Consider the following 57,671-nt stretch of genomic DNA (forward strand, 5'->3'; position numbering starts at 1 on the left):
GTGCGCGTCGGCGGCGGGGTGCTTCCCGCGTCGGCGTGCAGGAGAACATTACCTCACTCCACGGGTGGCGATCACACTCCGGGGCGCCGGGGCGGAGAATGGCCGGGTGAGCGAGGAAACCGGAGGGCCGGCGTACGGCCGGGACCGTGACGCGGAGGGGCGGGCGCGCAGTGCCCGGCCCCGGGACGCGCTGGGGCGGCCGTTGCCGTACGGGGCGGCGGGGGTGGCGCGGCAGCCCGAGGGGGTGGTTCGGGCGCCCGGGGAGTCCCTGCGGGAGGCGCAGCGGCTGCTGGACGCCGGGATGCCGTTCCACGCGCACGAGGTGTTCGAGGACGCCTGGAAGTCGGGGCCCGGCGGCGAGCGGGAGCTGTGGCAGGGGCTCGCGCAGCTGGCCGTGGGGCTGACGCACGCCGCCCGGGGGAACGCGACGGGCGGGGCGCGGCTGCTGCGGCGGGGCGCCGGGCGGGTCGAGGGGTACGCGGACGGGGGCGGCGACACGTACGGGGTGGACGTCGCCGGGCTGCTGCGCTGGGCCGACGGGCTGGCCGCCCGGGTGGAGCGGGGCGCGCCGGTGGACGCCGGCGCGGAGGCGCCCCGGCTGAGGGGCGGCCGGGACGGCCGTTAGGCGGGCCCGGTGGCTTTCGCTACCCGGTCAGTCTCTCCTTCAGGACCGTGGTGTGGCTGGTCTCGGGGTCCCGGGTGGCGGTGAGGAGGGTGATCGTGCCGGTCGCGGCGAGGGTGCGGAGGCGGTCGAGGGAGGCGGCTGCCTCGGGGGCGGCGAGTTCGGCCTCGTAGCGGCGGCGGAACTCCTCGTGGTCGCCCTGGCCGGGGCCGTGGTACCAGTGGCGGAGTTCCGTGGACGGGGTGAGGGCTTTGGGCCATGCGTCGATGTGGGCGTCGGCCTTGGCGAGGCCGCGCGGCCAGAGGCGGTCGACGAGGACGCGGGTCCCGTCGTCGGGGGACGGCGGGTCGTAGACGCGGCGGACGCGGACGTCGGGGGTGGCGGCGGGCATGGTTCCAGGGTGCGTGCCCCCGGGGCGCGTCACCCGTCGGCGCGCAGGACGGGCAGCAGGACGGCGTCGACGAACGCGCGGGCGGCGGAGGCGTCGGGGAAGCGGTCCTCCAGGAGTCGTTCGATGCGGAGCAGGCCCATGAGGCTGGGGGCGACGAAGGCGATGGCCGGGTTGTCGGGGGCGACCTCGCCCCGGTCGACGGCGCGCTGGACGACGGCGTCGATGGCCGCGACCTCGGGGGCGATGACGGTCTCGCGGATGCAGCCGCGCAGGTCGGGGTGGTGGAGGTAGGCCTGGGCGACGGCCTCCATGAGTTCGGTGTCGTGCTCGTGGCGGGCCGAGGCGATGCGGGCGGCCTCGTGGAGGTCGCCGGCGAGGCTGCCGGTGTCGATGCCGGTGAAGACCCCGCAGCGGCGGGCGGCGAGGGCGGCGGTGACGAGCCGCGGCTTGGTGCCCCACTGCCGGTAGAGCGTGGCCTTGCCGCACTTGGTGCGGGCCGCGACGCCCTCCATGGTCACCGCGTCGTAGCCGCCTTCGCGCAGGAGGCGGAGCACGGCCTCGTACAGCTCCGCCTCGCGCTCCGGCGTGATCTTGCTGCGGCGGGCGGCGGCGGTGGCGGCCTGCGTCGACATCGGTTCCTCCCGGGCACCTCCGGGGCTCGGCGCGCGGGGCGCGAGCTCCCTTTCCCTGCACATACGAGGGTAGGGGGTGCACAATCGAGACGCAAACGTATCGAGACGCTTGCGTCTCGATGAAATCGGATCTAGAGTTCCTCCGTTTGTTGCACATTTGACCGATTGACGGATGGGAAGTGCCGCGCCATGGCCACCCGGATACGCGGGGCGCTCGGGCTCCGCCCCGCTTCCCCGGCGGAGGGCGGGCGGCCCCCGCTCCTGCGCGAGCTGCTGCTCGTCACCGGGCTCTTCCTCGTCTACAAGTTCGGCCGGCTGCTCGCCAACGGCCACGAGTCCCGCGCCTTCCGCAACGCCGACCTCGTGTGGGACGCCGAGCGCGCCCTCCACCTCCCCGGCGAGGGCGCGGTCCAGCAGCTCCTGCTGCACGGCGAGCCGCTGATCCGGACCGCGAACACCTATTACGCGGTCGTGCACTTCCCGGCCACGATCGCCTTCCTCGCCTGGCTGTACTGGCGCCACCCCGCCCCCTACGTGTGGTCCCGGCGCGTCCTGACGCTGGTCACCGGCGCGGCGCTCGCGCTCCACATCCTGATCCCGCTCGCGCCGCCCCGGCTGCTCGCCGCGAGCGGCCTGGTGGACACCGCGCGGGTCTACGGTCCGTCCGTCTACGGAGCGGTCCCCGAGACGGACTCGATGGCGAACCAGTTCGCCGCGATGCCGTCGCTCCACTTCGGCTGGGCGCTGATGGTCGCGATCGGCCTGATCGCCGCGACCCGCTCGCCGCTGCGCCGGTGGTGGCTGCTGCACCCCGCGATCACTCTCCTCGTGATCGTCGGCACGGCCAACCACTACTGGCTGGACGCGGTCGCCGCGGCCGTCCTGCTCGGCTTCGCCCTGCTCGTCGTGCCCTCGCCCGGACGGCCCGCCGCGACACCCGGCGCGCCCGCCGGCACACCGCCGCCCCTCCCCCGGCGGGAGCCCGCCGCCGGGGGAGGGACCGGGACCGGGGCCGGAACCGCCGCCGGGACCGGGGCCGTACCGACCGGAGCGCGGCGATGAACGGCGCCGCGGGCACCGCCCTCGCGGTGCTCCTCTCCCTCGTCTCCGCCGCCGGGTACGCGCTCGCCGCCGTCGCCCAGGCCCGGCTCGCCGCCGCCCCCTCCACCCCGTCGGGGCGCGGGGCGCTGCGGGCGCTGCTGGCGCGCGGCCAGTGGTGGGGGGCCGTCGGACTCAACGCGGCGGGCGCCCTCGCCCACGTCGCCGCCCTCCACTACGGACCCCTGACGCTGGTGCAGCCGCTCGGCGCGCTGACGCTCGTGGCGGCGCTGCCGCTGGGCGCCCGCACCGCCCGGCGGCGGGTGACCCGCACCGAGTGGCGGGGCGCGCTGTGGACCCTGGCCGGTCTCGTCGGCCTGGTCGCGGTGACCGGTCCGGCCGCGCCCGGCGAGGCGCTGAGCCTGCGCGAGTCCCTGGTGGTGGCCGCGGCGACGGCCCTGCTGATCGCGGTGCTCGCGGGCGGCCGACGGACGGCGGACGGCGCGGGGCGGGGCGGGGTGCGGGCCGGCGGGCTCGGCCACGCCACGGCCTCCGGCGTCGCCTCGGGCGTGGCGTCGGCCCTCACCCAGACCCTCACGGCCGCGCTGACCCTCGGCCTCCCCGGCGGCAGCCCGGCCTGGTGGCAGACCGCCACGCTCGCCCTGCTGATCTCCGCCTTCGCCATGGGCGGCCTGCTTCTCTCCCAGACCGCCTACCGGGGCGGCCTGGCCGCGCCGCTCGCGGTCGTGAACCTCTCCAACCCGGCCGCGGCGGCCGTCCTGGGCGTGGCGCTGCTCGGCGAGACCTTCCGCGCGGGCGCCTGGGGCTGGGCGGCCGCCGCGGCGGCCGCCCTGGTCGCGGCCCGGGGCGTGGTCCTGCTCACGACGGGCGCGCCGGCGCCGTCGGAGGCGGCGTCCGCACCCGTACCGGCGCGGGCGCGGGCGGGGGCGGGGCAGGCGCCGGGGGCGGCGGTCGGTCCGGCCGCGCCCGTCGTGGCGCCGGGCCCCGGCGAGCCGCCGGCCGGGACGGCGGGCCTCGCCGGGGCGCTGGGCGCTGCGCTCGCCCCCGTACCGGAGGCGGAGCCCGTCCGCTGATCCCACCTGCCCGCACCCCCTTAACGTCATCTTGACGACAAGCCGTCGAGCGGCCTATCGTCATAGCGACGACAAGGGGGTTCTCTCATGGCCGACATCACCCGGCGGGCCGGCTGGCGCCACCTCCGCTCCGCGCCCACCGCGCACATCCGGCACCAGCGGGGCGGCAGGCTCGCGCACGACGGGGCCGGGCTCAGCTTCTGGTTCCGGCCGCTGAGCGCGGCGCTCTCCGAGGTGCCGGTGGACGACCGGGAGCTCGCGATGGCGTTCCACGCCAGGACCGCGGACTTCCAGGACGTGAGCGTGCAGTCCACCGTCACGTACCGGATCGGGGACCCGGCGACCGCCGCGGCCCGGCTCGACTTCTCCATCGACCCCGACACCGGCGTCTGGCGGGGCACCCCGCTGGAGCAGATCGCGACCCTGCTGACCGAGACCGCCCAGCAGCACGCCCTCGACGTGCTCGCGCGCACCTCGCTCGCCGAGGCGCTCGTGGACGGCGTGGCGGCGGTGCGCGAGCGGATCACGGACGGGCTCGCCGCCGAGCCCCGGCTGCCCGCCACCGGCATCGAGGTGGTCGCCGTCCGCGTCGTCGCGCTCCGGCCGGAACCCGAGGTCGAACGCGCCCTGCGGACCCCCGCGCGCGAGCAGATCCAGCAGGAGGCCGACCGGGCCACGTACGAGCGCCGGGCCGTCGCGGTCGAGCGCGAGCGGGCCATCGCCGAGAACGAGCTCGCCAGCAAGATCGAGCTGGCCCGCCAGGAGGAGCGGCTCGTCGAGCAGCGCGGCACCAACGCCCGGCGCGAGGCCGAGGAGTCCGCCGCCGCCGACGCCGTACGGGCCGAGGCCGAGGCCGTGCGGAAGGTGCGGCTGGCCCGGGCCGAGGCGGAGGCGGCGCGCGAGGTCGGCGAGGCGCGGGCCGCCGCGCAGACGGCCTGGCTCCAGGCGCACGCCGCCGCCGACCCGGCCGTCCTGAAGGCCCTGGCGCTCACCCGGGCAGCCGAGCAGCTGCCCCGGATCGAGCACCTCACCCTCTCCCCCGACGTCCTCACCGGCCTCCTCGCGAAGCTCGGCGGCGGCAGCGGCGGGGCGGGCGCGTGAGCCTCGCGCCGCGGGCGGTCCTCGTGCACCGCAGGACGGAGTACGAGGAGCTGCTCGCCCGGCACGGGACGCACGGGCAGGCCGCGTTCTTCCTCGCCGCGCGCGGACGCTCGGCCGACGAGGTCCGCGAACGGCACGAGCGGACGCGGCGGGCCCTCGCGGCCGTCGCCGGCGCCGTCCCGCTGACCTGGCGGCAGACCCGGGTGGAGCGCGCGGATCTGGACAGGTTCCTGTTCGGTCCGGAGGACGTCGTCGTGGTCGTCGGCCAGGACGGGCTCGTCGCCAACACCGCCAAGTACCTCGCCGGGCAGCCCGTCGTCGGCATCGACGCCGACCCGGGGCGCAACGCCGGCGTCCTCGTCCGGCACCGGCCCGGCGACGCCCGCCGGCTGCTGCCGTACGCGGCGGGGCCCGGGGTCGCCGCCGACGAGCTCACCATGGTCGCGGCGGCCACCGACGACGGGCAGCGGCTGCTCGCGCTCAACGAGATCTACGTGGGCCCGCCGGGCCACCAGACCGCCCGCTACACCCTCGACGCCCCCGCGGGCGGCGGGGAGGACGGCGCCCCGGAGGCGCAGGCGTCCTCCGGGGTGCTCGCCGGGACCGGGACCGGCGCCACCGGCTGGCTCCGCTCGCTCTGGGAGCAGCGCTCCAGCGGCCTCGCCCTGCCGGGGCCGGCCGAACCGCGCCTCGCCTGGTTCGTGCGCGAGGCGTGGCCCTCGCCGACGACCGGCACGAGCCGGGTCGAGGGGCTCGTCGGGCCCGGACAGGGGCTGCGGCTCACCGTCGAGTCCGACCGTCTGGTCGCCTTCGGCGACGGCGTGGAGTCCGACGCGCTCGACCTGACCTGGGGCCAGACCGTCCGGCTCGCCGTCGCCGACACCCGTCTGCGCCTGGTGGGCTGACCCCGGCCGGACCGGCCGGAAACGATCGGCGGCACTCCCGGGCGCCCCTCAGGGAACGCTAGGGTGGGGCGCTTTGACCGATTTGGGGTGCGGCCACGTGCCCCGGGCGGGTGCCGGCGGCGGCGCGTACCGGCGTCCGCACGGGCACGCCGTCCCCCTCCCCCTCCCGGAAGGCCGGCCATGACCTCTCCCTCCCCCTCTCCCGGCACCGTCACCGTCGCCCCCGCCACCCGCGCCGAGTGGGAGCTCGTGCGGACCTGGGCCGCGGAGGAGGGCTGGAACCCCGGACGGGCGGACGCGGACGCCTTCTTCGCGCAGGACCCGGCCGGCTTCTTCCTGGGTCGGCTCGACGGGGAGCCGGTCTCCGCCGTCTCCGTCGTCACCTACGGGGAGGCCTACGCCTTCCTCGGCTTCTACCTCGTCCGCCCCGAACTCCGCGGCCAGGGCCTCGGGATCGCCACCTGGCGGGCGGGCCTGACCCACGCGGGCGGACGGGCGGTCGGGCTCGACGGGGTGCCGGCGCAGCAGGACAACTACCGGCGCTCCGGCTTCGTCACCGCCTACCGGACCGCCCGCTATGTCGGAGAAGTCCCGTCTCCGGAGCGCCCGGTGACCGGGGTGGTCCCGGCCGGGCGGGTCGATCCCGCGCTGCTCGCGGCGTACGACTCCGCCTGCCACCACGCCGATCGGCCCCGGTTCCTCTCCGCCTGGCTGACGACCCCGGGGCACCGCGCGCTCGCGCGGGTCGTCGACGGGCGCGTGACCGGCTACGGCGTCGTCCGTCCCTGCCAGGACGAGGCCCGCGTCGGGCCGCTGTTCGCGGACGGCCCCGCGGACGCGGCGGCCCTCCTCGACGCCCTCGCCGAGGCGGCCCGGGACTTCGGGGCGCGGTCCGTCGCCGTCGACATGCCCGACACCAACCCGGCCGCCGCCCGCATCGCCGAAGAACGCGGCCTCACCCCGACCTTCGAGACGGCCCGCATGTACACGGGTCCGGTGCGGCCGGTCGCCCGGGAGCGGGTCTTCGGGGTGACGACGCTCGAACTCGGCTGAGGCCCGCCCCTCTCGACCCTCGCCCCGCCCCCCGCCCGCACGGCCCCGCGCTCCGCGGCGTACGCTCCCCTCGCGCGCCCCTTCACGTGCCCGCGAGCGGGTCGGATCCGGCCGGTCCAGCCGCCCGAGGGGCGCGTCCGGGGCGCTCGGGGCGGGTCGCCCCCGGGACTCCGGGCTTCCCGGGCGGGCCCCTCGGGGGGACCCCTCGCCGGGGGTGAGGGGCGACAAGGGTTTTCCCCGTATCGCGTTCACCTTCCCGTTCCCTACTGTCCTCCGCACCGGCGGATATCATCCCCCGCATCGCATCCGACATGTGTCAGGTGCATGCGGGGAGACCCCGCCGGTGACGGCCTTGACCCGGGCCGTCGGCGCCGGTGGCGGCGCACGGGCACCCCAGCCCAGGGACCACGGCAGCGACCCCACTTCGCACCGTGCCTCCCGCGCCGCCGCCACTGCCCGCAACCACGTCGTACTCGAAAGGGCCAGCACTTTGAACGGTTCCAGGCGGAGAGTCATATCCGTGGTCGCCACCGCCGCGATCATCGGTGCCGCTGTCACCACCACCGGGGCGTTCGCCGCCGCCCCGGCCGCTCCCTCGCCGAAGCCCGCTCCGGCTCCGGCTTCGCAGAGCATGCAGGCGCTTCCCACCGCGCCGGTCGAGAAGGTCATCGTGACCTACAAGAGCCAGGCCGCCGAGGCCGGTTCCAACGCGGCCGCGAAGACCGACACCGCCGAGAAGGCCGCGAAGACGGGCGAGGCGCTCTCCTTCGAGCGCCGTCTCGCCGGCGGCGGCGCCCTGGTCGACCTGGGCGAGACCGCCACTCCGCAGGACGTGAACGAGGTCATGGCCGCCTTCCGGGCCGACCCGTCCGTCGCGACCGTGGAGCCGGACGTCCGCGCCTACGCCATGGCCGTGGCCCCGAACGACACCGACTACGCCAAGCAGTGGGACCTCTTCGAGGCCACCGGCGGCATGAACGTCCCGTCGGCCTGGGACAAGACGACCGGCGCCGGCGTCACCGTCGCCGTCATCGACACCGGCTACGCCGCCCACAGCGACCTCGCCGCCAACACCGTCGCCGGGTACGACTTCATCTCGACCTCCGCCGACGCCCGCGACGGCAACGGCCGCGACGCCGACGCCAAGGACGAGGGCGACTGGAACGCGACCGACGGCGAGTGCGGCACCGGCTCCAGGGCGTCGAACTCCTCCTGGCACGGCACCCACGTGGCCGGCACCATCGGCGCCGTCACGAACAACACCAAGGGCATCGCGGGCATCGCGTACAACGCGAAGGTCCAGCACGTCCGGGTCCTGGGCAAGTGCGGCGGTTCGTCCTCCGACATCGCCGACGCCATCACCTGGGCCTCCGGCGGCACCGTGCCGGGCATCCCGGCCAACGCCACCCCCGCCAAGGTCATCAACCTGAGCCTCGGCGGCGCCAGCTCCTCCTGCCCGAGCGTCTACCAGACCGCGATCAACGGCGCCGTCCAGCGCGGCACCACCGTCGTCGTCGCCGCGGGCAACAGCAACGCCAACACCTCCGGCTTCACGCCCGCGAACTGCTCGAACGTCATCACCGTGGCGTCGACCAGCCGCGAGGGCAACCGCTCGTACTACTCCAACTACGGCACCCTCGTGGACGTGTCCGCCCCGGGCGGCGAGACCCGCCGCGCCACCGACACGCCGGGCACCGTCACCACCCCCGAGAACGGCATCCTCTCCACGCTGAACTCGGGCACGACGACCCAGTCGACCGAGAACTACAAGCCCTACCAGGGCACCTCCATGGCCGCGCCGCACATCGCCGGTCTGGCCGCCCTCCTGAAGTCGGCCAAGAGCACGCTCACCCCGGCCGACATCGAGTCGGCGATCAAGAGCAACGCCCGCCCGCTGCCCGGCACCTGCTCCGGCGGCTGCGGCACCGGCATCGCCGACGCGGCCAAGACCGTGGACGCGGTCACCGGCACCACCACCCAGCCGGGCACCGTCTTCACCAACACGAACAACGTGACGATCGCGGACAAGGCCACCGTGTCGTCCTCGATCGCCGTCAGCGGCCGCACCGGCAACGCCCCCGCCGCCCTCAAGGTCGGCGTGGACATCAAGCACACCTGGCGCGGTGACCTGGTCATCGACCTGGTCGCCCCCGACGGCACGGTCCGCAACCTGAAGGCCTCCTCCGGCTCGGACAGCGCCGACAACGTCCTCACGACGTACACGGTCGACGCCTCCAGCGAGGTCGCCAACGGCACCTGGCAGCTGCGGGTCCGCGATGTGGCCACGGGTGACACCGGCTACATCGACTCCTGGAGTCTCACCTTCTGAGCCTCCGCTCCAGCGTTCTGACACCACCCCCCACACCAGCATCACCGCTGGTCAGCGGCGCCCCCGTGGTCTACACCACGGGGGCGTCGCCGGGTTCCGGAAAGGTATCCGACCGGTGCCGGGTGTCCGTATGCCGGACATGGACCCTGGACGGACGCGGCGGGCTCCGTATTCTCTGCGCAGGGCTCATGGGCGGGGCCCACGGGCGGAGGTGGCGACCAGGTGACGACGGTTCCGAACGGCCCCCTGCCCGCACGCTCTCCCGGCACGGCCGGCCCCCCGGCCCCGGTGGGCCGCGAGGAGCTGCTCGCCCGCCTCGAATCCGTCCTCCACGCGCGCGGCCGCGCCCTGCTCACGGGCCCCGCCGGCGTCGGCAAGACGGAGGTCGCCCTGGCCGCCGCCGCCCGGGCCGAGGCCCGCGGCGAGACCGTGCTGTGGCTCGCGGCGCTCCCCGCCGACCGCGCGATACCGGGCGCCGCCGCGGCCGCCCTGGTGGCCTCCGTCGCCAGCACCGTCGCGTGGCCGGGCCCGCGCGCCGCCGAGACGGTCCCGCGCCCCGGTGAGCGGCTCGCCGCCGAGGACGGGCCGGGACGCACCGCCGCCCCCGGCGGCCTGGCGGCCGCCGTCGACGTGCTCCCCGCCGGGGTGTTCGCCTCCGGCGTCTTCGACGACCTGCCGGGACCGCAGCGCACCGCCGTCGCGATGCTCTGCCGCGAGGCCCCCATCCAGCAGGGCGGCTGGGACCCGATCGCGCTGCGCCTCGGCATCGCCCGCATCCTGCGCGTGCTGACCTCGCGCGGTCCGGTGCTGCTCGTCGTCGACGGCGCCGAGTTCCTCGACCCCGACAGCACCGACCTGCTCCGCTTCGCCCTGCACCTCGCGCCGCCGTCGCTGCGGGTGATCGCGGTCGAGACGCCGGAGCCGTACGGGGACACCCACCGCGCCGACGCGCCGGAGCCCGGCACCGGCGCCGCCGGACACCCGGGCCGGCCGGGCGCGGGGCACTCCGCGCACCTGTGGGTGCCCTCCGAGGCCGACCTGCTGCTCGTGCCGCCGCTCCAGGCCGACGAGATCGCCGAACTCCTCATCCACCACCGGCTGCCGTCCCGGATGGCCGGCCGCATCCACCGCGCCAGCGGCGGCAACCCGCGGCTCGCGCTCGCCGTCGGCCGCTCCCTCGCCGACGCCCGCACGCCCGTCCACCACGCGGAGGCACTGACCCTCTCGGGCCGCGCCCGCGACCTCGCCCGCCAGCTCCTGGGCGCCGCTCCCCCGCCGGTGCGGGCCACGCTGCTGCTCGCGGCCCTGGCCCTGCGTCCCTCGGCGACGCTGGTGCGGCGCGCCGGACGGCCCAACGCGGAGGCGGACCTCGCGGCGGCCGAGCGGGCCGGGCTCGTGTCGCTCGCCGAGGACGGCTCGCTCGTCTTCACCGCCGGGCTGCTGCCCTCCACGCTGGTGCACGACGCCTGCTGGGCGGAGCGCAGCGCGGGCCACGCGGCGCTCGCGGAGGTCGTGGACGACCCGGTGGAGGCGGTGCGCCACCGGGCGCTCGCCTCCGACCGGCCCGACGAGGAGCTGGCCGCCGAGGTGGCGGCCGCCGCGGAGACCGCCCGGCGGCGCGGCAACAACGCGCTCGCCGCCGAACTGGCCCTGCTGGCCGCCGAGTCGACGCCCGGCCGGGACGGGGCGCGGCGGATCGCCCGCCTCGTGGACGCGGCCGAGGAGGCGGCCAGGGCCGCCCGCGCCGACCTGGCCATGCGGGCCACCACGGACCTGCTCGCCCGGGACGCCTCCCCCACCGACCGGGTGCGGGCCCGCCTCGCGGTCCTGGACACCGCCGGGCAGGGCCTCACCGACCTCGACGACATGTACGTGCACGCCATGGAGGACTCGGAGGGCGAGACCGCGCTCCGGGCCGCCGTGCAGCTCCGTCTCGCCGTCAAGTACGTCCTCGCGGACGGCGATCCGGAGCGCTCCCGGACGGCGGCGATGGAGTCCGCGGCGCTCGCCGCCTCGGTCGGCGACCCGCGTACGGCCGCGCAGGCGCTGACGGTGCAGGCCCGCATGGAGCGGGCGCTCGGCTCGCCCGACGCCGAGACCGTCCTCGCCCGCGCCCGTGAACTGGAGCTGGCCGAGCGGCCGTTGGGCATCCGGAACGCCGCCCAGATCCTGACGATCCGCCACGCCCTCTTCGACGACCGGCTGGTCGACGCCCGCGACGAGCTGAACGCGCTGCTGCCGCTGGTGCAGCGCCGCGGCTCGGTCGAGGACGCCATCGAACTCTTCCGCACGCTCGCGGAGGTCGAGTCGCGGATCGGCGCCTGCGGGGCGGCGCTCGCGCACGCGGGCCAGTCCCTCGCACTCACCCTGGAGGCCGGCCTCTCCCCCGGACCCGCCTGGTACGCGCTGGCGCTCGCCGAGACCGCCGGCGGCAGCCTGGGCCGGGCGGCCAGCTACGCGCGCCGGAGCGTGCAGGCCTCGGAGGAGGAGGGCGACCGGGTCTTCCTCTCGCGCAGCCGGTACGCCCTCGGGCGCGTCCAGCTGATCAACGGCGACGTGGCGGCGGCCCTGGAGACCCTGCGGCGGGTGCAGACCGACGAGCGGGCGCAGTCGACCGTCGACCCGTCGATGCTGCGCTGGCACGAGGAGCTGGCGGAGGCGCTGCTCGCCCACGACGCCGTGGAGGAGGCGCTCGCGGTGCTCGCCGAGGTGCGTCCGGTCGCCCGGCGCCTGGGCCGTACCACGGTGTTGCTCGGGTGCGACCGGGCGCAGGCGCTGTGCCTGGCGGCGGAGGGCCGGACGGACGAGGCGGCGGAGCTGCTCACCGGGACGGCGAGCCGGTTCGCGGAGGCGGGGCTGCCGCTGGAGCAGGGGCGGGCGCTGATGGCGCTGGCCCGGGTGGAGCGCAAGCGGCGGCGGCGCTCGGCGGCGCAGACCGCCCTGCACGCGGCGGCCACGGTCTTCGAGCGGGCGGGGGCGGCGCCCTGGCTGGCGCTCGCCACGGAGGCGCCGGCCGGCGAGCTGCCGGGGGCGGCGCCGGGCGGCGACGAGACCGCCACGGCGCTGGCCTCGCTGACCGAGGCGGAGCTGCGACTGGCCCGGCTCGTGGGCCAGGGCGCCTCGAACCAGGAGGCGGCGGCCAAGCTCTTCCTCAGCGTGAAGACGGTGGAGGCCCGCCTGACCCGCATCTACCAGAAGCTGGACGTCCGTTCCCGCGCCCAGCTGGCGACGGCGCTGCGCCCCTGACCCGCGCCTCCCGCGCCTCCGGTCTCAGGGGCGGTGGACGGTCACGTACGCGCCGCGTACGGCGGTGCCTTCGGGGCCGCCCTCCGGGCCGGCGGGGGTCCACTCGGCGGTGACGGTGCCGAGGGCGGCGTCGTCCCCGTCTCCCGCGGCCGGCCGCAGGACGCGCCGGAGGCGCAGGGTGAGGGGCTCGGCCCCGTCGCCCGCGCGGACGCGGATGTCGGTGTGGCCGGCGCCGTCGACGGCCCCGAGCGGCTCGACGTCCCCGGTGGCGACGGCCGCGGCGTCGAGGACGGCGGCGACGGTCGGGTCGACGGCGTCGCTGACGGACTGCTGCTGGGGCACGGCACGGCCGGCGAGGAGGGCGTACAGCTCGCCGACGAGGACCGGGTCGTGGGCGCCGTCGTAGATCCAGCGGGTGCCGAGGACGCCGTGTTCGGAGGTGCCGATGAGGGCGTGCTCGGCGCCGTCGAGGGGCTTGCCCCGGTACGTCATCGGCACGAGGTACGCGACGGCGTCCGGACCTTCCCCGTCGGTGACGACCATGAACTCGACGCCGACCTCGCCCTCGGGGTCGTCGAGGCGGAACCCGCCGGCCTTCACCGGTCGCGGGGCGTGCGGCCCGGCGGCGTACCAGGCGCGGGTCGGCAGCCAGTCGGCGAGGAGTTCCAGCTTGGTCGGCCGCATGGTGGTGCGGTGGATGAGGGCCATGAAGGGTCGCTTCCTCTCCTGGGGACTGCCGGTGGCGCCCGTCAACGTAACAGAGGGGGCGCGGGGGCCGGGCCGGGGCCGCTCGGCCCTCGCCGCGGGACGCCGGGACCCTCGTGTGATGATCTGCGGGACGTGGGTCCGGAGGGGACCCGCGGGGGAGAGAGAACATGGGATTCACGGACGCCAACGGCGTCGACCTGTCGGGCGTCACCGGCAGGCTCATCCAGACGGTGGACCTGGTGCAGGGCCCCGCTCCGCAGGCGATAGCCACCGACACCGTCAACGGGCACGTCTTCGTGCTCCAGCTGGAGTCGTCGGCCACCGCGCCGGGCGACTCCGGCAACATGTACCTGAACCGGATCAACCGCACGACGGGCGCGGTCACCGGGTCCATGCGGCTGAAGGGCTTCGGCCACGGGCTCTCCATGGGCTGCCAGCCGGTGGGCGCGGACAGCCACCTGTGGACCGAGTGCGGTCCGGTGCACGTCACCGGCAGCGGCGTCGCGTTCGGGAAGAGCGTGACCCGGTTCAAGTTCGTGGCGGGCGGGGTGCTGGACGCGGCGGCGATCCCGCAGGCGCAGAAGTTCACCCCGCCGGGCTCCACGGCGGGCACGGGCCCCTCGTTCGACCCGACCACCGGCCTGCTGACCGTCATGTACCACAAGGACGGAAAGCGGCACTTCACCCGGTACGACGCGGACCTCGCCGCCACCGGCGACTGGACGCCCGTCGGCACGACCTTCGTCATGCCGGCCGGCGAGGACGTCACGCCGGCCGTGCCGTCCCCGTACCCGCTGAAGAAGACCCTCACCTCGCAGGGCTTCCAGACGCTGGGGAACGTGCTGTACGCGTACCACTGGGCGCCGTACGACGCGGAGACGTACCCGGACACGGTGCCGAGCGCCTTCCCCGGCATCGCCTTCATGACCTCGTACGACTGGACGACCGGGCAGCGCCTCGACCGGCAGGTCGTCACCGGCGCGGACGGCCTGGAGCGGCGCGAGCCGGAGGGCGTGGCGGTCGAGGTCGATCCGGCGACGCAGGAGACCCGGCTGCTGTTCGGCTTCAGCAACACCGTGCCCGGCACGACGGGTTCGCGGGACGTCACGGTCTGCTGGTACCCGACGAAGCCCGCCGTCGACGGCGTGAAGGTGCTCTCCGCCTGGGAGGACCTGACGCTCGCGACCGGCGTCACCGCGGGGGCCGAGCGCCCGCGCGGCCGGCTCGTCGCCCTCGCCGGCACCACCTACCTCCAGCTGCGCGGCACCCTCACCTGCAACCTGACCGAGGACAGCAGGATCGCGACCCTGCCGCACCGGCTCCGCCCGACCCGGCAGACCCGGCAGAACGTGCCGCGGAACAACAACACCGGGCGCTGCGTGTGCCGCGTCGAGGCGAACGTCCGCGGCGAGCTGTGGGCGTACGGCGCCTACGCCGACAACGCGATCACCTGGATCGACCTGGACGGCGTCTCCGTCGCCTGGCGCTGACGCGCCCGCCCCCTCCCGACCTTCCGACTCCCTTTCCGGAGGACCACTTCATGAACACGTCGGCCTCGGCGTCCACCAGCCGCCGCTCCCTGCTCACCGCCGCCCTCGCCGCGCCCGTCGCGGCCGTCGCCGTCCCGCTCGCCACGGCCGCGCCGGCCGCCGCGGAGGTGGTCGACGGCTGCCAGACCGTCGTCGACTGGACCGCCGTCACCCCCGCGGCCGGGATCACCCCCGACGCCGCCGCCCCGCTCCAGGCCCGGGTCATCCGCCTCGCCGGCACCGAGTTCCTGCAGCTGCGCGGCACCCTCACCTGCAACCTCACCGCCGACGCCACCCTCGGTACGCTGCCGGCCACGATCGTCCCGCCCAAGCTGACCCGCGGCGTCGTGCCGCGCAACAACAGCCAGGGCATCAACGCGATCCGCGTGGAGGCGAACACGGCGCGCGCCCTCAAGGTGTACGGCCCCCAGACGTCCAACCCGGTCACCTGGATCCAGCTGGACTCCTTCTCGTCCGTCCTCCGCTGACCCGCCGTCCCCGCCGGGACGGATCGGTCCGGCGGCCATGCCCCCCGCGCACGGCCGCCGGACCGGGCTCTCAACGGCGCGACCGCCCGCTCATGACGTGCCGTACGTTGCGCAGCCGGGCCTCGACGTCGGCGTGGGCGGACCGGGGAGCCGGCCCGGCGCCGCCCGGCACGGCCGCCGGGTTCGGCGTCGCCGGTGCCAGGGCCGGTGTCGCCAGGGCCGGTGTCACCGGCGGCACCGTCCCGGGCGGCGGCTCCGCCGTCGCCTCGCCCCGCCCCTCCCGTACGAGGACGTCCTCCAGCGCCTCCCCGAAACCGAGGCCCACGGCGTAGGCGTCCGCCGTGAACTCGGCGTGGCGGTGGAGCCACGCCACGAGCAGCGGCGCGACCGTGACCGGCACCACCAGCCACCACATGCCCTGGACGACGGTGAGCTGGAAGAGGAACCAGCCGATCATCAGGGTGAGGCAGCCTCCGCAGGCGAACCCCGCCCTGTTCCTGACCCCGAAGAGGAACACGATCAGCGCGAGGACCAGCCGTCCGGCCACGCGGGCCGGCATCGCGTACCAGTCGGCCAGCATCGCGGCCCAGGCGTGCCCGCCCACGTGGTGCCCCAGCTCGTGCGCGAGCACCGCGGCGAGCCGTGTGTCGGACAGCCGGTCCAGCGCGTGCCGGGTGACGGCGACGATGTGGCCCGCGGCCGCGGTCGCGTTGAGCTCGGCCCGCTCCTGGATCCAGAGTTCGTAGTTCTCCCGGTCGACCCCCGCGCGCCGGGTGACCTGCTCCCACACCACGTCGAGCCGCCGCGCCTCCTCCGGCGACGGCCGCCGCATCCCGAACAGCCGCTGCGCGATGGCCGTCTCGACCCGCCGGTTGAAGACGAGCGGCCCGGAGAGCAGCCAGACGATCGGCACCACGACGCCGAGCGCGACGTGGACCGCCGCCGACGCGAAGGTGACGACCCCGAGGCTGATGAGCCCGATCGGCACGGTCAGCAGCAGATGCGACAACGCGGCCCCGTCGAGGCCCCGCTGACGCGCCTTCACCAGGCGTCGCCCGGTGTCCAGTTCGAGGTCGTCCCGGCCGTCTACGCCGTACCCGCCTCCGTACGGGTCCGGAAGAACGGCCGGGGCGGGGGGAAGGGGTGGAACGGGGGCGGCCGGTACGGGCAGGGGCGGCGGAACGGGCGACGCCCCCGGCACCGCCTCCCGACCGGGTACCGCGGAAGGCGGAGCTCCCCCGACGACCGGCCCGGCCGAACCGGCCTGGCCGACCCCGCCGACCGACGGCCCGGCGGGCCCGGGGGACGGGGGCCCCGGGTACGACGGGGGCGCCACCTCGAGGGGATACGGCGGAGGCGTCTCACCGGGATACGGCGGGGCCGCCCCAGCCGGGTCCGCAGGGGGGACGTCCTCCGGGTATGCCGGGGGCGCCTCACCCGGGTACACAGGGGTCACGTCCTCCGGATACGCCGACGGGCCCGGCTCCGGAGACGCGGGAGGGGCGTCGCCCGGGTATGCGGGCGGGCCCCCCTCAGGGGGCCTCGCAGGCGTCTCGCCCGGATACGGCGGTGGCACTTCCCCCGGGAACGGCGGAAGCACTTCCCCCGGGTACGGCGGAGGTGCTTCCCCCGGGTACGAGGGGGGCGCCTCGCCCCGGCGAGCCGGGGGCACGCTCTCCGGATACGCCGGGGTCGGCTCCCCCGGGTACCGCGGAGGCGCGCCTTCCGGGTGTGCGGGGGCCGTGTCCGCCGGGTGGGACGGCGGGCCCGGGGGTGTGGGGTCGGACATGGTGGGGCTCCTGGGGTGGGTGGGGCGAGGGGTCAGCCGGTCAGGAGGGCGCCCGGGAGGAGGACCAGGGCCACGGTGAAGCCGGCCATTCCGGCGCGCAGCCAGCCGTACTTGATCGAGACGATCCGGCTGTTCTCGATGAGGGAGGTGAGGACGGCGGAGTCCGGTGAACGGTCGGTCTCCCGCAGCGCTTCCTCCAGGGCCGCCCGGCCGTGGCGCGCGGCGCCCCGGATGTCGGCGAAGTGGGTGAGCGGCGCGCCGGGGCTCCAGTCGACGGCGCGGTAGCGCGGGACGACGGCCATGAGCAGGGCGATCAGGGAGACGAGGAAGCAGACGGCGCCCGTCCACCACATGACCTGGCCGAGGGCCGCGAGCTGCGTGGGGTGCCAGCCGCGTACGGCGAGCACGCCCACGAGCGCGGCCGCGGCCATGCCCTGCGCGGCCACGAGCACGGAGCCCTTGGTGTCGGCGCGGGCGGCCTCCAGGCGCAGTTCCGCGAGGAGCCGTTCGGCCGTGCGCCGTCCCGGTACCGGGGCGGGCGTCGTCGGCGGCGGCTGCGGGTCGGCGCTCATCGCGGCGGCCTCGGGGGCGTCGGGTACCCGAAGACCTCGCCGGTCCCGCCGTCCTCGCCGGTCCCGGCCCGCTCCGCGTGCTCCGCGGGCGGCGGCGGGGCCTGGGGCGGGAGCGGCCCCGCCTCCTCGCCCGCCCAGGGGCCCGCCCCGGGGGCCGTCTCCGGGGCCGTCGGCCCGGCCGCGCCGGGTGGCAGCCGCCGGTCTCCGCCCTGGTACAGCTTCGCGCTGAGGACCTCCTTCATGACGTTCGCCGCGAGCCGCCGCGGTTCGTCCATCTGGTGCTCCTCCAGGCCGCCGGGCCCGCCGCCGAGCGCCTGGAGGGCGACGTTGAGCTGGTTGTCCATCAGCCGGAGCTGGTCGGCCCGCAGGTTCTCCATGACGAGGCGGGTGTCCTCGGGGTGCCGGGCGAGCTGGAAGGCCATGGCGGCGGGGCCGCCGCGCTCCAGGTAGTACGTGTAGAAGTCGATCTTCTGCGCCTCGATCGCCTGGAGTTCGAGCTCCTGGTTCCCGCGGGCGACCCGGCGCTCGTGGTCGAGGGCCTGGCGTTCGAGCTCGACCTGGTGCTGCTGCCGGCCCTGCGCCAGGGCGCGCTCCGCGGCCAGTTCGTCCTCGCGCATGAGGAGGACGTGCCGGGGTTCGAGCTGCTGCCGGGCGAACTCGATCTCCCGCAGCCGCCGGGCCTGTTCGAGGGTGGCCTCGTCGCGCCGGATCTGGAGGCCGCAGTGGACCGCGAGCCCGGCCCGGGCGCCGATGGGTCCGGCGCTTTCGAGGGCCTTGCGGGCGTGGAGTTCGGCGGCGGCGCTGTCCTCCATGGCGTAGCCGCGGAGCACCGGCCGGAGGATCTGTTCGACGGAACGCTGCACGAGGGCGGGTACGTTGCGCTCCCCGCTGGCGACGAACGCGGCCGGGTCGGTCACCTGCCAGGTGCAGTCGAGCGAGGCCTCGAAGAGGAAGGCGTCGTTCTGGCTGGCGAGCGCGAGCACGGCGGTCGCCTCGTGGCGCCCGGTGTCGACCTCGTACACGCTGGTCCAGCGGCGGGTGGCGAGCTCGGTGCGGCTGGGGCGGCTCGGCGGCGGGAAGGCGTCGAGCGCTCCCTGCGCGGTGGTGAAGACGAGCGCGTGGTCGATCCGGGTGGCCCGCAGCGGCTTGAAGCGGGACAGCTCCTGGATGGTGATCACGGGATCGACGAGGACGGTGTGACGGTGGGCGTCCTGCTGCCACTGGGGCGGCTGGTTCATCATCGTGACGCTGCTCCTTGGAACGGTTCGTACGAGGGGCCGGAGGGGTCGGAAGGGCCGGCGGGGGCGGTGGGCCGCGCTCCGGTGAGGGCGTCGCGCAGCCGGAGGGCGGCCGCCACCGGCACGGGGCCGAGGGCGGCGTCCGCCGGTTCGGCCCGCAGGTTCTCCAGGAGGTAGGCGAGCCGGCGGTGGTCCTCGACGGAGACGGCGAGGAGCGGCAGCAGTCCGGCGAGCGCGGTCTCGGCGCCCGGGTCTGTGTCCGCGGCCCGCACCCAGGTGCGCAGCGCGTTGAGCCCGGACGCCGAGCAGGCGGGGTCGTTGAGGACGCTGCGCCAGAGCGCGGCGAGGGCCTGGCGCAGGGCCGCGCCGTCCGTGCCGGGGGTGGGGTCGGCCCGGCCGAACAGGTCGAGCAGCAGCGGGCGGCCGAAGCCGTCGGGGCCGTCGGTGGGGCCGCAGGCGTGCACCAGGGTGCGCAGCACGAAGTCGCGGGTGGTGCCGCGGGCGAGGCCCGGGAGGTCGGCCCACAGGTCGGCGGCGGCGCCCCAGTCGCCCCGGCCGGCCGCCTCCTGTCCGCCCGCGAGGAGGAGGGCGGCGGCGGACTGGGCGAGCTCGTCGCGTTCCTCCGCCCAGCCGCGGACCGGCCCGCCGCGCGCCTCCATGCGCCGTACGGCCTCGGTGAGGGCGGGCAGGGCCTCGTGGGGGAAGGCGTCGCCGACGAGGGCGTAGGCGCGGACCGCGGTCCAGCGCAGCCGGTGGTCGGAGGCGGTGCACCACTCGGCGAGGATCCGGGAGACGTGCGGGGCGCCGAGGTGGTGGGCGAGGGCGAGCGCGTTGGCGGCGGCGAGCCGGGCCCGCAGCCTGCGGTCGCCGGCCCAGCCGCGGACGAGGAGGGCCATCGCGGACGGCAGGTCGGCCTGGGTCATGACGGCGGCGGTGGCGGCGGCCCGGGTGCGGACGACGGGCCGGGGGTCGTCGGCGAGCAGCCGCAGCCACCTGACGAGGGCGGGGCGGGACGAGGGGTGGCCGGTCCAGACCTCGCGGAGCAGGGTGAGCGCGGTGAGCTTGTCGCGGAACTGGACCTTGGTCTGGAGCACCGGTCCCCACTCGGTCTGCTCCGGCTCCTGGTAGCGCTCGGCGAGGGCCTGTTCGACGCGCTGGGCGCTGGAGGTGCCGAAGACGGGGATGCGGGCCGGTTCGCCGGGGTTCTCGATGCGCTGGAGGAGCCCGTACAGGCTGTCGCCGAGTTCGGCGGTGAGGGGGTAGGGGGCCTCGTCGAAGGTGGCGAGGGCGATCAGGAACGCCTTGTCGTGCAGGGTGTGTTCGGCGCTGTCGAACCAGGCGCGGACCTGTCGTTCGGCGGCGACGTGCCCGAAGGAGCCGAGCGCGGCGAGCGTGACGGTGCCGCGGGCGTGACCGGCGACGTGGTCGGCGAAGCGGGCGGTCTCGGCGACCGGCCGGTGGTGGGAGAGGACGGCCTTGACCTCGGCGAGCCCGAGGAGTTCGGCGACGTCCCGGCCGGCGAGGTCCTTGGTGCGCAGGTGTCCGGCGAGGAGGGCGGCGGGCTCGGGCGGCCGCCACGCCACGTGGCCGGTGCCGGCGGGGACGACGGGGTGCGGTCCGGTGACGAGGACGAGGTGGCCGTCGGTGGCCCGGAGCCGTTCGCCGAGGGCGCGCAGGTGGTGTTCGAGCAGGGGGCGCTCGGGGGTGGCGGCGAAGTCGGCGACGAAGTGGCCGCAGCCGTCGCGGAGTTCACCGGCGAGACGGCCGGCGCCGAGCCCCGGGTCGAGGGCGCGGTAGGAGCGGGCGCCGGCCTCGCGGAGCAGCATCAGGGCGGCGGTGCGGCGGCCGGTGGTGGCGGGTCCGGAGAGGATCACGACGCGGCGCGTCCTCAGCGCGTCGAGCGCGCGCCCGAACGGCCCGTCCTCCTCCTGCCCCTCCCCCTCCCCGGCACCGGCACCGTTCCGCCCTTCCGCGCGCGGCCGTACGAAGTGCCGGGCCAGGTCCTCGACTTCGGCGGCGGGGATCTCGCCGGAGCGCTCCTCGGCGTCACCGCCGAGGTGGTACTCGACCACCTTGCCGCCGAGGACGACGTCGCCGGTGACGTGGCCGCCGCTCACCCCGTGCTGGTCCCCGGCGACGACGGAGCCGCCGATGCGGGTGGAGTGGCCGAGCATGAAGCCGGGGCTGTGGCGGTAGAGGTCGCGGCGGGAGTGCCAGGCGTACTCGGTCTCGGTGCCGGTGTCGGTGCCGTCGTCCTCCGTCGCCGTGCCGCCGTCGGCGGCGGGCGCGCCCTCGGCCGGCGGCGGGGCGGCGGTCGCCGCGTACGGCGGTGCGCCCGGCTCGCCGGGGGCGGGGGGCTGCTCCTGGGGGGTGCTCACGCCTGGCTCCCTTCGGTGCCGCCGAGGACGACGTCGCCGTGGACGGTGCCGCCGCTGACGCCGTGCTGGTTCCCGGCGACGAAGGAGCCGTGGACGACGGGGTTGCCGTGGAAGTGGAAGACGGGCGCGGACCGCGCGGCCTTCGGCTCCGGCTCCCGCTCCGGCTTCGTGCCCCCCTTCGCCTCCTGCGCGGGGGGAGGCGGGGCGGCCCCGGCCGGCGACGGCCGCGGTACGGGACCGGGCGAGGCCGTCGTCTCCGCCGCCCGCGCCTGCTCGGGGTCCGCGGGCCGCCCCTCCCCCTGGTGGATCCAGGCGGCCAGCACGCCGTCCTTCACCTCCACGTCGGCGGGTCGGAAGAGCTCCGGCCTGACGCCCCGGTGCCCGTGCCGGACGATGCCCTCGTAGACGGGCGCGCTGACGGCGAGGACGGCGTGCTCGCGGGGGCGGGCGGCGAGCGCCGCGCGCAGGACGTCGGCGTCGAGCAGCCGGCACGCCTGGTTGAGGTCGTGGCCCACGATGCCGCCGGTGGTCCTGGCGTGGGGGTCGTGGGCGACCTCGCCGGAGGCGAGGACCATCCGCAGGCGCATCTGCGCGCTGTCGGAGGCGAGCAGGTTGTGCTCGTGGAGCAGGTCGGGGGCGGTGGTGAGGAGGGCGCGCAGCAGGGCGGTCTTGGCGACGTCCCCGCTGAGGAGCACGATCAGGCCGTCGCCCCGGTCCTCGCGGTACTGCTGGGTGGGCTCGACGCCGGCCGCCTCCAGCGTCCGGTCGACGAGATGGTTCAGACGGCGCCGGAGCACGGCCTGCACGACGTCGTCGCGACGGCTGAACTTCTCGATGTCGAGGAGCAGGATGGTCCGGTTGACAGGCTCGCGCATGGGCGCCTTCCACGGGTGACGGGGCCTTCGGTGGGGCCGGGGGGATCGCGACGATGTCAGTCGCGGGGGGCTCGGGGCGACGGCAGCGGACACACCGCTTCTGTGACCGTGTGCACAGAAGGCCGGGGGTCGTGCGTCGCGGGGCGTACGGAGGCGTCCGGGGCGCGCGGGGGTGACGCGGAGGCGCCCCGGGGGGGGCGCTCAGGTGGTTCCGGCGCGCGCTATCCGGCGGAGTACGTCAGGTCGCACGACGACGAGGCCGCGCCGGCCGGTGCGTACGATGCCGCGTTCGCGCAGCTGTTTGAGGAGGCGCGCGACGGCCTCGCGGGAGGCGCCGACGGAGCCGGCGAGTTCGCTCTGGGTGAGTCCGGCGGTGAGCTGGACGCCGTCGGCGGACTCCTCGCCGTGGGTGCGGATGAGTTCGAGGAGCAGCAGCGCGAGGCGTTCCTGCACGTTGAGCGAGGCGTACTGGACGCGGCGGCGGTCGCTGTCACGGGTGCGGTCGGCGGTGAGGGCGAGCAACTTGCGCGCGATGCGGGGGCGTTCGTCGAGGAGGGCGCCGAAGCGGTCGGCGTCGAAGGCGAGGGCGTCGACGTGTTCGAGGGCGGTGACGGTGGCGCCCCGGGGCCGGCCGCTGAGGAGGGCCTGTTCGCCGACGATGTCGCCGGGGCCGCGGAGGGCGAGGAGCGCCTCGTAGCCGTTGGGGGCGGCGGAGGTCACCTTGGCCCAGCCGGCGAGGACGACGAGGACGTGGGTGGAGGGTTCGTGCTCGCGTAAGAGGATCTGGCGCGCGGGGAAGGCGAGGGGGCTTCCGTCGCGGAACAGCGCCTGTCTGTCGTCGGATTCCAGCCGCGCCACGAAGGGGACCTGGTCCTCGAACTGCGTCACCTGTCTTCTCCCGCCCCGCCCGCCTCTTCTGGGCCGTTTCCGCGCCTGAGACAAGCCGGGAGGTTAGCGCATCGCGGAGGGAGGTTCCTCCCGGGCGCCGGAGAGGACGGCGGGGGTGGGGCCGTCGGGGCGGACGGTGAGGCCGTAGGCGGTGCGGTGGGGGCGGGAGCGGAGGCGGGGCACCGGGCCGGGCAACAGGTGCTCGAGGAGGGTGACGGACTCGCGGAGGGCGAACTGGAGGCCCAGGCAGGCGCGGGGGCCGATGCCGAAGGGCAGGTAGGCGCCGGGGTGTCCGGGGCGGCGGCCGGGGGCGGTGAAGCGGGTGGGGTCGAAGTCCTCCGGTTCCGGCCAGAGTTCGGGGTCGCGGTGGGTGAGGTAGGGGCAGACGAGGAGGTCGGTGCCGGCCGGCAGGGCGTGACCGGCGAGGGTGTCGGCCTCGGCGGCGTGGCGGGGGAGGATCCAGGCGGAGGGGTAGAGCCGGAGCGTCTCGTGGACGAGCGCCTGGACGGCCCGCTGCCGCTCGGGCGAGCCTTCGGGGCCGGCGGCGAGGGCGTGGGCGCGGGCCTCGGGATGGCGGTCGAGGAGGAGGTACAGCCAGGTCAGGGTGGTGGCGGTGGTCTCGTGTCCGGCCACGAGGAGGGTGACGAGTTCGTCGCGGATGAGCCGGTCGGTGTACTCGGGCCTGCTCTCGGCGGCGTCGACGAGGACGCGCAGCAGGCCGGGGCCGTCGGGTCCGGCGTCGGCGCCACGGGCGGCGCGGACGGCCCGTTCGGCGACGGCGTCGATGCGGGCGATGTCGGCGGCGACGGCGGCCTGGGCGGCGAACGCGTCGGCGGGCAGGCTCGGCAGGACGGCCACCACCTCGGCCACGGCGCCGAGTTCCGCCTCGGTGGCGGGGTCCAGCGGGTGACCGGTGAGGGCGCGCCAGATGGTGTCGAGGGCGAAGCGCCGCATCTCGTCCCCGAGGTCGAAGACCTCGCCGGTGCGGGCGTACTCCTTCCAGCGCGCGGCCGCCACCTGGGCGGCGGCGGCGATCCGCCCCTCGTAGCGGCGCATGCCGGGGCCGGTGAACTGCGACTGGAGGAGGCGGCGCTGGCGCTGCCAGGCCTCGCCGGTGGCGGAGAGGACGCCGTCGCCGACGAGGACGCGGGCGCGGTGCGAGCGCTTGACGTACCGGTCGGGGTGCTGGGCGAGGACGTGCCGGACGGCGTCGGGGTCGGTGACGAGCACGGTGGGCGCGGCTCCGGGCGCGGGACGGAACGCGCCGACGCCGCCGAGCCGTTCGCGCACGAGGGTGAGCAGGTCGACCAGCTCGCCCCCGTCGGCGCGCCACCGGGTCACGAGGTCGGGGTCGAGTTCGGGGATGCCCACGGAACGGCTCCTGTTCGGCGCCCGCACGCCCGCGCGTGCGGGGAGGGTGGCGCACGGTCACCTCGCACTGTAGGGGCGGGGCGGCGCGGGGCGACAGCGCGCCACCGGACGGGAGCCGTCCCGTTCCGGCGTGAAGCGGGCTTTGTTCGGGGGGTGTTCGGGGGGAGCTCGGGGGCGGGTGAAAGGAGGATCGATACGTCGACTCCGTTGACGTGCTCGCAACAGTAAGGAAGCTTTACTGACAACTGAGAACTGAGAACTGAGAACTGACAACTGGCAGCTGTCGGCCGGCAGCCGACATTCGGCAGGAGGAGACGACCCCATGCGCAGAGCGATCCCAGCCGCGGCAGCCGCGGCCCTCGCCGGCCTGGTCGCCGCGGGGCCGCTGACCCCGTCGGCCCGCGCCGACACCGCGCCCGCCCTCACCGCCTCGATCGCCCGGGCGAGCGCCTGGAGCAGCGGCTACGGCGCCGACGTGACCGTGGCCAACGCCGGGGACGCCCCGGCGGCGGGCTGGACGGTCGAGTTCGACCTCCCCGAGGGCACCTCGGTCACCAGCCACTGGTCGGCGACGAAGACCCGGAGCGGCCGGCACTACACCTTCACCGACGTCTCCTGGAACGGCTCGGTCGCACCGGGCGGGACGCAGGGTTTCGGCTTCAACGCGAGCGGCCTCGGCCTCCCGCTCAACTGCACGGTCAACGGCGCCCCTTGCGGGGGCGGCACCCCGACGCCGACACCGACGCCCACCCCGACGCCCACGCCCTCGCCGACCCCTTCACCGACTCCCACGCCGACACCGACCGCCACCCCGACCACGGCCCCGCCCACCGGTCCCGTCGTCGACGTCGCCACCGCCGCGCAGCTTCAGGCCGCGCTCGCCTCCGCCGCGCCCGGCCAGACGATCCGGATGGCACCCGGCGAGTACCGGGGCTCCTTCGTCGCACAGCGGCCCGGCGCCGCGGACCGGCCGATCACGCTCACCGGCCCGCGTACGGCGGTGCTCGTCAACGACGGGCCCTCCGGCAGCGGCCCCTCGTGCCCCGTGCCGACCGCGGGCTGGGACCCGGGCTACGGCCTGTGGCTGTACCGGGCGCCGTACTGGAACCTGGAGGGCTTCACCGTCCGGGACTCCAAGAAGGGGCTGGTCGTCGACGCCTCCCCGCACGTGACGGCGGACGGGCTGCACGTGCACCGCGTCGAGGAGGAGGGCGTGCACTTCCGCCGCTCCTCCTCGGACGGGGTGCTCCGCGACTCGACGGTCGAGGGGACGGGACTGGTCCAGCCGGGCTACGGCGAGGGCGTGTACATCGGCTCGGCCGGATCCAACTGGGGCTGCCACGGCAACGAGGGCGGCGCCGACCGCTCGGACCGGGTGCTCGTGGAGAACAACCGCATCGGCCCGAACGTCGCCGCCGAGGCCGTCGACGTCAAGGAGGGCACCTTCGGCGGCGTCATCCGCGGGAACGCCTTCGACGGGCGCGGGATCACCGGCCAGAACTCGGCGGACTCGTGGATCGACGTGAAGGGCGTCGACTACCTCATCGAGGGCAACACCGGCACGTTCACCGCGCCGGGCACCTTCGCCAACGGATACGAGACCCACAACCCGGCCACCACGCCCGCCTTCCCGAACGGCTGCGGCAACGTCTGGCGCGGCAACGACTCGGACCTGGGCGGGGTGGGTGCGTACGCCGTCCGGATCACGTCGACGTCGAAGTGCCCGGGCCGGCTCAACGTCGTCCACGCCTCGAACACGGTGCGCGGCGCCACGACCGGCCTGACCAACATCGCGGTCACCCCCTAGGCGTCGCCCCCGTCCCCGTCCCCCGCTCCGGCTCCTCGTCCGGCCCGTCCTCCTCCCCGTACGGCTCGAACCAGTGCCGGTCGAAGTACCGGGCGGTGGAGAAGGGATGGTGCCGGTCGGTGAGCAGGCGGTACAGGAACTCGGTGATCGTGCCGTCGAACCTGACCCAGGAGTCGAAGTCGTCCTCGACCGCGACGATCGGCCAGCGGTCGGGATCGCGGCCCTCGGTGAGCCAGTAGAACGTGTCGGCCTGCTCCGTGTCCCCCCACTGGAGCAGGCCGCCGGGCGCGGGGTACACCGCGTAGGGCTCCCACGGCGCGCCGCCGTGCGCGCGCACGTGCTCGGCGAGTCCGAACGCGTTCCCGACGAGGTCCGAGCCGTGCCCGCCCGAGCCGGGCACGTACAGCCGGAGCCAGCCGTCGAAGGCGCCCTCGCCGAAGGCCTCGGCGAGCTGCTTGTAGTCGACGGGGAGCGCCGTGCCGAGCCGGGCCTCCTCCGCCGCCCAGTCGACCGCGTGGCGGGGCGCGGCGAGGTCCCGGCCGGTCGTGGCGAGGACCCCACCCAGCCAGGTGGCCCCCTCGGGGAGCCCGGCGGCCGCGCTCCGGCCTTCGGCGACGACCAGCACGGGCCGGACGCCGAGCGGACCCCGTACGGCTCCGAGTCCGATCCACCGGCCGCCGTGCGACCAGCCCCGCATGCCGACGACCCGGTCCCCGAAGGGCGTGAGCAGCGGCAGTCCGGTGAGCTCTGTGACGTACGGGTCGACGTCACCGTCCCGCGCGAGGTCCCGCGCCCGCCCGTACCGCTCGACGAGCGCCCGCCGGAGGGCGTCGAAGGCGGCCTCGCCCTCCGGCGGCGTCATGCAGACGTGTCCGTCGGGGTGCCCGGGCTCCGCACAGCGGAGCTCGTCGGTGTCCGCCCAGGCCCGGCGCCGCAGAAGGGCGAGGAGCTCTTCGAGGGTTTCGGCGGGGACGGGGGCAGGGGCTTCGTCGTACGCGCGTGGCAGGTTCACGCCGGGCATGCAACCAGACGCCACCGACAACCGGCCCCGACGGCCGGGCCCCACGGCCGGGACCCCCGGGGCGGGACCACCGGGCCACCGGGCCACCGGGCCGGCACCCTCACCGCGCCGGGGCACCGCCTCGGGTCGCCGCGCCGGGGCACCGCCCCAGGTCGCAACCTCGGGACACCGCTTCGGTCACGAGCAGCAGCGCGCGACCATGGCGGGAAACTCTGAATGGTGATTCACTTCTTCCATGGCCTACCGCAAGACCCCCGCCGAGCTCCGCCGGCTCGAAGCCGCCCGGGAGCACCTGGTCGCCTGCGCCACCTCCGTCGTCGCCGAGGTGGGCTGGGCCCAGGCCTCCGTGACGGCGGTCGCCGACGCCGCCGGCATCGCGGCCGGCTCCGTCTACCAGCACTTCCCGTCCAAGACCGCGCTCGCCGTGGAGGTCTTCCGGCGTGCCGCCGGGCGCGAGGTCGAGGTCCTCGGCGAGGTCCTGGCCGCGCCCGGCGACCCCGTCGAGCGGCTGAGCCGCGGCGTCCAGGTCTTCGCCCGCCGCGCCCTGGAGAACCGCGGGCTCGCCTACGCCCTGCTCGCCGCCCCGGCCGAGCCCGCCGTGGGCGCCGAGCGGCTCGACTTCCGGCGCCGCTACCGCGCGCTCTTCGCCGCAGTGGTGCGCGAGGGGATCAAGGAGGGGGTGCTGCCGGAGCAGAACGGGGAGATCACCGCCGCCGCGCTCACCGGCGCGGTCGGCGAGGTCCTCGTCGACCCGCTCGGCCACCCCGGCACGACCACCACCGACGCCCTCCTCGCCGAGCTCACCGCGATGGCACTGCGCTGCGCGGGCGCCCCCGCAGCCTGACCGTCGACCCGAGCACCGCCCCGACCGCCCCGACCGCACCGCGTCGGCCCGCAACCGTCCACCCCGCGACCGCCCGCCCGACACCGCCTTCCGGAGGAGCGCACACCGTGACCACCACTCCCGGCTCCGGCCCCGCCCCGAGCACGCCCCAGAGCCGTCCCACCGCCGTGACGCACGCCGTCACCAACCAGGCCCCGCCGCTCACCGGCCACGACGCCGCCGACGACCCGGTGCTGCTCGAAGGCCTCGTCCGGGAGGGCGCCGACTGGCACCTGGAGGACCTGCACCGCTTCGGCCGGGTCGTCACCGGCGAGGAGGCCCAGCACTGGGCCGACCAGGCCAACCGCAACGAGCCCGAGCTGCGCACCCACGACCGGTACGGCAACCGCGTCGACGAGGTCGAGTTCCACCCGGCCTACCACCGGCTGATGGAACTCTCCGTCGGCGAGGGCCTCGCCGGCGCGGCCTGGGCCGACGAGCGGCCCGGCGCCCACGTGGCGCGCGCCGGCGGCTTCATGCTCGCCTCCACGCTGGAGGCGGGCCACCTGTGCCCGGTCTCGATGACGTACGCCGTCGTCCCCGCGCTGCGCCACTCCCCCGAGCTCGCGAAGACGTACGTGCCGCTGCTCACCAGCCGGACGTACGAGCCCGGCCTGCGCACCCCGACGGAGAAGCGGGGACTGCTCGCCGGGATGGGCATGACCGAGAAGCAGGGCGGCAGCGACGTCCGCGCCAACACCACCTCCGCCACCGAACTGCCCGACGGCACCTGGCGGTTGCGCGGGCACAAGTGGTTCACCAGCGCGCCGATGAACGACCTCTTCCTCGTCCTCGCGCAGGCGCCCGGCGGGCTCTCCTGCTTCCTCGTCCCGCGCGTCCTGCCCGACGGCAGCCGCAACACCTTCCGCATCCAGCGGCTCAAGGACAAGCTCGGCAACCGCTCCAACGCCTCCAGCGAGCCGGAGTTCGACGACACGGTGGCGTGGCTCGTGGGCACCGAGGGCAAGGGGGTGCGGACCATCATCGACATGGTGACGATGACCCGCCTGGACTGCGTGCTCGGCTCCGCCGCCGGCATCCGGGGCGCGCTCGCGCAGGCGGCCCACCACGCCCGCCACCGCTCGGCGTTCGGCGCCCTGCTGATCGACCAGCCGCTGATGCGCAACGTCCTCGCCGACCTGGCCCTCGAATCGGAGGCGGCCACCACCCTCGGCCTGCGCCTCGCCGGCGCCGCCGACCGCGCCCGCCTCGGCGACGAGCGCGAGCGCGCCTTCCTCCGTCTGGCCACCGCCGTCGGCAAGTACTGGGTCTGCAAGCGGCAGCCCGCCGCGGTCGCCGAGGCCCTGGAATGCCTCGGCGGAAACGGCTACGACGAGGCGTCGGGCATGCCGCGCATGTACCGCGAGGCTCCGCTCAACAGCATCTGGGAGGGCTCCGGCAACGTCAGCGCCCTCGACCTGCTGCGCGCCCTGGCCCGCGAACCGGAGGCCCTGGACGCCTTCCGTACGGAGGTGGAGGCGGCGTCCGGCGCGGACCGGCGGCTCGACGCGGCCTGGACCGCCCTCCAGGGCGAGCTGCGCCTCACCGAGGACGCCCCGCTGCGCGCCCGCCGGGTCGCCGAGCGGGCCGCGCTGGTCCTCCAGGGCTCGCTCCTGGTCCGGCACGCCCCGGCGGCGGTGGCCGACGCCTTCTGCGCGTCGCGCGTCGAAGGCGACCAGGGCCTCGCCTTCGGCACCCTCCCGCCGGGCACGGACTTCGCGGGCCTCCTCACGCGCCTGCCGGTCTGACACGACCGGATCCGCCCCCGCCCCGGAAGGTTTCCGTGACGGGGGCGAATCCTTTTCGGGACCCCGTGGCTCCTATCCGCGTACCGGCCGACCGGGCCGGCCCCACCGGAAGGAGACATCATGCTGATCACCGGCCTCGTCGCCGGAGTCCTGCTCGTCGGCGCGTGCACCTGGCACCTCGTGCGGCGGTACAAGAGCCGCGCCTGATCCGAGCCCGCAGAGCACGAGGGGAAATCCGTGAACCGACCCTTCTCCTGGCCCGACGAACGGCTGGTCAAGGCGGCGCAGGACGGCGACGTCGCCTCGCTGACCACCGTCGTCATGGAGTCCCAGCCGCACGTGCGGAAGTTCGCCCGCTCCCTGTGCGCCTCGCCGCAGGACGCGGAGGACGCGGCGCAGGAGGCGCTGATCATCCTGTACCGGAAGATCGGCACCCTGCGGGCGTCCGGGGCGCTCGCCTCGTGGATGTTCCGCATCGTGCGCAACGAATGCCTCCGGCAGGTGCGCGGCCTGGTCCGGCGGGGCGAGGAGCCGGAGGACGCCCCGGAGGCGGCGTCGGAACCCTCCGCGGAGGAGGCCGTCCTGCACCGCCTGGAGGCCCGGCGGATCGCCGCCGCCGTCGGCGCCCTCCCCCGCGACCAGCGGCAGGTCCTGATCATGCGGGACGTCCAGGGCCTGCCCGGCAGGACCGTGGCCCACGCCCTCGGCCTGAGCAACGCGGCGATGAAGTCGCGCCTCCACCGCGCCCGCGCCGCCCTCCGCCAGTCCCTGTCGGCCCCGGACCAGTTCCCCGGGGCCCGCCCCACCGAAGGAGACCCGCACCCGTGACCACCACCACTCCGCCCGTCCTCGACACTCCCGCCGGCGCCCGGGCCCACACCGTCGCCGTGAAGCCGGCCCCCCGGGGCCCCGACCACGCCGGCACGTCCCTCCCGCGCCACCTCGCGCGCGGCGCGCTCGGATTCGGGCTGCTCATCGGGGCGGTCGCGCTGCTGCCGGCGACCGGCCCCGTCAGCCTGCTCGCCGTCCCGCCGGCCCTGCTCGCCCTCCGGGGCTGCCCCGCCTGCTGGGCGGTCGGACTGGCGCAGACGATCTCCCGGGGCCGTCTGGAGCGGCAGTGCGCCGACGGCGTCTGCACCCTCGCCAAGGCCCGCCCGCGTCCCGCCGCGCCCCCGCCCCGGCCGTAAATCCCGCGGGTTCCCGGGGACGGGCTGTTAGGCTGGTGAGGACGTTGATCGTGTATCGAGGAGAGCAGCAGACGTGGCGGGTGACGACGACATCTCCGGGTGAGATCCGGATCTGACGGCCACCGGGAGCGCCGAGGAGCGCACACCGGGGTGGCCCGTTCGTCGTACCCCAGCACTCAGTCCCCCGTCTGCCCGGGGCGGAGCCGTGTCCGCGCGTCCGCCGCCGCCCCCTCCCTCCCCGCGAGGTCGTTCCCGTGTCCCACGCCACCGTCGTCTGCTCCGGCCTCTCCTTCTCCTGGCCCGACGAGACCCCCGTCTTCGACGACCTGTCCTTCAGCCTGGGCGCCGGCCGTACGGGCCTGGTCGCGCCCAACGGCTCCGGGAAGAGCACCCTGCTCAAGCTCATCGCCGGCGAGCTGCGGCCCACCGGCGGCTCCGTCACGGTCGGCGGCGCCCTCGGCCACCTGCCGCAGAGCCTCCCGCTGACCGCCGACCTCACCGTCGCCGACGTCCTGGGCGTCGCCGACGTCATCCGCGCCCTGGACGCCGTCGAGTCCGGCGACGTCGCCGAGGAGCACTTCGCCACCATCGGCGACGACTGGGACGTCGAGGAGCGCACCCGCGCCCAGCTCGACCGGCTCGGCCTCGGCGCGCTCGCCCTCGACCGGACGCTCGGCACCCTCAGCGGCGGCCAGGTCGTCTCCCTCGGGCTCGCCGCGCAGCTGCTGAAGCGGCCCGACGTGCTGCTGCTCGACGAGCCGACCAACAACCTCGACCTGGAGGCCCGGCACAAGCTGTACGACGCGCTGTCGGACTTCGACGGCCTCCTCCTGGTCGTCGCCCACGACCGGGCGCTGCTCGACCGCATGGACTCCATCGCCGAGCTCGGCGGCTCCCGACTGCGCCTGTACGGCGGCGACTTCACCTCCTACGAGGAGGCCGTGCGCGCCGAGCAGGACGTCGCCGAGAAGAACGTGCGCCACGCCGAGCAGGAACTGAAGCGCGAGAAGCGGGAGTTGCAGCAGGCCCGCGAGCGCGCCGAGCGCCGGGCGAGCAACGCCGCCCGCAACCTCAAGAACGCCGGCCTGCCCAAGATCTTCGCCGGCACCATGAAGCGCGGCGCCCAGGAGTCCGCCGGCCGGGCCGGCCAGACCCACGCCTCCCGGGTCGGCGAGGCGCAGGCCCGGCTCGACGAGGCCGGGCGGGCGCTCCGGGACGAGCAGCGGCTGGTCCTGGACCTGCCCGACACCCAGGTGCCCGCCGGGCGCGACCTGTTCCTCGGCGAGGGGCTGCGGGTCCGGCACGACGGCCGCGAGCTGTTCGGCGCGGGCGGTGTCGACCTGTCCGTGCGCGGCCCCGAGCGGATCGCGCTCACCGGCCCCAACGGCTCCGGGAAGACCACCCTGATGAGGATCGTCTCCGGTGAACTGGCCCCGGACGCGGGGGAGGTCAAGCGGGGCGGCGGACGCGTCGCCGTCCTCTCGCAGCGGCTCGACCTGCTCGACCCGGAGCGGACGGTGGCGGAGAACTTCGCCGCGTTCGCGCCCGAGCGGCCGGAGGCGGAGCGGATGAACCTGCTCGCCCGCTTCCTCTTCCGGGGCGCCCGGGCCCACCTGCCGGTCGGGGTCCTCTCCGGGGGCGAGCGACTGCGGGCCACCCTCGCCTGCGTGCTGTACGCCGAGCCGGCCCCGCAGCTGCTGCTGCTCGACGAGCCGACGAACAACCTCGACCTGGTCGGCGTGGGCCAGCTGGAGGGCGCGCTCCAGTCGTACCGGGGCGCGTTCCTCGTGGTCAGCCACGACGAGCGGTTCCTCGCCGAGATCGGGGTGGACCGCCGGCTGCGCCTTCAGGACGGCGCGCTGCGGACCGTGGGGGCCCCGGAGTGACCGGCGTCCAGGGGCCGGACCCCGACCTCTGGTAGGAAACCTTACTATCCGCTAGCATCCCGGCAGCGGCCCGGCGCGGCGGCCCTCCCCGAGGGACGTGACGCGCTCAGCGAGAGCTCTGACCCGGCCGCCGAGCACCACCCCGTCGTGTGGCGGCCCGAACGCCACGCGGTCGGCCGTCCGCGCCCTTGTCCCAGGGTTCGCCCTAGGGCGCGGACGGCCCCCACCGTGGTGCCCCGGCACGGTGTCCAGCTCTCCCCCTCAGGCCAGGGAGCCAGGTATGCGCCTGTTCGCCTCCGCCCCACCTCGCCGCACCACCGCCCCCTTCTCCCTCGTGCTCGCCGCCGTGCTGCTGCTCGTCGGCGGGCTCCTCCTCGCCCTGCCCGACCGGGCCGCCGCCGCCGACACCCTGATCTCGCAGGGCCGTCCGGCCACTTCGTCCTCCGTCGAGGACGGCACCTTCGGACCGGAGAAGGCCTTCGACGGCGACCCCGCCACCCGCTGGGCCAGCGCCGAGGGCGTCGACCCGCAGTGGCTCCGCGTCGACCTCGGCCCGTCCGCCACCGTCTCCCGCGTCAAGCTCGTCTGGGAGGCCGCCTACGCCACGGCGTACCGGGTGGAGATCTCCGCCGACGGCGTCACCTGGACCCGGCTCGCCACCGAGACCGCGGGGAACGGCGGCACCGACGACTGGACCGGACTCACCGGGCAGGGCCGTCACCTGCGCGTCCACGGGACGGCGCGCGGCACCCCGTACGGCTACTCGCTCTACACGGTGGAGGTGTACGGCACCAGCGGCACGACGCCGCCGCCCACCGGCGCCTTCACGGTCGTCGCCGCCGGTGACATCGCCGCGCAGTGCACGGCCTCCAGCAGCTCCTGCGCCCACCCGAAGACGGCGGCCCTCGCCCAGCGGATCGCCCCCGCCTTCTACCTGACGATGGGTGACAACCAGTACGACGACGCCCTGCTGTCGGACTTCCGGAACTACTACGACAAGAGCTGGGGCGCCTTCAAGGCGAAGACCCGGCCCGTCCCCGGCAACCACGAGACGTACGACCCGGCCGGGCCGCTCGCCGGCTACAAGGCGTACTTCGGCTCGATCGCCTACCCGCGGGGCGAGCCGTACTACAGCTACGACCAGGGCAACTGGCACTTCGTCGCCCTCGACTCCAACTCCTTCGACGACCCCGCGCAGATCCAGTGGCTCAAGGACGACCTGGCCCGCAACACCAAGGGCTGCGTCGCCGCCTACTTCCACCACCCGCTGTACTCCTCCGGCGGCCACGGCAACGACCCCGTCTCCAAGCCGGTCTGGAGGATCCTGTACGCGGCCGGGGCCGACCTCGTCCTGAACGGCCACGACCACCACTACGAGCGCTTCGCCCCGCAGGACCCCGACGGGCGGGCCACCGCCGGCGGCATCGTCGAGATCGTCGGCGGCATGGGCGGCGCCGAGCCCTACGACATCGAGACCGTCCAGCCGAACAGCCAGAAGCGGATCAGCGGCACCTACGGGGTGCTGAAGCTGGACCTCACCGACACCACCTACACCTGGCAGTACGTCGGCGTCGACGACCGGGTCAAGGACTCCGCCCCGACCTACGCCTGCCACTGATGTACCTCGCGACCACCGGTCGCCCGGACGCGCCGCCCGCCCCCCGGGGGGCCCGGCGGCGCGTCCCCGGCACCGTCCTCGCCCTCGGCACGGTCAGCCTGGTCACCGACGTCTCCTCCGAGATGGTGACCGCCGTCCTGCCGCTGTACCTGGTCCTCGGACTCGGCCTCTCCCCCCTCCAGTTCGGGCTGCTCGACGGCCTGTCGACCGGCGCCACCGCCCTCGTGCGGCTCCTCGGCGGCGCCACCGCCGACCGCGGCGGACGGCACAAGACGGTCGGCGGGCTCGGCTACGCCCTCTCCGCCCTCTCCCGGCTCGGCCTCCTCCTCGCCGGCGGCGCCACCGGCGGCATCGCCGGGGCCATCGCCGCCGACCGGCTCGGCAAGGGCGTCCGCACCGCCCCGCGCGACGCCCTGATCACCCTGCACAGCCCGCCCGGGGACCTCGGCCGCGCCTTCGGCGTCCACCGCGCCATGGACACCACCGGCGCCCTGCTCGGCCCGCTCGCCGCCTTCGCCCTGCTGTGGGCGACGGCCGACGCGTACGACGCCGTCTTCGCCGTCAGCTTCTGCGCCGGGACCTTCGGCGTCCTGCTGTGGCTCCTGCTCGTGCCCGGTCGCACGCGCCACGCCGCCCCCGCGCCGCGGCCGGTGCCCCGCGCGCGGACGGGGCCGCTCGCCGCGCTCCGCTCCCCCGGCCACCGCCGGATCGTGCTGTGCGCCGGGCTCCTCGGCGCGGCGACCATCGGCGACTCCTTCCTCTACCTCCTGCTCCAGCGCCGGCTGGAGCTCGACCCGACCTGGTTCCCCTTCCTGCCGCTCGGCGCCGCCGCCGTCTTCCTGCTGCTCGCCGTCCCGGCCGGCCGGCTCGCCGACCGCCTCGGCCGGCGAGGTCCCCTGCTCTGCGGGCACGGGGCGCTGTTCCTCGCGTACGCCCTGCTCCTCGTCCCGCTGCCCGACGCGGTCGTCCTGCCCGGCGTCCTCGTCCTGCTCGGGGGCTTCTACGCCGCGACCGACGGCGTCCTGATGGCGCTGACCGGCCCCTTCCTCACCGAGGGGCGGCAGGCGAGCGGGCTCGCCCTCGTCCAGACCGCCCAGGCGCTGGCCCGCGTCGGCGCCGCCGTCGCCTTCGGCGCCCTGTGGACCGCGAGCGGCCCGGAGACCGCGCTCGCCTGCGCCCTCGTCGCGCTCGCCGTCGCCGTCTGCTGCTGTGCGCGCCTCCTCCCCCGGGACCCCGCCCCCGAACCCCGCGACCGCCGCGAGAGGACCGACCGACCATGCCCGCCCTGACCGACGCCACCACCCGCACCCGCGTGTGGATCATCGTGCTCGCACTGCTGCTGCTCGGCGGCGGTGCCACCGCCTACACCCTGCGGACGGCCTCGGGCCGCGCCGCCGCCACCGGCACGAGCGCCGAACCCGGCTTCGTCCTGGACGGCGGGGCCGGCGCGCTCTACGCCCGGGACTCGGCCACCGGCCGGGTCGCCCGCGTCGACCCGGCCGCGCCCGGCGGCCGTACGGCCCGCGGACCCGCCTGCGACCGCTTCCACGCGGCCGGGAACACCGCCCTCTGCCTCCAGCGCCGCCCGGGCGTCCCCGCCCGCTCGTACGCGATCGTGCTCGACCGGCGGCTGCGCGAGGTGCGCCGGATCGGCCTGCCGGGCGTCCCCAGCCGGGCCCGGGTCTCCGCCTCCGGCTCGGTGCTCGCCTGGACGATGTTCACCACCGGCGACTCGTACGCCCGCTCGTCCTTCTCCACCCGCACCTCGATCCTCGACCTGCGCACCGGCTACCTGGTGAAGAACGTCGAGCAGCTCCCGCTGACCCTCGGCGGCCGGCGCCACCACGCCCCGGACGTCAACTACTGGGGCGTCACCTTCGCCGCCGACGACAACCGCTTCTACGCCACCGTCTCGACCGGCGGCCGCACCCACCTCGTCGAGGGCGACGTGGCGGCCTGGTCCGCCCGGGCGCTCCGCGAGAACGTCGAGTGCCCGTCCCTCTCCCCCGACGGCACCCGGATCGCGTTCAAGAAGCGGGTCTCCCCCGGTCCGCGCGAGCCGTGGCGGCTGTACGTCCTCGACCTGGCCACCGGCCGCGAGCACCCGGTGGCCGAGCGACGCGCCTTCGACGACCAGGCGCTGTGGAAGGACCCGCGCACCCTCGTGTACGGGCACGGCGGAGGGGTCTGGTCGGTCCCCGCCGACGGCACCGGCTCCCCCCGCCTCCTCGCCACCCGCGCCTCCTCCCCGAGCCTCGCGGCGGGGCCGCCCGCCCCCTGACGGAACGACAGGTCGTGGTGGCACGGGGGTGGATCCGGGTCTTCCGCCCACCCCCGCCTTACAGTTAGGTTAGGCTTGCCTAAGTAATTGTGCCTCGACGCCCCTGGAGCACCCATGCGCCTCCGTCCCACCCGTACCACGGGTCCGACTCCCGCCGAGCGGATGCGGTCGATCATCACGGTGGCCCACTCCATGACCGTCGTGGCCGACGGCCGCCGCCACGAGGTCCACAGCCTCGACGGCACGGCCGCGATGGGCCGCCTCCACCTCCACGAACCCTCCGACGACGTCGGCCCGGGCGACGGGACGCCCCGCGTTCCGATCCGCGTGGAGCTCACCGACATCGCGCCCGCGCCCGTACGCGACCGGCTGCGCGCCCGCGTGACGCTCACGGGCCTCGTGGCGGCGCCCTACCGCCCCGAGACCGCCGAGAGCACGTGCGTACAGCTCGGCCAGGCCGTCCTGGAGGACGCCGAGGGCCGCACGTACGTCCCCCTGACCCAGCTGGAGGCGGCGGAGACCGACCCGCTGGCGGGCTGCGAGGCGGCCATGCTCCACCACCTCGTCGCCGACCACCCCGACCTGGTCACCCGCCTGCTGCGCCTCGCCGGTCCGGGCCTCACGCAGGGCCTCGAACGCGCCCTGCCCCTCGCGATCGACCGCTACGGCATCACCCTGCGCCTCGAACACGCCACCAGGCACCACGACGTGCGGCTGCCGTTCCCCACCGCGATCACCGAGGTCGACCAGGTCGGCCTCCAGATCCACGCCGTCCTGACCGCCGCGCGGCGCGCCGCCCACTCCCACCTGTCCGCCTGAGCGAGGACGCCCGCGCCGTGGGGTAGCGATGGGCCATGCTCCTCGCCGCCGAAACCCTGCTGCCCGTCGACGCCTCGCTCGCCGCGGCCCTCGTCGTCCTGCTCCTCGTGGCCACCGGGGCGGTGGCGCTGTTCCGGCTGTCACCGGACGGATCGTCCGGGCGGGCCCGCGGGATCGTGACCGCCGGGCTGCGGGCGGCGGCGCAACTCGCCGCGGTGTCCGCGGTGATCGGCTGGGCCGTCCACCGCACCGCGAGCCTGATCGGGTTCCTCCTCCTGATGCTCTCCGTCGCGACCCGGACCGCCGGACGCCGCATCACCCGGAACGGGACCTGGTGGTGGGCGGCCCTGCCGATCGCGGCCCCCGTGGTGCCCACCGTCGCCGGGCTCGTCGCGGCGGGACTGCTGACCGTGCCCGGCCTCGCCGTCGTCCCGGTGGCCGGGATCCTCATCGGCGGTGCGCTGACGGCGACGGTCCTCGCCGGGCGCCGGGCGCTGGACGAACTCGACCAGCGGCACGGCGAGGTGGAGGCCGGGCTCGCGCTCGGCCTCCCGGAGCGGGAGGCGCGGCTCGAAGTGGCCCGCGCGGCCGCCTCGGACGCGCTGCTGCCCGCCCTGGACCAGACCCGCACCGTCGGCCTGGTGACGCTGCCGGGAGCCTTCGTCGGCATGCTCCTCGGCGGCGCCTCCCCCGTCGCGGCCGGCGCGGTCCAGCTGTTCGTGCTCGTCGCCCTGCTCGCCGTCGAGGCGCTCGCCATCGCCCTGACCCTGGAACTGGCCGCCCGCGGCCGGATCCACCGCCGACCCGGCCACGGGGCGGACACGAAGGCGTGACACGCGTTTCAACTAAAGCTAGCCTTACCTGAGTTGGGGCGCCCGACGGGCGCCCCGGCCCGCCCGCGTGCGCGCGATCGACCACCCGGGCAAGGGCGCCGCCGGTGGGCGGCGCCGAGCACGAACGTCGCCCTCGGCCCGCCGGAAACGGCCGGGCCGCCCACGAATGGAGTGGCTCCGTGACCGCTGCCCGGGAATCCCTTGCGGGCGGCGCCGCCGCCGGGACCGAGGAATCCGGCCGCCCCGCCCCGTCCCTGACGGCGCGCCGGGGGCCGGACCCGCGCGAGGAGCTCCGGGGCCGCACGGTCGTGGTCAAGTTCGGCGGCAACGCCATGGTGGACGGGGCGCTCCTGGAGGCGTTCGCCCGCGATGTCGCGGAGCTGCGGGACGCCGGCCTGCTGCCGGTCGTGGTGCACGGCGGCGGCCCACAGATCAGCGCGATGCTCGACCGGCTCGGCCTGGAGGTCCGCTTCGAGGCGGGCATGCGGGTGACCACACCGGAGGCCATGGACGTGGTCCGGATGGTCCTGACCGGCCGGATCCAGCGGGAGCTCGTCGGCGCGCTCAACGCCCACGGCCCGTACGCCGTGGGCCTGTCGGGCGAGGACGCCCGCCTGCTGACCGCCGTACGGCGCCCGGCCTCGGTGGGCGGACGGCTCGTGGACATCGGCCTCGTGGGCGACATCGTGGCCGTGTCGCCGGAGACCGCGCGGGCGATGCTGGACGGGGGACTCGTCCCGGTCGTCTCCCCGGTCGCGCGCGGCGCGGACGGCCAGGTGTACAACGTCAACGCCGATCTCGCCGCGTCCGCCCTGGCGGTCGCCCTCGGCGCCGACCGGCTGGTGGTGCTCACCGACGTCGACGGCCTGTACGCGGACTGGCCGCACGGCACCGAGGTGATCGGGCGCCTGACGGCCACGGAGCTGGGAACGCTGCTTCCGGGGCTCGCGAGCGGCATGGTGCCGAAGATGGAGGGCTGCCTGCGGGCCGTGCGCGCGGGCGTGGGCCGGGCCCAGGTCCTCGACGGGCGGCTGCCGCACGCGGTGCTGCACGGCCTGTTCTCGGCGGACGCCCGGGGCACCACCATCGTCCCGGACGAGCCGTCCGGCGCCCCCGCCCGCCAGGAGGCCCGCGCGTGAGCGCCGGCGCGCCCGCCCCGCCCACCGGGCCGCCCGCGCTCCCCGGCGCCGCGGGCCCGTCGCGGGTCCTCAGGTCGCCAGGGCGCGGGCCAGCACCCGGGCGCCGCGGCCCGGATCCAGGGACCGCGCCCACGCGGCCGGGGCCAGGCTCGGGCGGACGGGCGTGAAGCCGTGGCGGAGGAAGAGGCGGCCGCTGCCGGTCGTCGCCGTGAACAGGGTCGCGAGCGCGCGGTTCACGGCCCTGGCCGTCGCCGCCTGCAGCAGGTGGCCGCCCAGGCCCGATCCCTGGCGGTACGGGGCGACGCAGAAGTTGTACAGCACTCCGGCACCCGGGTGTTCGCGCAGCCCGAGGCAGCCTTCGAGGGCGCCGTCGGGCCCCTCGGCGACGAGGAAGTCGGACGCCCGCGCGAGGTAGAGGGAGAGCGGGCGCTCGCGCAGGGCCCCCGTGCGGACGAAGGGGCGGGAGAGGGCCGCGAGTCGCGGGCCTTCGTCCCGGCGGGCCGCCCGCACGGTGAACCCGGGTGCGGCGGCGGTCGGGCGGGGCGCGGGGGGCGGCGCGACGGGACGTGGCGGTGCCGTGGTCAAGGCGTTCCTTCCTCGGGTTCCACCGTGCGCGGAGGGGCTCCCCGGCGGAGCCGGGGGTGGTCGGACCGCCGCGCGACTCCGGCGAGACGCACGAGAGTTAGGTTAGCCTTACCTTTCCTGCGAGCCAAGTGGGCCGTGTGAACCGCGCGTGCGCGTGGGCGCCTACGCGCACGCGCGGCCCGGGTAGTCGTCGCTCTCCGGGGCCCCGGCCGCGCGCATGCGCCGGACGACCTCCGGGAGCAGCGCGTCCTCCACGGGGGCGGGGACGTTCAGTTCCACGTCGAAGACCAGGGTCTCCCCCGCCGCCGTCCAGACGACCCGGCGGGGCGGGTCCCCGGGCGCCCGCCAGAGGTGCGCCCACGCGTCGAGCCCGTCCGCCCGTCCGGTCACTTCGCCCACGACCCCTTCGTGTCCCGGCCGTCCACGAACGTCGTCACGACCTCGATGTCCCCGATCCGGGGGGGATCGACGCGGCGCGGGTCGTCGCCGAGGACGACCAGGTCGGCCCGCTTGCCGGGGGTGAGGGTGCCCGCGCTGTCGTCCCAGCGGCAGGCGTGGGCGCCCGCGACGGTGTACGCCCGCAGGGCCTCCTCGACCGTGATGCCCTCGTCGGGACCGATGAGGGCGCCCGAGGCGGAGGCGCGCTCGACCATGAACTGGATCGCCCGCAGCGGCGCGCCGTCCGTGACGGGCCGGTCGGAGCTGCCGACGAGGGTCACGCCGTGGTCGAGGAAGGCCCGGCCCCGGTACATCCAGGGGGCGCGGCGCTCCCCCATCACGGCGGCGTAGTCGTCGCCGAAGGAGCGGAGGAAGTGGGGCTGGACGACCGCGCTGACGCCGAGCGCGGCGAAGCGCGGGAGCTGGTCGGGGCGGATCAGCCCGGCGTGCTCGACGCGGTGGCGGGCGTCGGGGCGGGGGCGCAGCTTCTGCGCCCGCTCCAGGGCGTCGAGGGCGAGGTCGGCCGCCCGGTCGCCGATGGCGTGCACGGCGAGCTGCCAGCCGCCGAGGTGCCCGTCGACGATGAGGTCCGTGAGGCGTTCCGGGTCGTCCTGGAGCTGCCCGGTGTGGTCGCCCATCCCCTCGTACGGCTCCGTGAGGGCGGCCGTCCGCGCCATCATGCCGCCGTCGGTGTAGATCTTGAGGGCGCCGACGGAGAGCCAGTCGTCGCCGAAGCCGGTGCGCAGGCCGAGGTCGAGGGCGCGCGGGATGCCGTCACGCGCGTGGGCCCCGGCGGGCCTCAGGGTGTCGCCGCCCGGCATGAGCTGGACCCGCAGCGGCAGCCGGCCCTCGTCCCGCAGGAGCTGGTAGGCGCCGAGTTCGACCGGGCTGTGGCCGAGCAGGCCGCCGCCGATCCCGGCCTCGGCGCAGGCGGTGACGCCCTCCGAGAGGCAGACGCGGCCGGCGTGCTCGACGGCGTCGGCGAGTTCGGCCTGGGAGTGGGGCAGGCGGAGCCTGCGTACGGCGCCCATGGCGCTCTCGACGAGGAGGCCGTCCTCGTGGGGGACGTCGGCCGGGATCAGGTCGAGCACGGCGGTGTTGACGACGCAGGCGTGGCCGGAGTCGTGCATGAGGAAGACGCGGCGGCCCTGGCCGACGGTGTCGAGTTCGGCGGCGGTGAGGTGCCGGCCGAGGGCCCGCTGGTCGTAGCCGCCGATGCTGACCCAGGCGCCGGCCTCGCGGCGGGACGCCGCGTCCGCCACGGCGGCGAGGACGTCGTCGATCCGGGTGAGGCCGGTGATGTCGGGGGTGCGCGCCTTCAGGCCGGTCCACGACAGGTGCACGTGGCTGTCGATGAACCCGGGGAGCACGGTGGCCCCCTGGAGGTCGACGACCTCCCGGGCGGGCAGGGCGGTCACGGCCTCGTCCAGGCCGGCGACGCGGCCGTGCCAGATGCCCAGGTCGTGGGCGACCGGGTGGTCCGGGTCCATGGTGAGGATGTTCCCGTTCGTCAGCCTGGCGCAGAGCATCATGGGCGGTCCGTCCTAGCGTCGTTCGGCCATCACGGCGTCGGTGGCGGGGGCGCCGCCTTCGGGGTCCTCCGGCGCGAACCGCTTGGGCGCTACGGGCACCATCAGGGGCGTACCGGTCTCGGGGTCGTCGATGATGCGGCAGGGCAGCCCGAACACGTCCTCGACCAGGTCGGCGGTCATGACGTCGGCGGGGGCGCCCTGGGCGGCGATCGTGCCGCCGGGGCGCATCACGATGAGGTGGGTGGCGTAGCGGCACGCCTGGTTGAGGTCGTGGAGCACCGCCACGACCGTGTGGCCCTTGCGGGCGTGCAGTTCGGCGCACAGGTCGAGGACGTCGACCTGATGGGCGATGTCGAGGAAGGTGGTGGGCTCGTCGAGGAGCAGCAGCGAGGTCTGCTGGGCGAGCACCATGGAGAGCCAGACGCGCTGACGCTGGCCGCCGGAGAGGTCGTCGACGGGGCGGTCGGCGAGCTCCAGGACGCCGGTCTGCCGCATCGCCTCCACGACGGCCGTCTCGTCCTCGGCGGACCACTGCCTGAGCATGCCCTGGTGGGGGTAGCGGCCGCGGGCGACGAGGTCGCCGACGGTGATGCCGCCGGGCGCGGTGGAGGTCTGCGGCAGGAGTCCGATGCGGCGGGCGACCTCGCGCGAACGGTACGAGGAGAGGGCGGCGCCGTCGAGGTAGACCTGCCCGGCGCGGGGCTTGAGCATCCGCGCGAGGGCCTTGAGGAGGGTGGACTTGCCGCAGGCGTTGGGTCCGATGATCACGGTGAAGGAGCGGTCGGGGATGGCGACGCCGAGGTGGTCGGCCACCGTCCGCCGGTCGTAGGAGAGCGTCAGGTCCTCGGCGCGCAGCCGGGGCGTCGGGGTGTTCGTTCCGGTCATGCGCGGCTCTTTCGCGACTCGGTGATCAACAGCCAGATGAGGTAGAGCCCGCCGATGGTTCCGGTGGCGGTGCCCACCGGGAGGAGGGCCGGGGCGAAGAGGCGCTGCGCGGCGAGGTCGCTCGCCGCGAGGAGCAGCGCGCCCATGAGCGCGGCGGGCAGCAGGGCGGGCCCCGCGGTGCGGGTGAGGCGTCGGGCGAGCTGGGGTGCCGCCAGGGCGATGAACCAGATGGGTCCGGTCACGGCCGTGGCGAAGGCGGCCAGCGCGACGCTGACGAGGAGCAGCACCGCGCGGGTGCGGGCGACGTCGACGCCGAGGGCCGTGGCGGTGAGGTCGCCCATCTCCACCATGGCGAGCCGGCGGGAGAGGAGGAAGGCGGGCGGGAGGAGGACGGCGACCGCGATCAGGATGGCGTTCGCGTGCGTCCAGCCGCGGTTGCCCAGGCTTCCGATCAGCCACGCCTGGGCCTCCAGGGCCTCCTGGAAGGTCGCCCGGGTGATCAGGTACGAGTTGACGGCGAGCAGCAGCGCACTGACGCCGATGCCGATGACGACCAGCCGGAAGCCCTGGAGGCCGCGGCCCAGCATGAGGAGGTGGACGGCGGCGGCGGTGGCGAGGCCGCCGATCAGGGCGCCGGTCGCGATCTGGGTCATGCTGCCGTGCAGCACGATGATGACGGTGAGGGCGCCGACGGCGGAGCCGTTGGTGAAGCCGATGATGTCCGGGCTGCCCAGCGCGTTGCCGGTGAGGCTGGTGAGGAGGGCGCCGCTGACGGCGAGGGCGGCGCCCACGGCCAGGGCGGTCAGCAGCCGGGGCAGGCGCAGGGTGTTGACGATGAAGTCGGCGCCTCCGGAGTCCCCGCCGGCGAGGGCCCGCAGCACTTCCGCGACGGTCAGTTCGTAGTCTCCGGTGGTCAGCGAGACGAGCGCGACGGCGAGGAGGGCGAGGAGGATCGCGGCCGTCACGGCCAGCGTCCTGCCCCGGACCCGTACGGACAGCCCGCCGGCCGGGGTGCGCAGGACCGTTCCGGTGATCACCCGCGGCCGGTGGGCGAACCGGCCCGACGCGCGCGGGGATCCGGGGTGCGGGGCGGTCCCGCCCCCGCGTGCGGCGCTCACAGCATGACCAGCTTCCGACGGCGGCACAGCGCCAGGAACACGGGGGCGCCGATGAACGCGGTGACGATGCCCACCTGGACCTCGCCGGGGGCGCCGATCACGCGGCCCACGACGTCGGCCCCGACGAGCAGGACCGGGGCGAGCGCCATCGAGTAGGCGAGCACCCAGCGCTGGTCCGGGCCGACGACGAAGCGGGCGATGTGCGGGACGACGAGCCCGACGAAGGCGATCGGGCCGGCGGCGGCCGTCGCGGCGCCGCACAGCAGCACGACGCCCACGGCGCCGAGGATCCGGGTGCGGTGGACGTTCACGCCGAGGGCGCGGCCCATCTGGTCGCCCAGGGCGAGGGCGTTGAGCGCGGGGCCGAGGACCAGGGCGACGAGCAGGCCGACGACGACGAAGGGGAGGATCACGTACACGACGTCGAGGTACCGGCCGGCGAGCGAGCCCACCGTCCAGAACCGGAACTGGTCGAAGGCGCGCGGATTCAGCAGCAGGACGGCCGAGTTGAAGGCGTACAGCACGGCGGTGACGGCCGCGCCGGCGACGACCAGCCGGTCCGGCGTGGCGACCTTCCGCCCCGAGGAGCCCAGGAGGTACACGACGGCCGAGGCGAGGGCCGCGCCGGCCAGGGCGAACCACACGTAGCCCAGGACCGAGCCGATGCCCAGGAAGGCGATGGCGGTGACGACCCCGGTCGAGGAGCCCAGGCTGATCCCGAGGAGACCGGGCTCGGCGAGCGGGTTGCGGGTCAGCGCCTGCATCAGCGCTCCGGACAGGCCGAGGGCCGCGCCGACGAGCAGTCCGAGCACGGTCCTGGGGATGCGGTAGTCGTGGATGATGACCGAGGTCTCGGAGCCGTCGGGGTGCCAGAGCGCGCTCCACGTGGCGGTGAAGGGGATTCCGCGCGTCCCCGTCCACACGCTGAGCAGGCCGACGAGGACGAGAGCGGCGACCACGGCGAGCAGCCCGGCGCTCCGCAGCGCCGTGGTGGTGCCGCGGGGCTCGGGCGGGACGGCGGGGGCGGCCTCCTCGTCGGGCACCGCCTGGGTTTCGACCGGCAACGACAATTCCCCCTGACGGCGGTGCACGCGTACCGCGATCGTTCGGGTGCGGGAGGGACGGGGCAGCGACTCGGCGCGTATGGGTCTTGCAACTTAGGCGAGGCTAACCGAACGTGGAGGGAGGGTCAACGCACCTGAAAACAGGGGGAGATGGAACACGAAACCCCTCTCCGCAGAGGCGTTCGACCTCCGCACGAGCGGTCTCGATCTTAGAGTAGCCTTACCTAACTTCCCAGACTCCCCACGGAGGGCCACATGCCAGTCGGAGGACCGACCGGGGGGCTCGTCCTCCGCGATGCCGTCAGAGGACAACGCCGGAGGGTCGTCTCGGCGTCCCTGCTCGGCATGACCCACCAGGCGTGCGAGGCGCTGGTGCCCGTCGTCATCGGCGCCGCCATCGACACGGCCGTCGCCACCGGGTCCACGCCGGCGCTCCTGCGGTGGCTCCTGGTGCTCGGCGTCCTCTTCCTCGTCCTGTCCACCTGCTACCGGACCAGCGCCCGGATCGCCGAGGGAGCCGGCGAACACGCCGCGCACCGGCTGCGGCTCGAACTCGGCGCCCGGGTGCTCGACCCGCGCGGCGGGGCCGACGCGCACCGGCTCCCGGGCGCGCTGACCAGCATCGCCACCAACGACGCCCGCCGCGTCGGCTCGGTCGCCACCGTCCTCCCCTACGGCTGCGCGGCGATCGCCGCGCTCGTGGTCAGCGCGGTCGCCCTGCTGAGGATCTCCGTACCGCTCGGCCTGCTCGTCCTGCTCGGCATCCCGCCGCTGCTGTGGCTCGGCCACCGCATCAGCCGGCCCCTGGAACGGCGCAGCGAGGCCGAACAGGAGAGCGCCGCGCACGCCTCCGGCGTCGCCGCCGACCTGGTCTCCGGACTCCGCGTCCTCAAGGGCATGGGCGCCGAGTCCGCCGCCGTGGCCCGCTACCGCACCACCAGCCAGGACTCCCTCGCCGCCGCGCTGCGGGCGGCCCGCAGCCGCGCCGGACACGAGGGGGCGCTGCTCGCCCTGACCGGCGTCTTCATCGCGGTCATCGGCATCACCGGCGCCTACCTCGCGATGCGCGGGAGCATCAGCGTCGGCGACCTGGTCGCCGCGGTCGGCCTGGCGCAGTTCCTCCTCGGTCCCTTCCAGCTGCTCGCCTACTCCAACGCCGAGTTCGCCCAGGCGCGCGCCTCCGCCCGGCGGATCGCCGAGGTCCTCGCCTCCCCCGCCGCCGTCGACGGCGGCGACCGGGCCCCGGCCGGCACCGCGGCCGGGCACGTCCGGCTGCGGGACGTCCGGCTCGGCTCGCTGCGCGGGATCGACCTCGACCTCCCGGCCGGCAGCCTCACCGGCGTCGTGACCCGGGACCCGGCCGTCGCCCACGACCTGCTCCTCGCCCTCGCCCGCGAGGCGGACCCGGCCGGCGGACGCGTCGAACTCGACGGCGTCCCCCTGACCGAGCTCGACCCCGACCGGCTGCGCCGCTCGGTCCTCGTCGCCCCCCACGACGCCGACCTGTTCGAGAGCAGCCTGCTGGAGAACGTGCGGGCGGGCGCCGCCGGCACCGGCGCGGAGGCCGTCGACGCCGCCCTCACCGCCTCCACGGCGGACGAGGTGGCCCGGCTGCTGCCCGACGGCGCGGACACGGTGCTCGCCGAACGCGGCAGGTCCCTCTCCGGCGGCCAGCGCCAGCGCGTCGCGCTGGCCCGGGCGCTCGCCGCCGACCGCCCCGTCCTCGTCCTGCACGACCCGACGACCGCCGTGGACACCGTCACCGAGTCCCGGATCGCCGCCCGGCTGCGGGACGTCCGGCAGGGGCGCACCACGGTCCTGATCACCACCAGTCCGGCCCTCCTCGCGGTGACGGACCGGGTGGTCGTCCTCGACGGGGGGACGGTGACGGCCGACGGCGCGCACACCGCGCTCGTCGCCGGCGACGAGACCTACCGCGCGGCGGTGCTCGGATGACCGCCGTGCACGGGGACGGCACGGGCCTCGCCGGGACGACGGGCACGACGGGGAACACGGAGGCGGAGACGGACATGAGCGCGACCGACACGCACGAACCGCACCGCACGGACCGCACGGACCGCACGGACCGGTCGGACCCGTCGGAACACGGCCGTCGGCCGGACCGCACGGACCCGTCCGACCGCGGGCAGCGCCCTGACCGCACAGCCCCGTCGGACCGCACGGCCCCCTCCGACCGCACGGACCCCTCCGACCGCGCGCGCCGCCCGGACCGCGCGCTGCTGCCGACGGCGAGCGGCGCGGAGAGCGCGGCCGCGCTCCGGGCGATCCTGCGCGGCCACCGGCTCCTGGTCGTCGCCGCCGTCCTCGTCCTGGTCGCCGGGACCGGGATCGGCCTGCTGACCGCCCCGCTGCTCGGCCACATCGTCGACCTGGTGGTGGACCGCGAGGGGCCCGGCGCCCTGACGGTGCCCCTGGTGCTGCTCGTCGTGGTGGCGCTGGCGCGGGGCGTCGCCGCCGCGTTCGGCAGCGCCCTGGTGGCCCGGCTCGGCGAGACGGTCCTCGCCGCCGTGCGCGAGCGGTTCATCGAGCGGGCGCTCCGGCTGCCCCTCGAACGCGTCGAGGCGGCCGGCTCCGGAGACCTCGTCTCCCGGGTCACCAGCGACGTTTCCGTGATCGCCAAGTCGGTGCGCCAGGCCCTGCCCGAGTTCACCCGCTCCGCGCTCACCATCGTCCTCACCCTGGTCGGACTCGCCGTCCTGGACGGGCGGTTCCTCCTCGCCGCGCTCCTCGCCCTGCCCGTCCAGGTGCTGTCCGTCCGCTGGTACCTGCGGCGGGCCGCCCCCGTGTACGCCGAGCACCGCGTCGCCACGGGCGCGCTCCAGCACCAGCTGCTCGACAGCATCGGCGGGGTGCGCACCGTCCGCGCCTTCCGGCTGAACGACCGGCACGCCACCCTCCTGGAGGACCGGTCGGGCGCCGCGCGCGACGTGGCGCTGCGGGGGCTGCACATCGTCACCGGCTTCTTCTCCCGGCTGAACCTCGCCGAGTTCATCGGCCTCGCCGCCATGCTCGGCACCGGCTTCCTGCTCGTCCGGAACGGCTCGGTGAGCATCGGCACGGCCACCGCCGCCGCCCTGTACTTCCACAGCCTGTTCAACCCCGTCAACGCCGCGCTCTTCCTCATCGACGACGCCCAGTCGGCGGGCGCCAGCCTCGCCCGCCTGATCGGCGTCGCGAACCTGGCCGCCGAGCCGGCGCCGGAGGGCGGGGTCGCGCCGGTCGACGGCGCGGTCGAGGTCACCGGGCTCGGCCACGCGTACGCGGACGGGCGCCCCGTGCTCACCGACGTCGACCTGGAGGTGCGCAGCGGGGAGCGGGTGGCCCTGGTGGGCGCGAGCGGCGCGGGCAAGACCACGCTGGCCAAGGTCATCGCCGGCGTGCACCGGCCGGCCGGCGGCACGATCTCCCTCGGCGGGGTCGACGTCCGCGAGCTGGGGCCGGACGGGGTCCGGCGCGCGGTGACCCTCATCAGCCAGGAGGTCCACGTGTTCGCCGGTCCGCTGGCCGAGGACCTCCGGCTGGCCCGGCCGGAGGCCACGGACGAGGAGCTGCGGGAGGCGCTCGACCGCGTCGGCGCCCTGGAGTGGGCCCGGGCCCTGCCCGAGGGCCTGGCCACCGTCGTGGGCGAGGGCGGGCACCGGCTGACGGTCGCCCAGGCCCAGCACCTCGCGCTGGCCCGGCTCGTGCTCGCGGACCCGCCCGTCGCCATCCTGGACGAGGCGACCGCCGACGCGGGCAGCGCGGGCGCGCGCGTCCTGGAGGAGGCCGCGGCCCGCGCCCTCGAAGGACGCACGGGCCTGCTGGTCGCCCACCGGCTGCCCCAGGCAGCGGCGGCGGACCGCGTCGTCGTCCTGGACGGGGGCCGGGTCGTCGAGACCGGCACCCACGACGCACTCGTCGCGGCCGGCGGCCGCTACGCCGCGCTGTGGACGGCGTGGTCGGACAGCCGGCGGACGGCCGGAGCCCCGGAGGACGGGGGCGAGGACGGGTCCGGGCCGGCGCCCGGCGCCCGGTAGCGGTCCCGCACGCCGCCGCCCCCGGAGGGATCCCTCCGGGGGCGGCGGCGTTCCGGCGTGCCGACCGGTTCAGCTCCCCTGGGCGGCGGCGAGGCTCGCGGGCCTCAGGTCGGTCCAGTTCTCCTCCACGTACGCGAGGCACGCCTCGCGGGTGCCGGGGCCCGCGACGGTGCGCCAGCCGGCCGGGACCTCGGCGAAGGACGGCCACATCGAGTGCTGGTTCTCGTCGTTGACGAGGACCAGGAAGGTGCCCTGCGGGTCCTCGAACGGGTTGGTCGTCATGCGGTGTCACTCCTCTGGGACGGTGCGGTGAACAGTGCGGACAGCGGCCGTTCCGGACGGGCCGCCGCGGTGCGCAGCAGCTGGAGCAGTTCGTCGGCGAGCCGCCGCGCCGTGGCGGTGCCGATCAGGTCGGTGGCGTGGACCAGGGCGCAGTGCACGGGGCCGTCGCCGCGCGGCTCGTGGAAGCCGAGGGTGAGCTCGGCGCGGGTCCGTCCGGTCGGGACGGTCCCCAGCGAGCCCACGCCGCCCTCCAGGCGGCTCAGGTCGGCCTCCTCGTGGTGGATCACCATGACCTGCGGTCCTTCGGCGGGCAGGCCGGTGGCCCGGGCGACCTCGTCGAAGGGGACGTCCTGCCGGTCGAGGGCGCCGAGCGTGGTCTCCCGCACCCGGGCCAGCAGTTCGGCGAAGGTCGGATCGCCCGCGGTGTCGGTGCGCAGCACGACGGTGTTGAGGAAGCTGCCGACCAGGTCGGCGAGCCGGTCGTCGGCGCGTCCCGCGACCATCGTGCCGAGGGGCAGGTCGGTGCCCGCTCCGTACCCGGTGAGCAGGGCCGCGAGCGCGGAGTGCAGCACCATGAACATGCTGGTGCCGGTGGTCCGGGCCAGTTCGTCGACGGCCGCGTGCAGCTTCTCGTCGAGGACGAAGCCGACGTGGTCCGCGGGCCGCCCCGCCGCGCCGGCGGCGCCGGGCCGCGGGCCGTCGGCGGGCAGGGCGAGTCGCCGCGGGACGTCCCGGAGGGTCTCCCGCCAGTAGGCGAGCTGCCGTCCGCCGCGGCTGTCGGGGTCGGCGGGGTCGCCGAGGACCTCGTGGGCCCAGCGGGTGTAGTCGGCGTACGAGACGGGCAGCGGCTCCCACACGGGCGCGCGGCCCCGGGTGCGGGCCGTGTAGGCGGTGGTGAGGTCGCGGAACAGCGGGACGACGGACCATTCGTCGACCGCCAGGTAGTGCAGGGCGAGCAGCAGGGCCTGCGTGCCGTCCCCGCCCGTGAGCAGGCGGGCCCGCAGCGGGGCCTCCCGCTCCGCGTCGAACGTCCCGGCGGCGAGTTCCCGCAGCCGGGCGTCCAGGTCGGCGCACTCCTCCGCGACCAGGACGGGGGCGTCGACGGGCCGCTGGTACACGGTGCCGTCCCGCTCCTCGAAGGCCGTGCGCAGCGGCGCGTGGCGGCCCGCCGTGTCGGCGAGGGCGGCGGCGAGCGCGTCCGCGTCGAAGCCGTCGGCGGCGCGCAGGACCAGCGCGTGGTCGAAGCCGGGGGCGCGGCGGTGGGCCCCCCACTGGGGGCGCTGGCCGGGCGCGAGCGGCAGCGGCTCGTCCCCGCGTCCGGAGGGGCGGAGCGCCGGGCGGGCGGCGGCCGCGCCGTCGAGCTTGGCCGCGAGGCCGGCGACGGTGAGGGCGTCGAAGACGTCCCGGATGCCGAGTTCGACGCCGAACTCCGTGCGGATGCGGCCGAGGAGCCGCATGGCGGCCATCGAGTGGCCGCCGAGCGCGAAGAAGTCGTCGTGCACGCCGACGCCGTCGAGCCGGAGGATCTCGCGGAACAGCCCGGCGAGGCGGGTCTGCGTCCCGGTGGCCGGGCGGCCGTCCCCGGTCATCGCGGACCAGTCCGGGGCGGGCAGTGCCTTGCGGTCCAGCTTGCCGTTGGGGGTCAGCGGCAGGGGGCCGTCGAGCGGCACCACGAGCGCGGGCACCATGTACTCGGGCAGCAGGCCGGCGAGGTGGGCCCGCAGTTCCCGGGGGTCGAGGTCGCCCGACTCGGGGACCGCGTAGCCGACGATGCGGACGATGTCCCCGTCGCGGTCGGGCAGGACGGCGGCCTGGGCGACCGCGGGGTGCCCGGCGAGGGCCGCCTCGATCTCGCCCAGTTCGATGCGGAAGCCGCGCACCTTCACCTGGGTGTCGACCCGGCCGAGGAAGTCGAGGTTGCCGTCGCGGCGCCAGCGGGCCCGGTCGCCGGTGCGGTACATCCGGCCGCCCGGCGCGCCGTACGGGTCGGCGACGAACCGCTCGGAGGTCAGGCCGGGCTTGCCGAGGTAGCCGCGGGCGAGGCCGCGCCCGGCGACGTACAGCTCGCCCGCCACGCCGGGCGGCACGGGCCGCAGGTGCGCGTCGAGCACGTAGGCGCGGGTGTTGGGGTCGGGGCGGCCGATCGGGACGCGGCCGGCCGGGGTGGAGCCGTGCTCGCGGGCGGGCCAGAGCGTGGAGTTGACCGTCGCCTCGGTGAGTCCGTAGGCGCAGATCAGGTCGGCCGTGGCGCCGAACCGCTCGAACAGGTCCGGCGGCACGGTCTCGGTGCCGACGAGGACGGTGGCCCCCTCGGGGAGGGCGCAGCCGGGCGGCAGCGCCGACACCAGCGACGGGGGCAGGATCATGTGGGTGATCCGCTGGTCCGCGAGGAAGTCGGTGAGCGCCGGTCCGGCGACCCGCGCCTCGTCCGTGATCAGGACGAGCCGTCCGCCGTGGCACAGCGCCATCGCCAGCTCGAACGCGAAGACGTCGAAGCCGATCGAGGCGAACTGGAGCACCCGGCTGTCGGGGCGCAGCCCCATGCGGTCGACGGCGGTCGCGACGAGGCTGGCGATGCCCTCGTGGGGCACGACCACGCCCTTGGGCCGGCCGGTGGAACCGGAGGTGTAGATCACGTAGGCGGCCCGGTCGAGGGCGATCGGGGCCTTCTCCAGGGGCCGTTCGGGGAGGGCGTCGAGGGCGGCGGCCGTGTCGGGGGCGTCGAGCAGGACGACGGGTACGCCCGGCACGTCGGGGATCTTCCCGGCGACCGGTTCGGTGCCGACCACGAGGGCGGCTCCCGAGTCCTCGATCATGTACGCGAGCCGGTCGGCCGGGTGGGCGAGGTCGAGCGGCAGGAAGGCGGCGCCCAGCTTCAGGGCCGCGAGCACCGCGGCGACCATGTCCACGGACCGGGGCACGGCCACGCCGACGACGCTCTCGGCTCCGGCGCCGCGTGCGGCGAGCAGCCGGGTGAGGCGGTCGGCGCGGGCGTCGAGCTGGGCGTACGTGACGGAGCGGGCGCGGTCGACGACGGCGACGGCGTCGGGTCGCTCGGCGAGCCGCCGGGCGAACAGGGCCGGGAACGACTCCTCCTCGACCGCGCGCGGCAGGCCGTTGAAGCCCTCCAGGACGAGCCGGCGCTCTTCGGCGGTGAGGATCTCGGCCTGCGACAGGGGCCGTTCGGGCGCGGCGACGAGGGCGGCGACGAGCCGGCGGAGCCGGTCGCCGAGCTCCGCGGCGGTCTCCGGGTCGAACAGCTCGGTGGCGTACTCCAGGCGGCAGCCGAGGGAGCCGGGGCCGCCGTCGGCCGGGGTGTGCTCGGTGAAGGCGAACACGAGGTCGAACTTGGCGGAGCGGATCCGGAACGGCACGTACTCCACGTCGAGTCCGGGCAGGGCCCGCTCCTCGCCGGTCCGGGCGTGGTAGCCGACCATCACCTGGAAGAGCGGGTTGCGGGAGAGCGAGCGCGTCGGGTTGAGCGCCTCGACGACGGCCTCGAAGGGCACGTCGGCGTGGGAGAACGCGGCGAGGTCGGTCTCGCGGACGCGGGCGAGCAGTTCGGTGAAGCCGGGGTCGCCGCTCAGGTCGGTGCGCAGCACGAGCGTGTTGACGAAGAAGCCGACCAGCTCGTCGAGGGCTTCGTGGCCGCGTCCGGCGATGGGCGCGCCGAGCGGGATGTCGGTGCCGGCGCCCAGGCGGTGCAGCAGGGCGGCCACGGCCGCGTGCGCCACCATGAACATGCTGGCGCCGGTCTCCCGGGCGAGCCGCTTGAGGCCCTCGTGGGTCGCGGCGTCGAACGCGAGGTCCAGTTCGGCTCCGGTGAAGGCCGGGCGGGCGGGCCGGGGCCGGTCCGTGGGGAGCTCCAGCTCCTCGGGGACGCCGGCCAGCGTCGTGCGCCAGTAGGCCAGTTGTCGCGCGGCGAGGCTGCCGTCGTCGGCCGGGTCGCCGAGGAGCCGCTGCTGCCAGAGCGCGTAGTCGGCGTACTGCACCGGCAGCGGCTGCCACGCGGGTGCCTCGCCGCGGGTGCGGGCGGCGTAGGCGGCGGCCAGGTCGCGGAGGAAGGGGCGGTCCGACCACTCGTCGGTGGTGATGTGGTGCAGCAGCAGGACGACGACGTGGTCCTCGGGTCCCAGCTCCACGAGGGTGGCCCGCAGGGGCGGTTCGGCGGCGAGGTCGAAGGGGCGGTTGACGGCCGCGTCGACGATGCCGGGGAGCTCGTCCTCGGTGGCGCGGACCGTGCCGACCACCGGGCGCGCCTCCTCGGCGGGGAGCACCCGCTGGAGCGTCCGGCCGTCCGGGGTCGTGAAGAAGAGCGTGCGCAGCGCTTCATGACGTTCCGTCACGTCGGCGAGGGCGGCACGCCACGCCGCGGCGTCGAGGGCGCCGCGCATCCGCAGGACCAGCGGGAAGTTGTAGGCGGCCGAGGCGCACTCGATCTGCTGGATGACCCAGAGGCGCTGCTGGGCGTGGGAGAGCGGCAGTTCGTCGGGGCGTTCGCCGGCCGTCGGCGCGGGGCGGGCCGCGCCGGCGGCGCGGCCCGCCCGCTCCGCCAGTTCGGCGACGGTGGGGGCCTCGAACAGGTCCCGGATGGCGAGTTCGGTGTCGAGGGCGGTCCGGGCGCGGCTGACGAGCCGGGTGGCGAGGAGGGAGTGGCCGCCGAGCTCGAAGAAGTCGCCGTCGATGCCGACGCTGCCCCCGGGCAGGCCGAGGACCTCGGCGAAGAGGGCGCACAGCGTCTCCTCGCGCGGGGTGCGCGGCGGGCGGCCGGTCGTGGTGCCCGTGCCCCCTGGATGCGTGAAAAGGGCCGGCGCGGGCAGGGCCCGGACGTCGAGCTTGCCGTTGACGGTCAGCGGCAGGGCGTCGACGGCGGTGAGCGCGGGCGGCACCATGTAGTCGGGCAGCCCGGCCTTCAGGTGGTCGCGCAGGCGCTGGAGCAGTTCCTCGCCGGCCTCGGTGCCCGCCTCGGGGACGACGTAGCCGGCGAGGCGCTTGGTGCCGGTGGACCCGTCGACGACGACGGCGGCGTGCGCGACCGCCGGGTGGGCGGACAGGGCGCTCGCGATCTCGCCGAGTTCGATGCGGTAGCCGCGGATCTTGACCTGGTCGTCGGTGCGGCCGAGGAAGTCGAGCAGTCCGTCGGGGCGCTGCCGGACGAGGTCTCCGGTGCGGTACATGCGCTCGCCGGGCTCGCCGAAGGGATCGGCGACGAACCGTTCGGCGGTCAGGCCGGGCCGGTCGTGGTAGCCGCGGGCGAGGCCGGTGCCGGCGATGTACAGCTCGCCGGGGGTGCCGGGCGGGACGGGTCGCAGCATGGCGTCGAGGACGTGGGCGCGGGTGTTGCGGATCGGCACGCCGACCGTGGAGGTGGCGCTGTCCGTCGTCGAACCGCCGAGGGTGTTGATGGTGTACTCGGTGGGTCCGTACAGGTTGTAGCCGTAGGTGCCCTCGGTGCGGCGCAGCCGGTCCCAGACGGTGTCGGGGACGGCCTCGCCGCCGAGCAGCACGAGGGCGGGCCGGTGCTTCCCGGCGGCCTCGTCGTGGTCGAGCAGGCCTTCCTCGACGAGGAGCTGGGCGTAGGTGGGCGTCACGTTGACGACGTCGACGCGGTGGGCGTCGCAGTAGGCGACCAGTGCCTCGGCGTCACGGCGCAGTTCCTCGTCGCAGACGTGGACCTCGTGGCCCTCGACGAGCCAGAGCAGCTCCTCCCACGACATGTCGAAGGCGAAGGAGACGGTGTGCGCGATGCGCAGCCGCCGTCCGCCCGCGGACGCGATCGCCGGGTCGAAGATCTTCTTCTGGTGGTTGAGCTGCATGTTCGTCAGTCCCCGGTAGGGGGTGACGACGCCCTTGGGCCGGCCGGTGGAGCCCGAGGTGTAGATGATGTACGCCGGGTGTTCCAGGCGGTCCGGGAGGTCGTGCGCGAACGCGGGCCGCTCGGCGTCGGTGACCGTGTCGCCGGGCAGGGCGTCCAGTTCGGCGGCCACGGCCTCGTCGTCCAGGAGGAGTTCGGGGGCGGCCGGGCCGTCGGGGCCGCGCAGGGCCGGGGCGACGGCCGTGGTGGAGACGAGGCACAGCGGTCCGGTGTCCTCGACCATCAGCCGCAGCCGGTCCGCCGGGTGGTCCAGGTCGAGCGGCAGGTAGGCGGCGCCGGTCCGCAGGACGGCGAAGAGGGCCGCGACCATGTCGAGGGAGCGGGGCAGCGCGAGCGCCACGGCCTTCTCCGGTCCGGCGCCCCGGGCGAGCAGCAGCCGGGCCATCCGGTTGATGCGGGCGTCCAGTTCGGCGTACGTGAGGGCGCGGTCGCCGAAGACCAGGGCCACGGCGTCCGGGGTGCGGGCCACCTGGGCGGTCAGCATGTCGGCGACGGTCTCGTTCGGGACGGGCTCGCGGCTGGCGTCCCACCCGGCCGTGAGGGCCGCGCGTTCCGGGGGCAGCAGCAGGTCCACGGCGGCGGTCCGGGCCGAGGCGGCGCCGGGGGCGTCGAGCAGGGCGCCGAGCCTCTCCAGGACGGTGGTGAAGCGGCTCAGGACGGTCGCGGACGCCTCCGCGTCGAAGAGGTCGGGCCGGGCCGCCAGGGTGACCCGGAGCCGGGTCTCGGGGGTGACGATCAGGGTCAGCGGGAAGTGGGTGCCGTCCACGTTCGACACGCCCGTGATGCCGTGCCGCCTGCGCAGTTCGGCGGCCCGGTCCTCGCCGTCGGCGGAGCGGAGCACGAAGAGGGTGTCGAAGAGGCGGCGGTGCCCGGCCTCCTGCTGGAGGGTGCCGAGGCCCACGTACTCGTACGGCATGACGGCGGCGCGTTCGGACTGCGTCCGCCGCAGCAGGTCGAGCAGCGGCTCGTCCGGGGCGAAGGCGATCCGGGCGGGGACCGTGTTGAGGAACATGCCGATGATGCCGGCGGCGTTCGGCACGTCGGCGGGCCGTCCGGCGACCGCGGTGCCGAAGGCGACGTCACCGCGCCCGGTCAGCGCGGACAGGACCAGGCCCCAGGCGGCGTTGAGCACGGTGTTGAGGGTGAGGCCGTGCCGGCGGGCGAGGGCGCGCAGCCGGTCGCTGGACTCCCGGGACAGGACGGCGTGGTGGTCGGCGGGGATGACGGGGCCCGCGTCGCGGCCGGCCGGGGCGACGAGCGTCGGCTCGTCGAAGCCGGCGAGGGCCTCGCGCCAGGCGCCGACGGCGCGGGCGGTGTCCTGCCGGTCCAGCCAGGCCAGGTAGTCGCGGTACGAGCCGGGGGCGGGCAGGCCGGTGGTGTCGCCGGACCGCTCGTACAGGGTGAACAGTTCCTCCAGGAACAGCCAGGCGGACCAGCCGTCCCAGAGGATGAGGTGGTGGGTGACGACGAGCCGGTCCCGGCCGTCGCCGAGCCGGATCAGCCGGAGGCGGCAGAGCGGCGGCGCGGACAGGTCGAAGCGCCGCCGCCGGTCGGCGGCGAGCAGCTCGTCGACGCGCGCGGTCCGCTCCTCCGGGGCGAGCCCGGTCAGGTCGGTCACGGTGAGCGGGATCTCGGCGCCGTCGGCGATGAACTGCACGGGCCGGGGCAGGCCGTCGCTGGTGAACCCGGCGCGCAGTCCGGCGTTGCGTGCGAGGAGGGCACGGCAGGCGGCGCGCAGCCGGTCCTCGTCCAGGCGGTGGTCGAGGTCCAGGGTCTCCTGGGAGAGGTAGACGTCGAGGGCGTCGCCGCTGTCGTAGGTGGCGTGGAAGTACATGCCCTCCTGGAGCGGGGAGAGCGGCCACACGTCGGCGACGGTGAGCCCGGCGGCGACGGCCTCGACGCGGGCGGTCTCCTCCGGCGTGAGGTCGAGGCCGCCCAGGGGGGCGGGGGCGGGGGGCCCGGCCGGGGCGGCGGCGGTCAGCCGGTCGAGCAGGGCCCGCAGGGCCGGGTCGACGGCGGCGCCGGACCGGGCCTGCGCGGCGAGCACGGCCTGGAGCGCGGCGGCGGCCTGCCCGGCGTCGGACGCGGAGACGGTCACGCCGGCGGCCGGAGCCCCGGGAGTTCCGGGAGCGGTTCCGTCGGCGGGCTCGGCGGGCTCCCGCGCGGCCGTCGCGGCGAGCGCGGCGGGCGTGCGGTGCTCGAACACATCGCGCGGGCTGATGGTCAGTCCCCTTTCACGGGCCCGGGTGGTGACGGCGATCGAGGTGAGGCTGTCGCCGCCGAGCACGAAGAAGTCGTCGTCGGCGCCGATGCCCTCGGTTCCGAGGACCTCGGCGAAGATCCGGCAGAAGGCGCTCTCCCGCTCGTCGCGGGGGCCGCGTCCGCC

At 75.9% G+C, this 57,671-nt stretch carries 43 protein-coding genes (1 of these 43 only partly in view); 24 read left to right on the plus strand and 19 right to left on the minus strand.

The features are described 5' to 3' along the window. Positions 1 to 106 precede the first annotated feature (106 nt). Complete coding sequence (locus tag IE245_RS04885) at positions 107 to 625, plus strand: DUF309 domain-containing protein (protein WP_189945465.1); 519 nt, start codon at positions 107 to 109, stop codon at positions 623 to 625. Between the two features lie 19 nt (positions 626 to 644). Here the strand turns inward: IE245_RS04885 and IE245_RS04890 are convergent, their stop codons facing one another. Next, positions 645 to 1,013, minus strand: a complete 369-nt coding sequence (locus IE245_RS04890; protein WP_189945466.1) for a DUF488 domain-containing protein — start codon at positions 1,011 to 1,013, stop codon at positions 645 to 647. Between the two features lie 29 nt (positions 1,014 to 1,042). Next, positions 1,043 to 1,645, minus strand: coding sequence for a TetR/AcrR family transcriptional regulator (locus tag IE245_RS04895; RefSeq protein ID WP_189945467.1), 603 nt, complete (start codon positions 1,643 to 1,645; stop codon positions 1,043 to 1,045). Between the two features lie 189 nt (positions 1,646 to 1,834). On the opposite strand from IE245_RS04895, the gene IE245_RS04900 reads away from it, so the two are divergent. The 7 genes from IE245_RS04900 (at position 1,835) to IE245_RS04930 (ending at position 12,411) form a co-directional block, all read left to right on the plus strand. After that, entirely contained in the window at positions 1,835 to 2,707 is an 873-nt protein-coding gene (locus IE245_RS04900) for a phosphatase PAP2 family protein (protein WP_189945468.1), read from the plus strand. Then, complete coding sequence (locus tag IE245_RS04905; protein ID WP_229851070.1) at positions 2,704 to 3,777, plus strand: DMT family transporter; 1,074 nt, start codon at positions 2,704 to 2,706, stop codon at positions 3,775 to 3,777. The genes IE245_RS04900 and IE245_RS04905 overlap by 4 nt, the downstream gene beginning before the upstream one ends. A gap of 87 nt (positions 3,778 to 3,864) precedes the next feature. Then, positions 3,865 to 4,878, plus strand: a complete 1,014-nt coding sequence (locus IE245_RS04910) for an SPFH domain-containing protein (RefSeq protein WP_189945469.1) — start codon at positions 3,865 to 3,867, stop codon at positions 4,876 to 4,878. Further along, positions 4,875 to 5,783, plus strand: a complete 909-nt coding sequence (locus IE245_RS04915) for a hypothetical protein (RefSeq protein ID WP_189945470.1) — start codon at positions 4,875 to 4,877, stop codon at positions 5,781 to 5,783. The genes IE245_RS04910 and IE245_RS04915 overlap by 4 nt, the downstream gene beginning before the upstream one ends. Positions 5,784 to 5,963: 180 nt before the next feature. Next, positions 5,964 to 6,836 carry a GNAT family N-acetyltransferase gene (locus IE245_RS04920; RefSeq protein ID WP_189945471.1) on the plus strand — a complete coding sequence of 291 codons (873 nt, stop codon included), beginning with the start codon at positions 5,964 to 5,966 and terminating at the stop codon, positions 6,834 to 6,836. Between the two features lie 520 nt (positions 6,837 to 7,356). Then, positions 7,357 to 9,165, plus strand: a complete 1,809-nt coding sequence (locus tag IE245_RS04925; RefSeq protein WP_189945472.1) for a S8 family peptidase — start codon at positions 7,357 to 7,359, stop codon at positions 9,163 to 9,165. A 222-nt stretch (positions 9,166 to 9,387) separates the two neighbouring features. Further along, positions 9,388 to 12,411 (plus strand): helix-turn-helix domain-containing protein, encoded by a 3,024-nt coding sequence (locus tag IE245_RS04930; protein ID WP_229851071.1) that lies wholly within the window; start codon positions 9,388 to 9,390, stop codon positions 12,409 to 12,411. A 24-nt stretch (positions 12,412 to 12,435) separates the two neighbouring features. On the opposite strand, the gene IE245_RS04935 is transcribed toward IE245_RS04930, so the two are convergent. Beyond that, positions 12,436 to 13,119, minus strand: a complete 684-nt coding sequence (locus IE245_RS04935) for a maltokinase N-terminal cap-like domain-containing protein (protein ID WP_189945473.1) — start codon at positions 13,117 to 13,119, stop codon at positions 12,436 to 12,438. A 167-nt stretch (positions 13,120 to 13,286) separates the two neighbouring features. On the opposite strand from IE245_RS04935, the gene IE245_RS04940 reads away from it, so the two are divergent. Next, entirely contained in the window at positions 13,287 to 14,609 is a 1,323-nt protein-coding gene (locus tag IE245_RS04940) for a hypothetical protein (RefSeq protein ID WP_189945474.1), read from the plus strand. Positions 14,610 to 14,659: 50 nt separating this feature from the next. After that, positions 14,660 to 15,136 carry a hypothetical protein gene (locus IE245_RS04945; RefSeq protein ID WP_189945475.1) on the plus strand — a complete coding sequence of 159 codons (477 nt, stop codon included), beginning with the start codon at positions 14,660 to 14,662 and terminating at the stop codon, positions 15,134 to 15,136. 70 nt (positions 15,137 to 15,206) lie between these two features. Here IE245_RS04945 and IE245_RS04950 read toward each other — a convergent pair whose 3' ends face one another. The 7 genes from IE245_RS04950 to IE245_RS04980 form a co-directional block, all read right to left on the minus strand. Next, positions 15,207 to 16,181, minus strand: a complete 975-nt coding sequence (locus IE245_RS04950; RefSeq protein WP_189945476.1) for a M48 family metalloprotease — start codon at positions 16,179 to 16,181, stop codon at positions 15,207 to 15,209. Between the two features lie 776 nt (positions 16,182 to 16,957). Next, on the minus strand, positions 16,958 to 17,497 hold the full coding sequence (locus IE245_RS04955) for a Pycsar system effector family protein (RefSeq protein ID WP_189945477.1): 540 nt from the start codon (positions 17,495 to 17,497) through the stop codon (positions 16,958 to 16,960). After that, complete coding sequence (locus IE245_RS04960) at positions 17,494 to 18,738, minus strand: PE-PGRS family protein (RefSeq protein WP_189945478.1); 1,245 nt, start codon at positions 18,736 to 18,738, stop codon at positions 17,494 to 17,496. Before IE245_RS04960 ends, IE245_RS04955 begins: the two co-directional genes overlap by 4 nt. After that, the gene (locus IE245_RS04965) at positions 18,735 to 21,113 is read right to left on the minus strand and encodes a hypothetical protein (protein ID WP_189945479.1); all 2,379 of its coding nucleotides are present in this window, start codon (positions 21,111 to 21,113) and stop codon (positions 18,735 to 18,737) included. Before IE245_RS04965 ends, IE245_RS04960 begins: the two co-directional genes overlap by 4 nt. After that, on the minus strand, positions 21,110 to 21,988 hold the full coding sequence (locus IE245_RS04970; protein ID WP_189945480.1) for a hypothetical protein: 879 nt from the start codon (positions 21,986 to 21,988) through the stop codon (positions 21,110 to 21,112). The genes IE245_RS04965 and IE245_RS04970 overlap by 4 nt, the downstream gene beginning before the upstream one ends. Positions 21,989 to 22,189: 201 nt before the next feature. Beyond that, the gene (locus IE245_RS04975) at positions 22,190 to 22,876 is read right to left on the minus strand and encodes a Crp/Fnr family transcriptional regulator (protein ID WP_189945481.1); all 687 of its coding nucleotides are present in this window, start codon (positions 22,874 to 22,876) and stop codon (positions 22,190 to 22,192) included. 63 nt (positions 22,877 to 22,939) lie between these two features. Continuing rightward, positions 22,940 to 24,247, minus strand: a complete 1,308-nt coding sequence (locus IE245_RS04980; protein WP_229851072.1) for a cytochrome P450 — start codon at positions 24,245 to 24,247, stop codon at positions 22,940 to 22,942. Between the two features lie 322 nt (positions 24,248 to 24,569). Here IE245_RS04980 and IE245_RS04985 point away from each other — a divergent pair, with 322 nt between their 5' ends. Next, positions 24,570 to 26,054 (plus strand): cellulose-binding domain-containing protein, encoded by a 1,485-nt coding sequence (locus IE245_RS04985; protein WP_189945482.1) that lies wholly within the window; start codon positions 24,570 to 24,572, stop codon positions 26,052 to 26,054. Here IE245_RS04985 and IE245_RS04990 read toward each other — a convergent pair. After that, positions 26,044 to 27,066: a hypothetical protein gene (locus IE245_RS04990; RefSeq protein WP_189945483.1), complete on the minus strand. Its 1,023-nt coding sequence runs from the start codon at positions 27,064 to 27,066 to the stop codon at positions 26,044 to 26,046. The two genes, IE245_RS04985 and IE245_RS04990, sit on opposite strands and share 11 nt — an antisense overlap. Positions 27,067 to 27,310: 244 nt before the next feature. Between IE245_RS04990 and IE245_RS04995 the strand changes: the two genes are divergently transcribed. From IE245_RS04995 to argB, 11 genes are all read left to right on the plus strand, one after another. Continuing rightward, a complete protein-coding gene (locus IE245_RS04995; RefSeq protein WP_189945484.1) occupies positions 27,311 to 27,919 on the plus strand; it encodes a TetR/AcrR family transcriptional regulator in 609 nt (202 codons plus the stop codon). Between the two features lie 107 nt (positions 27,920 to 28,026). Beyond that, positions 28,027 to 29,706 carry an acyl-CoA dehydrogenase family protein gene (locus IE245_RS05000; protein WP_189945485.1) on the plus strand — a complete coding sequence of 560 codons (1,680 nt, stop codon included), beginning with the start codon at positions 28,027 to 28,029 and terminating at the stop codon, positions 29,704 to 29,706. A gap of 237 nt (positions 29,707 to 29,943) precedes the next feature. Continuing rightward, positions 29,944 to 30,534 carry an RNA polymerase sigma factor gene (locus IE245_RS05005; protein WP_189945486.1) on the plus strand — a complete coding sequence of 197 codons (591 nt, stop codon included), beginning with the start codon at positions 29,944 to 29,946 and terminating at the stop codon, positions 30,532 to 30,534. 59 nt (positions 30,535 to 30,593) lie between these two features. Continuing rightward, entirely contained in the window at positions 30,594 to 30,893 is a 300-nt protein-coding gene (locus IE245_RS05010; RefSeq protein ID WP_189945582.1) for a hypothetical protein, read from the plus strand. Positions 30,894 to 31,147: 254 nt separating this feature from the next. Then, complete coding sequence (locus tag IE245_RS05015; RefSeq protein ID WP_189945487.1) at positions 31,148 to 32,779, plus strand: ABC-F family ATP-binding cassette domain-containing protein; 1,632 nt, start codon at positions 31,148 to 31,150, stop codon at positions 32,777 to 32,779. Between the two features lie 280 nt (positions 32,780 to 33,059). Continuing rightward, complete coding sequence (locus IE245_RS05020) at positions 33,060 to 34,397, plus strand: discoidin domain-containing protein (RefSeq protein WP_189945488.1); 1,338 nt, start codon at positions 33,060 to 33,062, stop codon at positions 34,395 to 34,397. Further along, positions 34,397 to 35,686 carry an MFS transporter gene (locus IE245_RS05025; protein ID WP_189945489.1) on the plus strand — a complete coding sequence of 430 codons (1,290 nt, stop codon included), beginning with the start codon at positions 34,397 to 34,399 and terminating at the stop codon, positions 35,684 to 35,686. Before IE245_RS05020 ends, IE245_RS05025 begins: the two co-directional genes overlap by 1 nt. Beyond that, positions 35,674 to 36,678, plus strand: coding sequence for a TolB family protein (locus tag IE245_RS05030; protein ID WP_189945490.1), 1,005 nt, complete (start codon positions 35,674 to 35,676; stop codon positions 36,676 to 36,678). Before IE245_RS05025 ends, IE245_RS05030 begins: the two co-directional genes overlap by 13 nt. Positions 36,679 to 36,792: 114 nt before the next feature. Then, positions 36,793 to 37,497: a DUF2470 domain-containing protein gene (locus tag IE245_RS05035; protein ID WP_189945491.1), complete on the plus strand. Its 705-nt coding sequence runs from the start codon at positions 36,793 to 36,795 to the stop codon at positions 37,495 to 37,497. Between the two features lie 35 nt (positions 37,498 to 37,532). Then, entirely contained in the window at positions 37,533 to 38,330 is a 798-nt protein-coding gene (locus IE245_RS05040; RefSeq protein ID WP_189945492.1) for an ABC transporter permease, read from the plus strand. Positions 38,331 to 38,662: 332 nt separating this feature from the next. Then, complete coding sequence (gene argB, locus IE245_RS05045; RefSeq protein ID WP_229851089.1) at positions 38,663 to 39,469, plus strand: acetylglutamate kinase; 807 nt, start codon at positions 38,663 to 38,665, stop codon at positions 39,467 to 39,469. A 69-nt stretch (positions 39,470 to 39,538) separates the two neighbouring features. Here the strand turns inward: argB and IE245_RS05050 are convergent, their stop codons facing one another. From IE245_RS05050 to IE245_RS05075, 6 genes are all read right to left on the minus strand, one after another. Then, positions 39,539 to 40,054: a GNAT family N-acetyltransferase gene (locus IE245_RS05050; protein ID WP_189945494.1), complete on the minus strand. Its 516-nt coding sequence runs from the start codon at positions 40,052 to 40,054 to the stop codon at positions 39,539 to 39,541. Between the two features lie 162 nt (positions 40,055 to 40,216). After that, a complete protein-coding gene (locus IE245_RS05055) occupies positions 40,217 to 40,453 on the minus strand; it encodes a hypothetical protein (protein WP_189945495.1) in 237 nt (78 codons plus the stop codon). After that, the gene (locus tag IE245_RS05060; RefSeq protein WP_189945583.1) at positions 40,441 to 42,021 is read right to left on the minus strand and encodes an amidohydrolase; all 1,581 of its coding nucleotides are present in this window, start codon (positions 42,019 to 42,021) and stop codon (positions 40,441 to 40,443) included. The genes IE245_RS05055 and IE245_RS05060 overlap by 13 nt, the downstream gene beginning before the upstream one ends. 15 nt (positions 42,022 to 42,036) lie before the next feature. Then, complete coding sequence (locus IE245_RS05065) at positions 42,037 to 42,909, minus strand: ABC transporter ATP-binding protein (RefSeq protein WP_189945496.1); 873 nt, start codon at positions 42,907 to 42,909, stop codon at positions 42,037 to 42,039. Continuing rightward, a complete protein-coding gene (locus IE245_RS05070) occupies positions 42,906 to 43,946 on the minus strand; it encodes a FecCD family ABC transporter permease (protein WP_373305269.1) in 1,041 nt (346 codons plus the stop codon). The genes IE245_RS05065 and IE245_RS05070 overlap by 4 nt, the downstream gene beginning before the upstream one ends. A 77-nt stretch (positions 43,947 to 44,023) precedes the next feature. Further along, the gene (locus tag IE245_RS05075) at positions 44,024 to 45,091 is read right to left on the minus strand and encodes a FecCD family ABC transporter permease (protein ID WP_189945498.1); all 1,068 of its coding nucleotides are present in this window, start codon (positions 45,089 to 45,091) and stop codon (positions 44,024 to 44,026) included. 255 nt (positions 45,092 to 45,346) lie between these two features. Here IE245_RS05075 and IE245_RS05080 point away from each other — a divergent pair, with 255 nt between their 5' ends. Both IE245_RS05080 and IE245_RS05085 read left to right on the plus strand, forming a co-directional pair. Further along, positions 45,347 to 47,047 (plus strand): ABC transporter ATP-binding protein, encoded by a 1,701-nt coding sequence (locus IE245_RS05080; RefSeq protein ID WP_189945499.1) that lies wholly within the window; start codon positions 45,347 to 45,349, stop codon positions 47,045 to 47,047. Then, complete coding sequence (locus tag IE245_RS05085; RefSeq protein ID WP_229851073.1) at positions 47,044 to 49,128, plus strand: ABC transporter ATP-binding protein; 2,085 nt, start codon at positions 47,044 to 47,046, stop codon at positions 49,126 to 49,128. Before IE245_RS05080 ends, IE245_RS05085 begins: the two co-directional genes overlap by 4 nt. Before the next feature lie 69 nt (positions 49,129 to 49,197). On the opposite strand, the gene IE245_RS05090 is transcribed toward IE245_RS05085, so the two are convergent. Together IE245_RS05090 and IE245_RS05095 are read right to left on the minus strand one after the other, a co-directional pair. Next, positions 49,198 to 49,410, minus strand: a complete 213-nt coding sequence (locus IE245_RS05090) for an MbtH family protein (RefSeq protein WP_189945500.1) — start codon at positions 49,408 to 49,410, stop codon at positions 49,198 to 49,200. Continuing rightward, positions 49,407 to 57,671: the 3' portion of a non-ribosomal peptide synthetase gene (locus tag IE245_RS05095; RefSeq protein ID WP_189945501.1), read on the minus strand. The gene runs 6,129 nt beyond the window's last position; 8,265 of the gene's 14,394 nt are visible here — the last part of the coding sequence; its start codon lies beyond the right edge, outside the window — the gene reads right to left on this strand; it ends in the stop codon at positions 49,407 to 49,409. The genes IE245_RS05090 and IE245_RS05095 overlap by 4 nt, the downstream gene beginning before the upstream one ends.

Source organism: Streptomyces roseolus (genome assembly GCF_014649855.1).
Classification (GTDB): domain Bacteria; phylum Actinomycetota; class Actinomycetes; order Streptomycetales; family Streptomycetaceae; genus Streptomyces; species Streptomyces roseolus.

What these genes read in the sequence shown, in the direction of transcription:
- IE245_RS04890 (WP_189945466.1), bottom strand. Translation starts at nt 1,013, where the DNA reads ATGCCCGCCGCCACCCCCGACGTCCGCGTCCGCCGCGTCTACGACCCG.
- IE245_RS04895 (WP_189945467.1), bottom strand. Translation starts at nt 1,645, where the DNA reads ATGTCGACGCAGGCCGCCACCGCCGCCGCCCGCCGCAGCAAGATCACG.
- IE245_RS04900 (WP_189945468.1), top strand. Translation starts at nt 1,835, where the DNA reads ATGGCCACCCGGATACGCGGGGCGCTCGGGCTCCGCCCCGCTTCCCCG.
- IE245_RS04905 (WP_229851070.1), top strand. Translation starts at nt 2,704, where the DNA reads ATGAACGGCGCCGCGGGCACCGCCCTCGCGGTGCTCCTCTCCCTCGTC.
- IE245_RS04910 (WP_189945469.1), top strand. Translation starts at nt 3,865, where the DNA reads ATGGCCGACATCACCCGGCGGGCCGGCTGGCGCCACCTCCGCTCCGCG.
- IE245_RS04920 (WP_189945471.1), top strand. Translation starts at nt 5,964, where the DNA reads ATGACCTCTCCCTCCCCCTCTCCCGGCACCGTCACCGTCGCCCCCGCC.
- IE245_RS04935 (WP_189945473.1), bottom strand. Translation starts at nt 13,119, where the DNA reads ATGGCCCTCATCCACCGCACCACCATGCGGCCGACCAAGCTGGAACTC.
- IE245_RS04940 (WP_189945474.1), top strand. Translation starts at nt 13,287, where the DNA reads ATGGGATTCACGGACGCCAACGGCGTCGACCTGTCGGGCGTCACCGGC.
- IE245_RS04945 (WP_189945475.1), top strand. Translation starts at nt 14,660, where the DNA reads ATGAACACGTCGGCCTCGGCGTCCACCAGCCGCCGCTCCCTGCTCACC.
- IE245_RS04955 (WP_189945477.1), bottom strand. Translation starts at nt 17,497, where the DNA reads ATGAGCGCCGACCCGCAGCCGCCGCCGACGACGCCCGCCCCGGTACCG.
- IE245_RS04960 (WP_189945478.1), bottom strand. Translation starts at nt 18,738, where the DNA reads ATGATGAACCAGCCGCCCCAGTGGCAGCAGGACGCCCACCGTCACACC.
- IE245_RS04970 (WP_189945480.1), bottom strand. Translation starts at nt 21,988, where the DNA reads ATGCGCGAGCCTGTCAACCGGACCATCCTGCTCCTCGACATCGAGAAG.
- IE245_RS04985 (WP_189945482.1), top strand. Translation starts at nt 24,570, where the DNA reads ATGCGCAGAGCGATCCCAGCCGCGGCAGCCGCGGCCCTCGCCGGCCTG.
- IE245_RS04995 (WP_189945484.1), top strand. Translation starts at nt 27,311, where the DNA reads ATGGCCTACCGCAAGACCCCCGCCGAGCTCCGCCGGCTCGAAGCCGCC.
- IE245_RS05020 (WP_189945488.1), top strand. Translation starts at nt 33,060, where the DNA reads ATGCGCCTGTTCGCCTCCGCCCCACCTCGCCGCACCACCGCCCCCTTC.
- IE245_RS05025 (WP_189945489.1), top strand. Translation starts at nt 34,397, where the DNA reads ATGTACCTCGCGACCACCGGTCGCCCGGACGCGCCGCCCGCCCCCCGG.
- IE245_RS05030 (WP_189945490.1), top strand. Translation starts at nt 35,674, where the DNA reads ATGCCCGCCCTGACCGACGCCACCACCCGCACCCGCGTGTGGATCATC.
- IE245_RS05035 (WP_189945491.1), top strand. Translation starts at nt 36,793, where the DNA reads ATGCGCCTCCGTCCCACCCGTACCACGGGTCCGACTCCCGCCGAGCGG.
- IE245_RS05040 (WP_189945492.1), top strand. Translation starts at nt 37,533, where the DNA reads ATGCTCCTCGCCGCCGAAACCCTGCTGCCCGTCGACGCCTCGCTCGCC.
- argB (WP_229851089.1), top strand. Translation starts at nt 38,663, where the DNA reads ATGGTGGACGGGGCGCTCCTGGAGGCGTTCGCCCGCGATGTCGCGGAG.
- IE245_RS05060 (WP_189945583.1), bottom strand. Translation starts at nt 42,021, where the DNA reads ATGCTCTGCGCCAGGCTGACGAACGGGAACATCCTCACCATGGACCCG.
- IE245_RS05065 (WP_189945496.1), bottom strand. Translation starts at nt 42,909, where the DNA reads ATGACCGGAACGAACACCCCGACGCCCCGGCTGCGCGCCGAGGACCTG.
- IE245_RS05080 (WP_189945499.1), top strand. Translation starts at nt 45,347, where the DNA reads ATGCCAGTCGGAGGACCGACCGGGGGGCTCGTCCTCCGCGATGCCGTC.
- IE245_RS05085 (WP_229851073.1), top strand. Translation starts at nt 47,044, where the DNA reads ATGACCGCCGTGCACGGGGACGGCACGGGCCTCGCCGGGACGACGGGC.
- IE245_RS05090 (WP_189945500.1), bottom strand. Translation starts at nt 49,410, where the DNA reads ATGACGACCAACCCGTTCGAGGACCCGCAGGGCACCTTCCTGGTCCTC.